Annotated in this window: 68 protein-coding genes, 4 pseudogenes and 2 other annotated features (2 of these 74 running past the window's edge); of the genes and pseudogenes, 2 read left to right on the top strand and 70 right to left on the bottom strand. The window is 42.6% G+C overall.

Annotation, left to right across the window (positions count from 1 at the left end; all coding sequences use genetic code 11):
- The 4 genes from CJ483_RS14420 to CJ483_RS14410 all read right to left on the bottom strand — a co-directional run.
- Positions 1–388: the 5' portion of an Mrp/NBP35 family ATP-binding protein gene (locus CJ483_RS14420; RefSeq protein ID WP_120038044.1), read on the bottom strand. The gene continues 671 nt to the left of window position 1, outside the view; 388 of the gene's 1059 nt are visible here — the first part of the coding sequence; it begins with the start codon at positions 386–388; its stop codon lies off the left edge, out of view.
- An 84-nt stretch (positions 389–472) separates the two neighbouring features.
- Positions 473–1177, bottom strand: coding sequence for an N-acetylmuramoyl-L-alanine amidase CwlD (gene cwlD / locus CJ483_RS14415; RefSeq protein ID WP_120035884.1), 705 nt, complete (start codon positions 1175–1177; stop codon positions 473–475).
- 129 nt (positions 1178–1306) lie between these two features.
- Positions 1307–1474, bottom strand: a complete 168-nt coding sequence (locus CJ483_RS24550) for a hypothetical protein (protein ID WP_182917059.1) — start codon at positions 1472–1474, stop codon at positions 1307–1309.
- Between the two features lie 115 nt (positions 1475–1589).
- Positions 1590–2075: a staygreen family protein gene (locus tag CJ483_RS14410; RefSeq protein ID WP_120035883.1), complete on the bottom strand. Its 486-nt coding sequence runs from the start codon at positions 2073–2075 to the stop codon at positions 1590–1592.
- Positions 2076–2397: 322 nt separating this feature from the next.
- Here CJ483_RS14410 and CJ483_RS14405 point away from each other — a divergent pair, with 322 nt between their 5' ends.
- Entirely contained in the window at positions 2398–3669 is a 1272-nt protein-coding gene (locus CJ483_RS14405) for a cation:dicarboxylate symporter family transporter (protein WP_120035882.1), read from the top strand.
- Positions 3670–3802: 133 nt separating this feature from the next.
- On the opposite strand, the gene rpsI is transcribed toward CJ483_RS14405, so the two are convergent.
- The 6 genes and pseudogenes from rpsI to CJ483_RS14375 all read right to left on the bottom strand — a co-directional run bounded on the left by rpsI (position 3803) and on the right by CJ483_RS14375 (position 8078).
- Positions 3803–4195 (bottom strand): 30S ribosomal protein S9, encoded by a 393-nt coding sequence (gene rpsI, locus CJ483_RS14400; RefSeq protein WP_120035881.1) that lies wholly within the window; start codon positions 4193–4195, stop codon positions 3803–3805.
- A 22-nt stretch (positions 4196–4217) separates the two neighbouring features.
- Entirely contained in the window at positions 4218–4655 is a 438-nt protein-coding gene (rplM, locus tag CJ483_RS14395; RefSeq protein ID WP_120035880.1) for a 50S ribosomal protein L13, read from the bottom strand.
- A gap of 195 nt (positions 4656–4850) precedes the next feature.
- A complete protein-coding gene (gene truA / locus CJ483_RS14390) occupies positions 4851–5585 on the bottom strand; it encodes a tRNA pseudouridine(38-40) synthase TruA (protein WP_259455806.1) in 735 nt (244 codons plus the stop codon).
- 15 nt (positions 5586–5600) lie between these two features.
- Positions 5601–6398 (bottom strand): energy-coupling factor transporter transmembrane component T family protein, encoded by a 798-nt coding sequence (locus tag CJ483_RS14385; RefSeq protein ID WP_120035878.1) that lies wholly within the window; start codon positions 6396–6398, stop codon positions 5601–5603.
- Positions 6395–7264 (bottom strand): energy-coupling factor ABC transporter ATP-binding protein, encoded by an 870-nt coding sequence (locus CJ483_RS14380; protein ID WP_120035877.1) that lies wholly within the window; start codon positions 7262–7264, stop codon positions 6395–6397. The genes CJ483_RS14385 and CJ483_RS14380 overlap by 4 nt, the downstream gene beginning before the upstream one ends.
- Positions 7240–8078, bottom strand: a pseudogene (locus CJ483_RS14375) (energy-coupling factor ABC transporter ATP-binding protein). The gene CJ483_RS14380 and the pseudogene CJ483_RS14375 overlap by 25 nt, the downstream one beginning before the upstream one ends.
- A gap of 119 nt (positions 8079–8197) precedes the next feature.
- On the opposite strand from CJ483_RS14375, the gene CJ483_RS24545 reads away from it, so the two are divergent.
- Positions 8198–8368 (top strand): hypothetical protein, encoded by a 171-nt coding sequence (locus tag CJ483_RS24545; RefSeq protein WP_182917058.1) that lies wholly within the window; start codon positions 8198–8200, stop codon positions 8366–8368.
- Here CJ483_RS24545 and rplQ read toward each other — a convergent pair.
- The 60 genes and pseudogenes from rplQ to CJ483_RS14075 all read right to left on the bottom strand — a co-directional run.
- Positions 8352–8747 carry a 50S ribosomal protein L17 gene (rplQ, locus tag CJ483_RS14370; RefSeq protein ID WP_120035876.1) on the bottom strand — a complete coding sequence of 132 codons (396 nt, stop codon included), beginning with the start codon at positions 8745–8747 and terminating at the stop codon, positions 8352–8354. The two genes, CJ483_RS24545 and rplQ, sit on opposite strands and share 17 nt — an antisense overlap.
- A 46-nt stretch (positions 8748–8793) precedes the next feature.
- Positions 8794–9732: pseudogene (locus CJ483_RS14365) on the bottom strand (DNA-directed RNA polymerase subunit alpha); the annotation flags it as partial.
- Positions 9733–9903: 171 nt separating this feature from the next.
- The gene (gene rpsK / locus CJ483_RS14360; protein WP_041101845.1) at positions 9904–10293 is read right to left on the bottom strand and encodes a 30S ribosomal protein S11; all 390 of its coding nucleotides are present in this window, start codon (positions 10291–10293) and stop codon (positions 9904–9906) included.
- A gap of 25 nt (positions 10294–10318) precedes the next feature.
- Positions 10319–10684, bottom strand: a complete 366-nt coding sequence (gene rpsM, locus CJ483_RS14355) for a 30S ribosomal protein S13 (protein WP_120035875.1) — start codon at positions 10682–10684, stop codon at positions 10319–10321.
- 24 nt (positions 10685–10708) lie between these two features.
- On the bottom strand, positions 10709–10822 hold the full coding sequence (rpmJ, locus tag CJ483_RS14350) for a 50S ribosomal protein L36 (protein ID WP_000868344.1): 114 nt from the start codon (positions 10820–10822) through the stop codon (positions 10709–10711).
- A gap of 35 nt (positions 10823–10857) precedes the next feature.
- Entirely contained in the window at positions 10858–11076 is a 219-nt protein-coding gene (gene infA, locus CJ483_RS14345; protein WP_049659390.1) for a translation initiation factor IF-1, read from the bottom strand.
- A 101-nt stretch (positions 11077–11177) separates the two neighbouring features.
- The gene (gene map / locus CJ483_RS14340) at positions 11178–11924 is read right to left on the bottom strand and encodes a type I methionyl aminopeptidase (protein WP_120035874.1); all 747 of its coding nucleotides are present in this window, start codon (positions 11922–11924) and stop codon (positions 11178–11180) included.
- A complete protein-coding gene (locus CJ483_RS14335; RefSeq protein ID WP_120035873.1) occupies positions 11924–12574 on the bottom strand; it encodes an adenylate kinase in 651 nt (216 codons plus the stop codon). Before CJ483_RS14335 ends, map begins: the two co-directional genes overlap by 1 nt.
- A gap of 48 nt (positions 12575–12622) precedes the next feature.
- A complete protein-coding gene (gene secY / locus CJ483_RS14330; protein WP_120035872.1) occupies positions 12623–13924 on the bottom strand; it encodes a preprotein translocase subunit SecY in 1302 nt (433 codons plus the stop codon).
- Positions 13924–14364 (bottom strand): 50S ribosomal protein L15, encoded by a 441-nt coding sequence (rplO, locus tag CJ483_RS14325; RefSeq protein WP_120035871.1) that lies wholly within the window; start codon positions 14362–14364, stop codon positions 13924–13926. Before rplO ends, secY begins: the two co-directional genes overlap by 1 nt.
- A 32-nt stretch (positions 14365–14396) precedes the next feature.
- Positions 14397–14579 carry a 50S ribosomal protein L30 gene (rpmD, locus tag CJ483_RS14320; RefSeq protein WP_120035870.1) on the bottom strand — a complete coding sequence of 61 codons (183 nt, stop codon included), beginning with the start codon at positions 14577–14579 and terminating at the stop codon, positions 14397–14399.
- Positions 14580–14592: 13 nt separating this feature from the next.
- Entirely contained in the window at positions 14593–15093 is a 501-nt protein-coding gene (gene rpsE / locus CJ483_RS14315; RefSeq protein ID WP_049659380.1) for a 30S ribosomal protein S5, read from the bottom strand.
- Between the two features lie 21 nt (positions 15094–15114).
- Positions 15115–15477 carry a 50S ribosomal protein L18 gene (rplR, locus tag CJ483_RS14310; RefSeq protein ID WP_120035869.1) on the bottom strand — a complete coding sequence of 121 codons (363 nt, stop codon included), beginning with the start codon at positions 15475–15477 and terminating at the stop codon, positions 15115–15117.
- A 32-nt stretch (positions 15478–15509) separates the two neighbouring features.
- A pseudogene (rplF, locus tag CJ483_RS14305) lies at positions 15510–16045 on the bottom strand (50S ribosomal protein L6).
- 30 nt (positions 16046–16075) lie between these two features.
- Positions 16076–16474 (bottom strand): 30S ribosomal protein S8, encoded by a 399-nt coding sequence (gene rpsH, locus CJ483_RS14300; RefSeq protein WP_041101755.1) that lies wholly within the window; start codon positions 16472–16474, stop codon positions 16076–16078.
- 29 nt (positions 16475–16503) lie between these two features.
- Entirely contained in the window at positions 16504–16689 is a 186-nt protein-coding gene (gene rpsN, locus CJ483_RS14295; protein WP_001085700.1) for a 30S ribosomal protein S14, read from the bottom strand.
- A gap of 25 nt (positions 16690–16714) precedes the next feature.
- Complete coding sequence (gene rplE, locus CJ483_RS14290; protein WP_120035867.1) at positions 16715–17254, bottom strand: 50S ribosomal protein L5; 540 nt, start codon at positions 17252–17254, stop codon at positions 16715–16717.
- Positions 17255–17284: 30 nt separating this feature from the next.
- A complete protein-coding gene (gene rplX / locus CJ483_RS14285) occupies positions 17285–17596 on the bottom strand; it encodes a 50S ribosomal protein L24 (protein WP_041101761.1) in 312 nt (103 codons plus the stop codon).
- Between the two features lie 46 nt (positions 17597–17642).
- On the bottom strand, positions 17643–18011 hold the full coding sequence (gene rplN / locus CJ483_RS14280) for a 50S ribosomal protein L14 (RefSeq protein ID WP_041101762.1): 369 nt from the start codon (positions 18009–18011) through the stop codon (positions 17643–17645).
- Between the two features lie 47 nt (positions 18012–18058).
- Positions 18059–18322 carry a 30S ribosomal protein S17 gene (rpsQ, locus tag CJ483_RS14275; protein WP_041101764.1) on the bottom strand — a complete coding sequence of 88 codons (264 nt, stop codon included), beginning with the start codon at positions 18320–18322 and terminating at the stop codon, positions 18059–18061.
- A gap of 19 nt (positions 18323–18341) precedes the next feature.
- Positions 18342–18545 (bottom strand): 50S ribosomal protein L29, encoded by a 204-nt coding sequence (rpmC, locus tag CJ483_RS14270; RefSeq protein ID WP_120035866.1) that lies wholly within the window; start codon positions 18543–18545, stop codon positions 18342–18344.
- Positions 18535–18969, bottom strand: coding sequence for a 50S ribosomal protein L16 (gene rplP / locus CJ483_RS14265; RefSeq protein ID WP_120035865.1), 435 nt, complete (start codon positions 18967–18969; stop codon positions 18535–18537). The genes rpmC and rplP overlap by 11 nt, the downstream gene beginning before the upstream one ends.
- Positions 18970–18971: 2 nt before the next feature.
- Entirely contained in the window at positions 18972–19628 is a 657-nt protein-coding gene (rpsC, locus tag CJ483_RS14260) for a 30S ribosomal protein S3 (RefSeq protein ID WP_049659366.1), read from the bottom strand.
- 3 nt (positions 19629–19631) lie between these two features.
- Positions 19632–19973: a 50S ribosomal protein L22 gene (rplV, locus tag CJ483_RS14255; protein WP_120035864.1), complete on the bottom strand. Its 342-nt coding sequence runs from the start codon at positions 19971–19973 to the stop codon at positions 19632–19634.
- 18 nt (positions 19974–19991) lie between these two features.
- Entirely contained in the window at positions 19992–20270 is a 279-nt protein-coding gene (gene rpsS / locus CJ483_RS14250) for a 30S ribosomal protein S19 (protein ID WP_120035863.1), read from the bottom strand.
- Between the two features lie 60 nt (positions 20271–20330).
- Positions 20331–21161: a 50S ribosomal protein L2 gene (gene rplB / locus CJ483_RS14245; protein WP_120035862.1), complete on the bottom strand. Its 831-nt coding sequence runs from the start codon at positions 21159–21161 to the stop codon at positions 20331–20333.
- 31 nt (positions 21162–21192) lie between these two features.
- Entirely contained in the window at positions 21193–21477 is a 285-nt protein-coding gene (gene rplW, locus CJ483_RS14240; RefSeq protein WP_049659359.1) for a 50S ribosomal protein L23, read from the bottom strand.
- Positions 21477–22100 (bottom strand): 50S ribosomal protein L4, encoded by a 624-nt coding sequence (gene rplD, locus CJ483_RS14235; RefSeq protein ID WP_120035861.1) that lies wholly within the window; start codon positions 22098–22100, stop codon positions 21477–21479. Before rplD ends, rplW begins: the two co-directional genes overlap by 1 nt.
- 30 nt (positions 22101–22130) lie before the next feature.
- Positions 22131–22757 carry a 50S ribosomal protein L3 gene (rplC, locus tag CJ483_RS14230; protein ID WP_120035860.1) on the bottom strand — a complete coding sequence of 209 codons (627 nt, stop codon included), beginning with the start codon at positions 22755–22757 and terminating at the stop codon, positions 22131–22133.
- Positions 22758–22794: 37 nt separating this feature from the next.
- Positions 22795–23103 (bottom strand): 30S ribosomal protein S10, encoded by a 309-nt coding sequence (gene rpsJ, locus CJ483_RS14225; RefSeq protein ID WP_019394071.1) that lies wholly within the window; start codon positions 23101–23103, stop codon positions 22795–22797.
- A 293-nt stretch (positions 23104–23396) separates the two neighbouring features.
- Complete coding sequence (tuf, locus tag CJ483_RS14220; protein WP_120035859.1) at positions 23397–24584, bottom strand: elongation factor Tu; 1188 nt, start codon at positions 24582–24584, stop codon at positions 23397–23399.
- 129 nt (positions 24585–24713) lie between these two features.
- Positions 24714–26792 (bottom strand): elongation factor G, encoded by a 2079-nt coding sequence (fusA, locus tag CJ483_RS14215; RefSeq protein ID WP_120035858.1) that lies wholly within the window; start codon positions 26790–26792, stop codon positions 24714–24716.
- A gap of 46 nt (positions 26793–26838) precedes the next feature.
- Positions 26839–27309, bottom strand: a complete 471-nt coding sequence (gene rpsG, locus CJ483_RS14210; RefSeq protein ID WP_120035857.1) for a 30S ribosomal protein S7 — start codon at positions 27307–27309, stop codon at positions 26839–26841.
- Positions 27310–27355: 46 nt separating this feature from the next.
- Positions 27356–27778 carry a 30S ribosomal protein S12 gene (gene rpsL, locus CJ483_RS14205; RefSeq protein WP_120035856.1) on the bottom strand — a complete coding sequence of 141 codons (423 nt, stop codon included), beginning with the start codon at positions 27776–27778 and terminating at the stop codon, positions 27356–27358.
- Positions 27779–27872: 94 nt separating this feature from the next.
- Positions 27873–28123 (bottom strand): annotated as a pseudogene (locus CJ483_RS14200) (50S ribosomal protein L7ae-like protein).
- 174 nt (positions 28124–28297) lie between these two features.
- Entirely contained in the window at positions 28298–31891 is a 3594-nt protein-coding gene (rpoC, locus tag CJ483_RS14195) for a DNA-directed RNA polymerase subunit beta' (protein ID WP_120035855.1), read from the bottom strand.
- A gap of 107 nt (positions 31892–31998) precedes the next feature.
- The gene (gene rpoB / locus CJ483_RS14190; RefSeq protein WP_120035854.1) at positions 31999–35553 is read right to left on the bottom strand and encodes a DNA-directed RNA polymerase subunit beta; all 3555 of its coding nucleotides are present in this window, start codon (positions 35551–35553) and stop codon (positions 31999–32001) included.
- Positions 35554–35801: 248 nt separating this feature from the next.
- The gene (locus tag CJ483_RS14185; protein ID WP_120035853.1) at positions 35802–36404 is read right to left on the bottom strand and encodes a class I SAM-dependent methyltransferase; all 603 of its coding nucleotides are present in this window, start codon (positions 36402–36404) and stop codon (positions 35802–35804) included.
- 298 nt (positions 36405–36702) lie between these two features.
- On the bottom strand, positions 36703–37068 hold the full coding sequence (gene rplL / locus CJ483_RS14180) for a 50S ribosomal protein L7/L12 (RefSeq protein ID WP_041101803.1): 366 nt from the start codon (positions 37066–37068) through the stop codon (positions 36703–36705).
- Between the two features lie 65 nt (positions 37069–37133).
- Positions 37134–37634, bottom strand: coding sequence for a 50S ribosomal protein L10 (rplJ, locus tag CJ483_RS14175; RefSeq protein ID WP_120035852.1), 501 nt, complete (start codon positions 37632–37634; stop codon positions 37134–37136).
- 71 nt (positions 37635–37705) lie between these two features.
- Positions 37706–37849, bottom strand: a sequence feature (ribosomal protein L10 leader region).
- Positions 37850–37893: 44 nt separating this feature from the next.
- Positions 37894–38595 carry a 50S ribosomal protein L1 gene (gene rplA, locus CJ483_RS14170; protein ID WP_120035851.1) on the bottom strand — a complete coding sequence of 234 codons (702 nt, stop codon included), beginning with the start codon at positions 38593–38595 and terminating at the stop codon, positions 37894–37896.
- Positions 38596–38711: 116 nt separating this feature from the next.
- Positions 38712–39137 (bottom strand): 50S ribosomal protein L11, encoded by a 426-nt coding sequence (gene rplK, locus CJ483_RS14165; RefSeq protein ID WP_018395143.1) that lies wholly within the window; start codon positions 39135–39137, stop codon positions 38712–38714.
- Positions 39138–39303: 166 nt separating this feature from the next.
- Positions 39304–39837, bottom strand: a complete 534-nt coding sequence (gene nusG, locus CJ483_RS14160; RefSeq protein WP_120035849.1) for a transcription termination/antitermination protein NusG — start codon at positions 39835–39837, stop codon at positions 39304–39306.
- A gap of 146 nt (positions 39838–39983) precedes the next feature.
- A complete protein-coding gene (gene secE, locus CJ483_RS14155) occupies positions 39984–40169 on the bottom strand; it encodes a preprotein translocase subunit SecE (RefSeq protein ID WP_120035848.1) in 186 nt (61 codons plus the stop codon).
- A gap of 186 nt (positions 40170–40355) precedes the next feature.
- Positions 40356–40502, bottom strand: a complete 147-nt coding sequence (gene rpmG, locus CJ483_RS14150) for a 50S ribosomal protein L33 (protein ID WP_120035847.1) — start codon at positions 40500–40502, stop codon at positions 40356–40358.
- A gap of 68 nt (positions 40503–40570) precedes the next feature.
- Complete coding sequence (gene sigH / locus CJ483_RS14145; protein ID WP_120035846.1) at positions 40571–41221, bottom strand: RNA polymerase sporulation sigma factor SigH; 651 nt, start codon at positions 41219–41221, stop codon at positions 40571–40573.
- Between the two features lie 65 nt (positions 41222–41286).
- Positions 41287–41796, bottom strand: a complete 510-nt coding sequence (locus CJ483_RS14140; protein WP_120035845.1) for an NYN domain-containing protein — start codon at positions 41794–41796, stop codon at positions 41287–41289.
- A gap of 2 nt (positions 41797–41798) precedes the next feature.
- Positions 41799–42542, bottom strand: a complete 744-nt coding sequence (gene rlmB / locus CJ483_RS14135; RefSeq protein ID WP_120038042.1) for a 23S rRNA (guanosine(2251)-2'-O)-methyltransferase RlmB — start codon at positions 42540–42542, stop codon at positions 41799–41801.
- Positions 42542–42964 carry a Mini-ribonuclease 3 gene (locus tag CJ483_RS14130; RefSeq protein WP_120035844.1) on the bottom strand — a complete coding sequence of 141 codons (423 nt, stop codon included), beginning with the start codon at positions 42962–42964 and terminating at the stop codon, positions 42542–42544. The genes rlmB and CJ483_RS14130 overlap by 1 nt, the downstream gene beginning before the upstream one ends.
- Before the next feature lie 2 nt (positions 42965–42966).
- On the bottom strand, positions 42967–44367 hold the full coding sequence (cysS, locus tag CJ483_RS14125; protein ID WP_120035843.1) for a cysteine--tRNA ligase: 1401 nt from the start codon (positions 44365–44367) through the stop codon (positions 42967–42969).
- The gene (gene epsC / locus CJ483_RS14120) at positions 44348–45013 is read right to left on the bottom strand and encodes a serine O-acetyltransferase EpsC (protein WP_120038040.1); all 666 of its coding nucleotides are present in this window, start codon (positions 45011–45013) and stop codon (positions 44348–44350) included. The genes cysS and epsC overlap by 20 nt, the downstream gene beginning before the upstream one ends.
- A gap of 51 nt (positions 45014–45064) precedes the next feature.
- Positions 45065–45296 (bottom strand) — a binding site (T-box leader).
- Positions 45297–45339: 43 nt separating this feature from the next.
- Complete coding sequence (gltX, locus tag CJ483_RS14115; protein ID WP_120035842.1) at positions 45340–46800, bottom strand: glutamate--tRNA ligase; 1461 nt, start codon at positions 46798–46800, stop codon at positions 45340–45342.
- 58 nt (positions 46801–46858) lie between these two features.
- Positions 46859–47356, bottom strand: coding sequence for a 2-C-methyl-D-erythritol 2,4-cyclodiphosphate synthase (gene ispF / locus CJ483_RS14110; protein ID WP_120035841.1), 498 nt, complete (start codon positions 47354–47356; stop codon positions 46859–46861).
- Positions 47357–47375: 19 nt separating this feature from the next.
- On the bottom strand, positions 47376–48062 hold the full coding sequence (gene ispD, locus CJ483_RS14105) for a 2-C-methyl-D-erythritol 4-phosphate cytidylyltransferase (RefSeq protein WP_120035840.1): 687 nt from the start codon (positions 48060–48062) through the stop codon (positions 47376–47378).
- Between the two features lie 14 nt (positions 48063–48076).
- The gene (locus CJ483_RS14100; protein WP_120035839.1) at positions 48077–49171 is read right to left on the bottom strand and encodes a PIN/TRAM domain-containing protein; all 1095 of its coding nucleotides are present in this window, start codon (positions 49169–49171) and stop codon (positions 48077–48079) included.
- A 111-nt stretch (positions 49172–49282) separates the two neighbouring features.
- The gene (gene radA / locus CJ483_RS14095) at positions 49283–50656 is read right to left on the bottom strand and encodes a DNA repair protein RadA (protein ID WP_120035838.1); all 1374 of its coding nucleotides are present in this window, start codon (positions 50654–50656) and stop codon (positions 49283–49285) included.
- 119 nt (positions 50657–50775) lie between these two features.
- Complete coding sequence (clpC, locus tag CJ483_RS14090; protein WP_120035837.1) at positions 50776–53214, bottom strand: ATP-dependent protease ATP-binding subunit ClpC; 2439 nt, start codon at positions 53212–53214, stop codon at positions 50776–50778.
- A gap of 20 nt (positions 53215–53234) precedes the next feature.
- Positions 53235–54290, bottom strand: coding sequence for a protein-arginine kinase McsB (gene mcsB / locus CJ483_RS14085; protein WP_120035836.1), 1056 nt, complete (start codon positions 54288–54290; stop codon positions 53235–53237).
- Positions 54290–54832, bottom strand: a complete 543-nt coding sequence (mcsA, locus tag CJ483_RS14080; protein ID WP_120035835.1) for a protein-arginine kinase activator protein McsA — start codon at positions 54830–54832, stop codon at positions 54290–54292. The genes mcsB and mcsA overlap by 1 nt, the downstream gene beginning before the upstream one ends.
- A gap of 22 nt (positions 54833–54854) precedes the next feature.
- Positions 54855–55252, bottom strand: the 3' portion of a protein-coding gene (locus tag CJ483_RS14075) for a CtsR family transcriptional regulator (RefSeq protein ID WP_481747717.1). The gene runs 67 nt beyond the window's last position; only the last 398 of its 465 coding nucleotides appear in the window; its start codon lies beyond the right edge, outside the window; it ends in the stop codon at positions 54855–54857.

Here is a 55252-nt window from a genome sequence, read left to right as displayed (position 1 = left end):
CAGCAAGGTTGACGGAAACAGTCGATTTACCGACACCGCCCTTTCCGCTTGCAATAGCGATGAACGTTGTCTGACTATCCGGCGACAACAGATTATGATCCTGATGGCTTTCTGAACTGCGGTACCTGGCAAGCACATCTTCCGGAAGCTCTGAAAAGCGAATACCAACTGTTTGTGCGCCCGCTGCTTTTAATGCTTCAACAATTTGCATTTGGAACGGCAGTTGTTCTGCCGTGCCTGTCTGGGCAATGGCTACTTTGACACTTACATGCTGCTTTTCTTCTTTGACACTAATATCAACAATACCGTTTGTTTCTGCCAACGTTTTATGTAAAATGGGGTCGTTCATTTGACTTAGAATATCTCGTACTTGTTCTGGCGTTACCAAACTATCCACCATCCTTTATCTCTTTCATTTCTCTTACAGTATACCATAACCACCCATCAAAAAAAGGGCAGGACTCTCTTGTCCTTATCCCTCTTTGTCATCCATATGTTTCATAATCCCTTTATAAATAGATGCTGCCACTTTCTCCTGGTATTCTTCCGTTGACAAGTTCCGCTTCTCTTCAGGGTTGGAAAGAAAACCAATCTCAACCAACGCTCCTGGCTTTTTTGCATACTTTAGCAAATAGACATGGTTAATGGCTTTTGCTTCTCTATTCGTATTTTCAAGATTTAAGACAAGTTCATATTGGAGAGCCTTCGCTAATTCTTTATTTTCCTCTATATGCGGGGCATAAAAAGTTTGTGCCCCTCTCCAGCGCGGGGAAGGAATGGCATTTAAATGAATGCTTACAAAAAGGTCCGCTTCAGAATCATTAATTAACTGAAGCCGTTTTTTTAAATCCTCCGTTTTTCGCGAGCGGTATGATTGTATATCTGAAGGAGCTAGGTCTACATCCTTCTCTCTTGTCATTAAAACGATCGCTCCCTGCTCCTGCAAATAATCGCGAACTTTCTTAGTGACTGCCAGAGCAATATCTTTTTCCAGCGCGTCCCTATCTCCCGCTCCGCCATCCGGTCCGCCATGCCCGGCATCTAAATAGATAATTTTTCCTGAAAGTGGCATACTCCATGGCTTCCAAGACATATAATTAGTGTTTAAAAATTGAATGACAAAAACAAGGATGGCACCGCTCAGCAAGAAAGCAATCCATCTTTTCCATCCTCTCATCCAACTCCCCCTTTTCCTCTCCTGTTGACATCATATGGGACAAGTGAGGGAATTATGAGTGAGTATATAAAAAAGCTGGACCGACCCTTTCTTTTCTGCTTCCTTGCTTTATGGGCTTATGATTGATTCTTACTCATTGCCTCGCCCTTTTCTCCCAAGGTTAGAGTTCCGATTTGCTCCTTTCATCGGATCTTCTCCATCCGCAAACTCTACAGAGTAATCAGCTTCCTCAATGTTCTTCTTTGGGGTTTTCGCATATTTCTCTACTGCATTTCTCTCTGCTTTCCGCTTAGCCATCTCCTCACCTCTTTTCCTTAGTGACAGCAAACTACTATTAGCGTCTCCTTTTCCTTACTTTCATATTCATGGCTGAACTTGTCACCTTCACCACGAAAAGCTATAATACCAAAGATCATAGCCTGGCTAATCGGAAGCCCGAAGAAATTTGTTTTACATATTGACGGGGTGTGCCATAGTAAAAAACGTGACTGTACTCCGGATAAGTGGAATCATAGTGGACAAAGATAGGAGCATCTAGCAAAGCCGGATAGTTATAGTAAAACGGCCAGTCGCCATATACGATCCCTGTTATCGCTGTACCGATCTCTTTCTGGAATAGATTAAACCGGAGACCTGAAACCTCTTTCCTAAACTCTCCACCATCTACATACGCCTTCCCGGCCAAATACAACCGGCCTTCCCGATCTTTTTTCCACTCGGCCAGCACTTCATCCCGCATTTTCCAATTGATTGCCTTACAGTTATATACATATCCAACGTCCAAAAATAATTTAGCTGTCACATCCGAATGGGTGAGCGTATATTTTCTTCCTTCTACCGGCTGAACAAATGTGGCAGGCGGGGTAAGCTGTACAAATAACTTTTGCAGATCAAACAACGATTGTGATCTCCTCTCCGTGAATAAAAATCCCTTTTACACTTTATACACCTAGCCTATCGCCCGCTTCTTCATAAAAGAACAGCCCATTTGGCATGATAATGATAGTGTCCAAATGGGTTCCCCACTTCCCCTTTTCGGCCCGCATTGTTCCATGCCCAAACGTACAATTGATCCGTTCCTCCATCACACATGGAAAATTTAGTTATTTTTCTTATTGATAAAATATTTTATTACAAAGGTGTGAAAAATTTTAAAACAGGGAAGAAAGGAAAAGACATAGGTTTAGAGATCAAAGAGGATGAGAAAGTAGGGTAACAATATGAAAAAGAAGTTCAGGTTTTCACTGGCTTATCAAATTTTAGCTGGCTTAATTTTAGGGATTATCGTTGGAGCGGTATTTTACGGGCATCCGGGTGTAGAAAAGTATCTGCAGCCCCTCGGAACGATATTTCTAAATATGATCAAAATGATCGTCGTGCCGATTATCATCTCCACGCTTGTCTTAGGAGTGGCAGGCACCGGAGACCTGAAACAATTAGGTAAAATCGGCGGGAAAACGATTCTCTATTTTGAAGCAGTGACGACTGTGGCTATCTTAGTCGGCCTGCTGTCTGCGAATTTGTTCCATCCTGGCTCCGGGATTGATATGTCAAGCCTAGAAAAAGGCAATATCGACGAATATATGAAAACAACGAAAGAAGTAGAGAGCGAGGATCACGGTCCCCTACAGATTCTTGTGGACATCGTTCCAACAAACATTGTGAGCTCAATGGCGAATGCCGATATGTTGCAAATCATTTTCTTCACAGTCCTCTTTGGACTGGGAATTGCAGCGATTGGTGATAAAGGGAAACCGGTGCTGGTCTTCTTCGAGGGAGTGGCAGATGCCATGTTCTGGGTGACGAACTTAATCATGCGTTTTGCTCCGTTCGGCGTCTTTGGACTGATTGCCGTGACAGTTTCAAAATTCGGTCTAGCCTCGTTAGTGCCGCTCGGAAAGCTCATGATTCTCGTCTACGCCACCATGATTTTCTTTATCTTATTTGTGCTGGGTGGAATCGCAAAACTAATAGGCATTAATATCTTCCATCTCCTTCGTGTCCTGAAAGATGAATTGTTGCTCGCCTATTCAACGTCTAGCTCGGAGACCGTATTGCCAAAAATCATCGAAAAAATGGAAAGGTTTGGCAGTCCGAAAGATATCGTATCATTTGTCGTTCCGACGGGCTATTCATTTAACTTGGACGGTTCCACGCTTTATCAGGCTATCGCCGCCTTGTTTATCGCCCAGATGTACGATATCCATTTGAGCATCACTCATCAGATCACTCTTGTCCTGGTGCTCATGGTCACCTCGAAAGGAATCGCCGGTGTGCCGGGCGTGTCATTTGTCGTTCTGTTGGCTACACTCGGCTCGGTCGGCATCCCGCTCGAAGGACTGGCCTTCATCGCAGGGATCGATCGACTGCTCGATATGGCGCGTACCGTTGTCAATGTGGTTGGGAATTCCCTGGCAACTATCGTTATTTCCAAGTGGGAACACCGCTTTGATGACGCCAAGCGGACCGCCTACTATGAAACCTACAAATAAGTGAAACGACCGGCTCTCTAAGAACAGCCGGTCGTTTTTTATCCGAGAATCTATGGGGACGCCCTTCTTCTCTGCGTGCCAAACAAAAAAGACCCCCAACCAAAATGGTTGAGAGCCTTTGAAACGCCAATAATTAACGTTTTGAGAACTGAGGTGCACGACGAGCTGCTTTAAGACCGTATTTTTTACGTTCTTTCATACGTGCATCACGAGTTAAGTAGCCAGCGCGTTTTAATACTGCACGGTACTCAGGGTCTACATGAAGAAGCGCACGTGCGATACCATGACGGATCGCTCCCGCTTGTCCAGTGTAGCCGCCTCCTTGTACGTTTACAAGTACATCATAGCTGCCAGTTGTTTCAGTTGCTACAAGCGGCTGCTTGATTACTGTACGTAATGCTTCGAATGGGATATAGTCTTCTACGTCACGTCCATTGATGACGATTCTTCCGTCTCCAGGTACTAAGCGCACACGAGCAACAGAGCTCTTGCGGCGACCTGTTCCGATATATTGAACTTGTGCCAAGATAATAACCTCCTCTTAATAATTAGCCGCGAAGTTCGTAAACTTCCGGTTGTTGAGCTTGGTGCTTATGTTCAGAACCAGCGTATACGTGTAATTTTTTAGCCATTTGACGACCTAAAGAACCTTTTGGAAGCATGCCTTTGATTGCAAGCTCAAGCATTCTTTCAGGGTAGTTTGTGCGCATTTCGTTAGCAGTACGAGTTTTCAAACCGCCTGGATACATGCTGTGACGGTAGTAAATTTTGTCCGCTAATTTGTTGCCTGTTAATTCGATTTTTTCTGCATTGATGATAATAACATGATCACCAGTGTCAACATGTGGTGTGAATGTTGGTTTATGTTTACCGCGTAAAATAGACGCAACTTCGCTGGAAAGACGGCCTAGTGTTTGGCCTGCAGCGTCGATCACGTACCATTTACGTTCGATTTCGCCTGCTTTTGCCATATAAGTCGTACGCATTGGTATTTGCCCTCCTAAAAATAAATTAATTGTTTCAATGTTCATCGTATTTTATTTATATCACGAATAAGTTTCCGGGGCTTATCGTGGGGTTAAATAACGTACCATAGGATATAATATAACTTCCTAGAGTCAATGTCAAGAAAAAATGTGACACCCGGGCTAGTTGCCATGGCAACCGATGTATTAGAAAGCTTAATAAAGTACTTTCCATAAATACAATCCTTCTGCCGGTGCGGTTTTCCCTGCCAGTGAACGGTCGCAGCCGGCAAGAATAGACGGCATGTCTTCAGGGCTCAACTTTCCCTTGCCTGCTTCCATTAATGTCCCAGCAATGATACGGACCATATTATATAAAAATCCGTTTCCTGCCACCCGCAGTTCTATTTCTTCTCCGCTTTGGATAACCTCCAGCTTAGTAATGGTTCTTACTTTATCCTCTACTTCTGTTTTCGCTGAGCAGAAGCTTGTAAAGTCATGAGTGCCAATTAACGAGTGAGCGGCCTCTTGCATAAGCGAAGCATCCAATTCTACCGGGGAATGACAAGCATAAAAGCGGTTAAAAGGATCGCGAACTGCATTCTGATAAATTTTATAACGGTATTCTTTGCCGACCGCTGAAAAACGCGCATGAAAGGAATCAGCAACGATTTCAGCTTGTTTTACAGCTATATCATCAGGAAGACGGCTGTTAAGCGCCGACGGCCAGCGGTCATCCGGAACAGAGAGCGGTGTATCAAAATGGATTACTTGCCCTCTCGCATGAACACCCGCATCCGTCCGTCCGGATGCTGTCACTCTTACTTCTCTTCCCTTATGAATAACAGCCAGTGCTTTCTCCAACTCCTCCTGGACAGTGCGACTGTGCGGTTGTACCTGATAGCCGGAAAATCGGGCTCCATCATAAGCAATCGTGCATTTCACTCGCAGCATATTATCACTCCATTAACTTCTTGCCCACCACAACAGGGCAGCCAGTACTATCAGCAGAACTAGGGCTGCTGTGTCTTTCCCCTGCCAGTGCAAGAGACGATACTTCGTCCGGCCCTCTCCCCCGCGGTAGCCGCGTGCTTCCATAGCTATAGCCAACTCTTCCGCTCGCTTAAAAGAGCTGACAAACAAAGGAATCAACAACGGAACAACTGCTTTTACTCTATCTTTAATCGGACCGCTTGAAAAGTCCGCTCCCCTGGCCATTTGTGCTTTCATAATTTTATCTGTTTCATCCATTAGGGTTGGAATAAAACGAAGAGAAATCGACATCATCAGAGCCAACTCATGGACTGGCAGCTTCAGCTTTTTAAAAGGCTTTAGCAAACTTTCCAAACCATCTGTAATAGAGATAGGGGAAGTTGTCAAAGTAAGTAAAGACGTAACGAAGATCAATAGGAGAAAGCGCAGAGAAATGAAAGCCCCCTGTCTAATCCCGCCCTCATATACCTTTAAAAAACCTGCCTGAAACAGTAAATCTCCTTCTTTTGTCAAAAAGATATGGAGCAAAAATGTGAAAGCGATAATCCAAATAACCGGCTTTAGACCAGCCAGCAAAAAACGTATATTAATCTTTGATAAATACACCAGCATAAGGGTAAAAACGGTCAATACGCCATAAGAGAGCACGTTATTTGCCAAAAAGACGACAATTACGAATCCAAATATAAATAACAGCTTAGCACGCGGATCAAGCTGGTGAACGACCGATTGAAGCGGTAAATAACGCCCAAAAATCATTTTCTCCATCATTGGTCGTCACCCCGCTTTTTTGCACGCGCTAGCTCTTCGGCCAGTTCTTCAATCGTCAGGCAAGTTCTGTCCAGCTTGATGCCAGATACTTCCTCAAAGCGGTGCTGAAAGCGAACAACTTCCGGAACACTAAGACCACAAGCAGCGAGTTCATCTGGCTGAGAAAACAACTCCCGAGGCTTTCCATGCTTATGGACTCTTCCTTTATGCATAACAATCATCTCGTCCGCATATAAAGCCGCATCCTCCATGCTGTGGGTGACTAATATGGTAGATAGGCCGCGTTCTTTATGAAGAGCATAAAACATGTCCATAATTTCTTTCCGGCCTCGCGGATCTAACCCAGCCGTCGGCTCATCCAGCACAAGAACTTCCGGTTCCATTGCCAACACACCTGCAATTGCTACCCGTCTCATCTGGCCGCCTGATAAATCAAAAGGGGACTTTTGCAAAACCTCTTCAGGCAGACCTACCTGGCGGATTAATAATTGGGCTCGCTCTTTTGCTTCTTCCTCTGATACACCAAAATTGATCGGCCCATAGCAAATATCCTTTTCGACCGTTTCTTCAAATAACTGATGTTCAGGAAATTGAAAGACCGTCCCTACTTTTTTGCGAACGGACTTCAAGTTCTTTTCTTTCTTTCCTGCAGTGATTACCCGGTCTCCAATGATTACTTGCCCCTTTGTAGGCTGCAATAAGGCATTAAGGTGCTGGATAATCGTTGATTTGCCAGAGCCAGTGTGACCGATTACGGCTAAAAACACTCCCTCTGGAATAGCAAAGCTAACGTCCTTGATAGCCAGACGTTCAAAAGGCGTTCCTGCTGCATAGCGGTATTCTACTTCTTGAAGTTGGATGTCCATAGCTCTCTCACCAGCTCTTCTTCTGTTAAATAATTGCTCGCAATCTCGAAGTCTTGCAAACGAAGGACTCCGCTCAATTTGACTGGAAAGGGTACATCAAGGCCGAGTTCGACTAACTCTTCGTTCATCTGAAAAATCTCTTCTGGTGTGCCTTCCCGGTAGACCGATCCTTTATTTAAAACAATAATACGATCAGCACGAGCGGCTTCTTCCAAGTCGTGCGTAATGGAGATAACGGTTAAATCCTGCTCTTCCTTCAACTGCCGGACGGTTTGAAGCACTTCTTCTCTCCCCGCGGATCAAGCATAGATGTTGCTTCATCCAATAAAATAATGTCTGGCTGAAGAGCAATCACTCCGGCGATCGCTACACGCTGCTTCTGTCCACCGGAAAGATGGTGCGGCTCTTGATTCAGAAAATCCAGCATGCCTACGCGCTGAAGTGATTTTTCTACTCGCTCTACCATCACTTCATGCAATACTCCATTATTTTCTAACCCAAAAGCCACATCATCTTGTACTGTCGTGCCGACAAATTGATTGTCAGGGTTTTGAAATACCATGCCAAGGCGTCTGCGTATGTCCCAGACAAACTCATCTTTCAAGGGGAAATTACAGATTGTTACCTCGCCTTCTTGCGGATAGTGGAGGCCGTTCAGCATTTTCGCAAGCGTCGATTTTCCTGAGCCATTGTGACCGACAATCGCCAGCCACTCACCTTTCGCCACACTTAATGTAATATCTTTTAAAGCGTATTCCTGCTGCTCTGGATAACGAAAGTGGACATGGTTAATCGAAATAATCGTCTCTTTCATGACTTCCCTCTTTTCTCAGTTGAATAGACGGACAAAAGATTCTGAATACAAAAAAAGCCCGCACCCCATTCCAAGGAAAAAATTCCTGCCCGTAAAGCAGCCTCTTAAACTGGTTAAGAGTGGAAGGGGTACATGAGCTAGACGAGTCATCTAAACGAATGCTCATCGTAACGCTCAAGCTTCAAATGATTCAGTCTTTAACGAAAGTTATAAGAAAAGGGCAAAACACAGCCACGCTGGAAGGTTCTGCCCTTGTTGTGGTTTTATCGAAAATTAAACAAGCTCAATAATAACCATTGGTGCACCGTCACCACGACGAGGACCGATTTTCATGATGCGCGTATAACCGCCTTGGCGCTCGTTATAACGAGGAGCTACATCAGAGAAAAGTTTTTGCAATGCATAAACTGGTTTTTCTTTCATTTTGCCGTCTTTTCCTTCAACTTCAACAGTTGATGCTACTTCATTGCGAAGGAATGCAGCTGCTTGGCGGCGTGCATGTAAATCACCGCGTTTACCAAGTGTAATCATTTTTTCGACAACTGAGCGAAGCTCTTTTGCACGTGCTTCAGTTGTTTCAATACGCTCACTGATGATCAAGTCAGTTGTTAAATCACGAAGCATCGCTTTACGTTGAGCGCTTGTACGTCCTAGCTTTCTGTAAGCCATGAAGATACCCTCCTTTGTTGAGTTTTACTTTTATTAGATGATCAATCTTCTTTTTCAGGCCTAATCCGAGCTCATCCAGCTTTGCCTTCACTTCTTCAAGTGACTTACGGCCAAGATTTCGGACCTTCATCATATCTTCTTCACTCTTATTAGCAAGCTCTTGCACCGTATTGATGCCAGCACGCTTTAAGCAGTTATAAGAACGGACGGAGAGATCAAGTTCTTCAATTGTCATTTCAAGAACTTTTTCTTTTTGGTCTTCTTCTTTTTCTACCATAATTTCAGCATTTTGAGCTTCGTCTGTTAAACCAACGAAGATGTTTAAGTGCTCAGTTAAGATTTTGGCACCTAAAGAAATAGCTTCTTTCGGGCCGATACTGCCATCAGTCCACACATCCAATGAGAGTTTATCATAATTCGTTAACTGCCCCACGCGAGTGCTTTCCACTTGATAGTTTACACGGGCAACCGGAGTGTAGATGGAGTCAACTGGAATGACACCAATTGGATGATCTTCCTTTTTATTTTGATCAGCAGGATTATAGCCTCTTCCACGCTGTGCAGTAAGACGCATACGGAAATGAGCGTTTTCTCCTAAAGTAGCAATATGCAAATCAGGATTTAAAATCTCTACATCACTGTCATGCGTAATATCAGCAGCCGTCACCACACCGCTTCCCTGTACATCTATCTCTAGCGTTTTCTCCTCATCCGAGTAGATTTTAAGCGCCAGTTTCTTAATGTTTAAGATAATAGATGTAACATCTTCCACGACACCTTCAACAGTTGAAAATTCATGCAGTACTCCATCAATTTGAATGGATGTAACAGCAGCACCTGGAAGTGAAGATAATAGTATGCGACGTAAGGAGTTACCCAAAGTTGTACCATACCCACGCTCAAGTGGTTCTACAACGAATTTCCCATGAGTGGCATCATCGCTGATCTCGACCGTTTCAATTTTTGGCTTTTCAATTTCGATCATTCAATTATACCTCCTTCAATACGTCGAAACTCCGGCTTAGATGGTTCAACCGAAATTTCCCCATGTTTACGTTCCCGACTGTGCACCACAACTGGTTTAGTAGTCCTGTAACGAGCGCAACATTCAATTATATCCCATTATTGCCAAAGATATAATTATTATACAGGAAAATTAAACACGGCGACGTTTTGGAGGGCGGCATCCGTTGTGAGGAACAGGAGTAACGTCCTTAATAGCAGTTACTTCAAGACCTGCAGCTTGTAAAGCACGAATAGCAGCTTCACGGCCAGAACCAGGACCTTTAACTGTTACTTCAAGAGATTTCATGCCATGTTCCATTGATGCTTTCGCAGCTGTTTCAGCAGCCATTTGAGCCGCGAATGGAGTAGATTTACGAGAGCCTCTAAATCCAAGGGCACCTGCACTAGACCAAGCGAGAGCATTACCATGAACGTCTGTAATTGTTACGATTGTATTGTTAAATGTTGAGCGAATGTGTGCAATACCTAATTCGATATTCTTTTTCACACGACGCTTACGAGATTGTTGTTTACGAGCCATGTCTTACATTGACCTCCTTTACCTATTATTTTTTCTTGTTAGCTACAGTTTTACGAGGACCTTTACGAGTACGAGCATTGTTCTTCGTATTTTGTCCACGAACTGGCAAGCCACGACGATGACGGATACCGCGGTAAGAACCGATCTCCATTAAACGTTTAATGTTAAGAGATACTTCACGGCGAAGATCACCCTCAACTTTTAATTTGTCAATGATATCACGAATTTTATTTAATTCGTCTTCTGTCAGATCACGTACACGAGTGTCTTCAGAAACACCGGCTTCAGCCAGGATTTTTTGGGCAGTCGGTCTGCCAATACCAAAGATGTAAGTTAATGAGATAACTACACGCTTGTCGCGTGGAATATCAACACCTGCTACACGTGCCATATGAATGTGCACCTCCTATTCAGATTAACCTTGTTTTTGTTTATGTTTAGGGTTTTCACAAATAACCATTACTTTGCCGCGTCTGCGAATGACTTTACATTTCTCACAGATTGGCTTTACTGATGGTCTAACTTTCATTTTTTCCAACCTCCTTATAGTCCGGAGTGCATAAGTTATTTATAGCGGTAAGTAATACGTCCGCGCGTTAAATCGTAAGGAGAAAGTTCAACAGTTACCTTATCTCCAGGCAGAATGCGGATAAAATGCATACGGATCTTTCCAGATACGTGGGCAAGAACTGTATGGCCATTTTCTAATTCTACCTTAAACATAGCGTTAGGCAAAGTTTCAACTACAGTACCTTCAATTTCAATTACATCGTCTTTCGCCATTCTTTACTCTCCCTTCTCTTTTCATACAGAACCCGCTGCAAATTAAGCGGCCCTGGTTATTAGACTCTATTTGAACCAACTTCTGGAGAAGCACATATGTGTTAGGCTTTAGTTAAAATCTCAAAACCTGTTTCGGTAATTGCAACTGTATGTTCGAAGTGAGCACACATTTTCCCGTCTTGGGTTACAACTGTCCAGTTATCTCCAAGTGTTTTTACATAGCGGCTTCCAGCATTCACCATCGGTTCGATTGCAAGCACCATTCCAGGTTTGAGCTTTGGACCTTTGCCAGGCGGACCGTAATGAGGAATTTGTGGATCCTCATGCAAGTTTTGACCAATCCCGTGTCCTACATACTCACGCACTATAGAAAAGCCGTAGGATTCTACATATGTTTGAATCGCATGGGAGATGTTTGAAAGACGTTCACCCGGCTTCGCTTCCTCTAAACCAATAAAAAGCGATTCCTCAGTTACTTTCAACAGCTGCTGGACGTCAGAAGAGACGTTGCCAACAGGGTAAGTCCAGGCAGAATCACCATGATACCCTCGATAGTTAGCCCCAATGTCCAGACTAATGACATCGCCCTCTTTTAAAACCCGGTCTCCAGGAATGCCGTGAACAAGCTCTTCGTTAACAGATGTACAAATGCTGCCACGAAAACCATTATACCCTTTAAAAGAAGGAATTGCATTATGCTGTCTAATAAATTTTTCTGCAATCTCGTCTAACTGTTTCGTGCTTATACCGGGAGAGATAAACCTCTGCAGCTCCTTGTGCGTCAAAGCCACAATCCGTCCTGCTTCTCTCATAATCTCTATCTCTCGAGGGGTTTTGCAAATGATCATTAATTTAAGCCTTTCAGAAGCTGGTCAATGTCTTCGAAGACCTTGCCGATTTCCTGCTGGCCATTAATATCTTTTAAATAACCTTTTTGCCGATAGAAATCTAGTAATGGTTCAGTTTGTTTTAAATTGACATCCAGACGATTTTGAACAGTTTCTTCATTATCATCTGCACGTTGATAAAGTTCCCCGCCGCAACGGTCACATTTGCCTTCAACAGCTGGCGGATTAAATACAAGATGGTAAGTAGCTCCGCAGCTTTTACAAATTCGGCGACCTGTTAAACGTGCCATAAGAATTTCTTTATCAACATCTACGTTGATAACGTAATCTATTTTCTTCCCAAGAGCTTCTAAGATGCCTTCAAGCGCTTCTGCTTGAGCAACTGTTCTTGGAAATCCATCGAGAAGAAAACCGTCTTGACAATCTAATTTGCTCAATCTTTCGCGAACAATTCCGATTGTCACTTCGTCAGGGACAAGTGCGCCTTGATCCATAAAGGATTTAGCTTTTAGTCCAAGCTCTGTTCCCTCTTTCATCGCCGCACGGAACATGTCGCCTGTAGAAATGTGCGGAATGCCATATTTTTCAACAATTCGTTCGGCCTGCGTGCCTTTTCCGGCTCCTGGCAGTCCCATTAATACTAGATTCATTTGTGTTTCCCCCCTCAGTCTGATTCGAGACGTGCAACAGCTTGCCTTTTATTTTATAAAGCCTTTGTAATGGCGTTTGACAAGCTGGGCTTCCAATTGCTTCATTGTTTCCAATGCAACTCCAACTACGATCAGCAAGCTTGTGCCGCCAATTTGTGCAGCTGGTGGAAGACCTGCAAATTTAATAAAGAATACAGGAAGAATGGAGATGACAGACAGGAATATTGCTCCAACAAATGTTAAGCGGTATAAAACGCTTGTTAGATAATCCTGCGTGTTTTTCCCAGGACGAATGCCTGGAATGTATCCACCTTGTTTCTTCAAATTATCGGCTAATTGCTCCGGATTGACTTGAATAAACGCATAGAAATACGTAAATGCGACGATCAATGTTACGTAAATAATCATACCGATCGGTTTATGGTAGTCAAAGATGTTTTGAATAGTCGTTGTTACATCATTCGAACCAAAGAAAGACGAGAGTGTTTGCGGCGTAACCAAAAAGGCTACCGCAAAAATGACAGGAATAACTCCAGCAGCATTTACTTTCAAAGGTAAATGTGTTGATTGAGCGCCTCTTGCTCCCATTCCGCCTTCTCCTGTTACACGCTTGGCATATTGAATTGGAATCTTACGCAATGCCTGCTGAAAGAAGATAACACCGACGATAATTGCTAACACCGCCAAAGCAATCAATAATAGCACGACAATTCGCAGGAAGAGCTGCTCGCCCGCTCCTTCAATTTGCTGCGCATAAATCTGATTTGCTATGTTTGGGAGCGCTGCAACAATCCCAGCAAAGATAATAACTGAAATTCCGTTACCGACACCTTTAGAAGTGATCAATTCCCCAAGCCACATAAGAAAGGCTGTACCCGCAGTTAATACGAGTGCAATAAGGAGATAAGCGCCTACGCTGTTGCTCTCAACTAGCATACCGCCATATAAACGGTTGAAGCCATAAGACATTCCAAACGCCTGGATAAAACCAAGTACGATTGTGAAATATCTCGTAAATTGTGCGAGCTTGCGTCGGCCAACCTCCCCTTGCTTTGACCATTCCGTGAACTTAGGAACTACATCCATTTGCAAAAGCTGAACGATGATAGAAGCAGTGATATAAGGCATAATTCCCATAGCAAGAATGGAGAAGTTTTGCAGCGCTCCTCCTCCAAAAGTATTAAGGAAACCAATTAATCCTGCCTGCTCCTGCATCTTCAGTACATCTGCATTAACGTACGGAACAGGAATAAATGTGCCGATACGGAACACAATTAACATAAGAAGGGTGAATATAATTTTTCTTCTTATATCACCCACACGCATAAAATTGGAGATTGTGCGAAACATTAAATCACCTCAGTCTTACCGCCGGCAGCTTCAATTGCTTCTTGAGCAGCAGAAGAGAATTTATGAGCTTTTACAGTCAATTTCTTCTCAACGTTACCTTTAGCAAGAATTTTGATTCCTGCTTTTTCGCTGCTGACAACACCAGTTTCAATAAGAAGTTCTGGTGTGACTTCTGTGCCTTCATCAAAGCGATTTAATGCATCAAGGTTAACAATCGCATACTCTTTTCTGTTGATGTTAGTAAAACCACGTTTTGGCAAGCGACGGAATAAAGGAGTTTGTCCCCCTTCAAATCCTAGACGTACACCACCGCCAGAACGAGCTTTTTGTCCTTTATGTCCTTTACCAGCAGTTTTACCATTGCCAGAACCGGGACCACGTCCAACACGATTGCGAGTTTTACGAGAACCTTCAGCAGGTCGTAATTCATGAAGTTTCATGTTCGTGCACCTCCTTATTCTCTAGATTAAAATTATTTTTCGTTGACAGTCACTAAGTGAGATACTTTGTTAATCATACCTCTGATTGCTGCGTTATCTTGGTGTTCCACGGTTTGATGCATTTTGCGAAGACCAAGAGCTTTAACTGTTTCACGTTGATCTTTCGGACGACCGATCAAGCTGCGAGTGAGGGTGATTGATAATTTTTCAGCCATTGTAAATCCCTCCTTATCCTAACAGTTCTTCTACTGATTTTCCGCGTAATTTAGCAACGTCTTCTGCACGCTTCAATTGTTTGATTCCTTCAAGAGTAGCGCGTACCATGTTGATTGGTGTATTTGAACCGTGTGATTTAGAAAGAATGTTTTCTACTCCGCCAAGCTCAAGTACCGCACGAACTGGTCCACCAGCGATAACCCCAGTACCTTCAGAAGCAGGTTTCAAAAGGATTTCGCCACCGCCAAAACGGCCAATTACTTCGTGTGGAATTGTTGTTCCAACGATCGGAATAGCAATTAGATTTTTCTTTGCATCTTCAATCGCTTTGCGGATAGCATCAGGTACTTCTTGTGCTTTACCCGTTCCAAAGCCTACGTGTCCGTTTTTGTCACCGACAACCACAAGCGCAGTAAAACGGAAGCGACGGCCACCCTTTACTACCTTTGCTACACGATTGACCGTAACTACACGTTCTTCAAGTTCAAGTTTATTTGGATCAATGCGACGCATTAATTTGTCCCTCCTTCTTTATTAGAATTCCAGTCCATTTTCGCGTGCTGCTTCTGCTAAAGCTTTTACGCGACCATGATATAAGTAACCTCCGCGGTCAAATACTACGGATTTGATTCCTTTTTCGCTCGCTCTTTTAGCAACTAATTCGCCAACTTTGGCAGCTGCTTCAGCATTGCCTGTTTTTTCTAAACCGAAGTCTTTTTCAATTGTAGAAGCACTGGCAATTGTTACACCGTTCACATCATCAATCACTTGTGCATACAAATGCTGATTAGAACGGAAGATATTTAAGCGTGGACGAGACGCCGTACCGCTGATTTTTGAACGAACACGAACATGTCTCTTTTTACGCGTTTTATTCTTATCTTGCTTCGTAATCATTGTGGTCACTCCTTTCGTTTACTTAAGCGACATTACTTACCTGTCTTACCTTCTTTGCGGCGTACGTGTTCGCCTTCATAACGGATACCTTTGCCTTTGTAAGGCTCTGGCGGGCGTGTTGCACGAACATTCGCAGCAAAAGCGCCAACGCGTTCTTTGCTGATCCCTTTAACGATTACTTTTGTGTTAGAAGGAACTTCAACTTCTACACCTTTTTCAGGCTCCATTTCAACCGGATGAGAGTATCCAACGTTCAGAACAAGTTTGTTTCCTTGTTTTTGAGCACGGTATCCAACCCCGATTAATTCAAGAGACTTTTCGAAACCTTTAGATACACCTTCTACCATGTTCGATAAAAGCGCACGAGTCGTACCATGGTTAGTGCGGTGTTCTTTAGAATCGGAAGGACGAGAAATTGTAACGACATTGCCTTCGATCTCAATAATCATATCTTTGTTAAACGTTCTAACAAGCTCACCTTTTGGTCCTTTAACAGTAACTGTGTTGTTGTCGTTTGTTACTGTTACGCCTTCTGGAAGCTCAATAGGTTTTTTCCTACACGAGACATTATGTTGCACCTCCATTCATTACAAGAATATTACCAAACGTATGCTAATACTTCTCCGCCCACTTGCTTAGCACGGGCTTCTTTATCTGTTAACACACCGTTAGATGTTGATACAAGAGCAATACCTAAACCGTTAAGTACTCTTGGCATTTCATCAGCTTTTGCGTATACGCGCAAACCAGGTTTGCTGATACGTTTTAAACCAGTGATAACACGTTCGTTGTTCGCTCCATATTTTAAGAAAATACGAATTACGCCTTGCTTGTTGTCTTCGATAAATTCTACGTCGCGTACGAAACCTTCACGCTTTAAAATTTCAGCGATTTCCTTCTTGATATTAGAAGCAGGTACTTCTAATTTCTCGTGACGCACCATGTTCGCATTGCGAATGCGAGTCAACAAATCTGCAATAGGATCTGTCATAACCATTCTATTTACCTCCTTCCCAATTCGGGGTATTACCAGCTAGCTTTTTTAACACCAGGAATTTGTCCTTTATATGCAAGTTCACGGAAACAAATACGGCAAAGCTTAAATTTGCGGTATACAGAGTGTGGACGCCCACAGCGTTCGCAGCGTGTATACTCTTGCACCTTAAATTTAGGTGTGCGTTTTTGCTTCGCAATCATTGATTTTTTAGCCACATTTTCGCCTCCCTTTTTATAGAGATTACTTTTGGAACGGCATTCCAAGTTGAGTTAACAATTCGCGAGCTTCTTCATCAGTGTTCGCAGTTGTAACAATTACGATATCCATCCCGCGGATTTTGCTTACTTTATCATAATCAATTTCAGGGAAGATCAATTGTTCTTTCACACCAAGTGTGTAGTTGCCGCGTCCGTCAAATGCTTTTTTAGAAACACCACGGAAGTCACGTACACGTGGAAGTGAAACAGCGATTAATTTATCAAGGAATTCGTACATACGCTCACCGCGTAATGTAACTTTCGCTCCGATCGGCATACCTTCACGAAGACGGAAGCCTGCAATTGAGTTTTTAGCACGTGTAATCAATGGCTTTTGACCAGTGATAAGTGCTAATTCTTCGACAGCTGTATCAAGTGCTTTCGCGTTTTGAACAGCATCGCCTACCCCCATGTTAACTACGATTTTGTCAACTTTCGGTACTTGCATTACTGATTTGTAATTAAATTTATTCATTAAAGCAGGTGTAATTTCTTCATTAAACTTTGCTTTAAGGCGGTTCATATAGTGTACCTCCCTTCATTAACAGACTTATTATTTATCTAAAGTTTCACCAGATTTTTTTGCTACACGTACTTTTTTACCGTCAACCACTTTAAATCCTACGCGAGTAGGTTCGTTCGTTTTTGGATCTAAAAGCATGACGTTAGAAACGTGAATAGGTGCCTCCTGGCTAATAATTCCGCCTTGCGGATTTACTTGAGAAGGTTTAGCATGTTTTTTCACAATGTTGATTCCTTCTACAAGCACACGGTCCTTTTTAGGAAATGCTGCAAGCACGATGCCTGTTTTTCCTTTGTCTTTGCCCGTGATGACCATTACTTTATCGCCTTTTTTAACATTCATTTTATCGCACCTCCTTGAATGGCCAAGTTGATAAAATTGCTTTCATTTAGATTACTTCCGGAGCAAGAGAAACAATTTTCATAAAGTTGCTGTCACGTAATTCACGCGCAACCGGGCCAAAGATACGAGTTCCACGAGGGCTCTTGTCATCTTTAATGATTACGCACGCATTTTCATCGAAACGGATATAAGATCCATCGTTACGGCGCATTCCACGTTTTGTACGCACGATAACAGCTTTTACTACGTCACCCTTCTTGACAACGCCGCCTGGTGTTGCTTGTTTCACCGTGCAGACGATGATGTCTCCGACATTTGCAGTTTTACGGCCAGAGCCACCAAGAACTTTGATCGTTAACACTTCACGAGCTCCTGAGTTGTCAGCTACTTTCAAACGAGATTCTTGTTGGATCATTTATGTTACCTCCCTTCGGATTCACTTTCTATCCGAACAATAATGAATTAGATAATAACTGCTTTTTCTACAACTTCAACTAAACGGAAGCGTTTCGTAGCAGATAACGGGCGAGTTTCCATGATGCGGACAACGTCACCGATTTTTGCTTCATTCAGCTCATCATGAGCTTTGAATTTTTTAGAGTACTTAACGCGTTTGCCGTAAAGAGAGTGCTTTTTGTAAGTTTCTACAAGAACAGTAACTGTTTTGTCCATTTTGTCAGACACAACACGTCCAGTATAAACTTTACGTTGATTACGTTCACTCATTGTGCAAACCTCCTCTCAATTATCGATTGTTAACATCGATCTCTCTTTGACGAATAACAGTTTTCATACGAGCGATCGCTTTGCGTACTTCACGGATGCGAGCAGTGTTTTCAAGTTGACCAGTCGCTAATTGGAAACGAAGATTAAAGAGCTCTTCTTTTAAAGACTTAAGTTTTTGCTCAATTTCGGCAGTGGTTAATTCAACAATCTCATTAGCCTTCATTTGATTCACCACCAATTTCTTCTCGTTTTACAAATTTACATTTAACCGGTAATTTGTGTGCTGCAAGACGAAGAGCTTCACGAGCTACCTCTTCAGAGACACCAGCAATTTCAAACATGATTTTCCCTGGTTTTACTACAGCTACCCATCCTTCAGGAGCACCTTTACCGGAACCCATCCGAACTTCAAGAGGCTTTGCAGTGTAAGGCTTATGCGGGAAAATTTTGATCCATACTTTACCGCCACGTTTCATGTAACGAGTCATCGCAATACGGGCAGCTTCGATTTGGCGGTTTGTGATCCAAGAGGCTTCAAGAGCTTGTAGACCGTATTCGCCAAATGCTACTTCTGTGCCGCCTTTTGCTTGACCGCGCATTTTTCCACGGTGCACACGACGGTATTTTACGCGTTTAGGCAATAACATGATTATTTTCCTCCTTCCTCAGACTTCTTCTTCGTAGGAAGAACCTCTCCACGATAAATCCATACTTTCACGCCAAGCTTACCATAAGTAGTGTCAGCTTCAACATGCGCATAGTCGATGTCCGCGCGAAGTGTATGAAGTGGAACTGTTCCTTCACTATAGTGTTCAGCACGAGCGATATCTGCGCCGCCAAGACGTCCAGAAACCTGTGTTTTGATTCCTTTTGCACCAGCGCGAATTGTGCGTTGGATCGCTTGCTTTTGCGCACGACGGAAAGATACACGGTTTTCTAATTGACGAGCGATGTTTTCTGCTACAAGTTTAGCATCCAAATCTGCTCTTTTAATTTCAACGATGTTAATATGAACACGTTTGCCAGTTAGTTGATTTAAAGACTTACGAAGTGCTTCAACCTCAGATCCACCTTTACCAATAACCATACCAGGCTTCGCTGTATGAATAGTAATGTTGATGCGGTTAGCAGCACGTTCAATTTCAATTCGAGATACGGAAGCATCTTTCAAGCGGCTCTCGATATATTCACGAACTTTAAGATCTTCATGTAAAAGGCTTGCGTAATCTTTCTCCGCGTACCATTTTGAATCCCAGTCACGGATGATACCGACACGTAAACCATTAGGATGTACTTTTTGACCCACGAATTATCCCTCCTTCTTTTCTGATACCACGATTGTGATGTGGCTTGTACGTTTGTTAATTGCGCTTGCACGTCCCATTGCACGTGGACGGAAACGTTTTAAAGTTGGACCCTCGTCAACGAACACTTTTTTAACAAAAAGGTTGTTAACATCCATGTCATAGTTGTGTTCTGCGTTAGCAATTGCAGAGTTAAGTAATTTTTCAACGACAGGAGATGCAGCTTTTGGTGTGTGACGCAAAATAGCTACCGCTTCTCCCACTTGCTTTCCTCGAATCAGATCAACCACTAAACGTGCTTTACGAGGAGCAATACGAACTGTTCTTACAACAGCTTTTGCTTCCATCAGGATACCCTCCTCTCATTAACGTCTTGTTTTTTTATCGTCACTACCGTGACCTTTGTACGTGCGTGTTGGTGCAAACTCGCCCAGTTTGTGTCCTACCATATCTTCTGTTACATAAACAGGAACATGCTTACGGCCATCATATACAGCGATTGTATGACCGATAAAAGCAGGGAAGATTGTTGAACGGCGAGACCAAGTTTTCACAACTTGTTTCTTATCAGCTTCATTTAATTTTTCAATTTTATTGAATAAATGATCATCAACAAAAGGTCCTTTTTTCAAGCTACGGCCCATTTTGGTACCTCCCTTCGCAATTGGTCTACGGTTCGCGAAAGGAACCGTAGTGCAATTACGTTATTTTTTACGACGACGAACGATAAACTTGTCGCTTTTGTTTGTTTTCTTACGAGTTTTATAACCAAGAGTTGGTTTGCCCCATGGTGTAACAGGTGTTTTACGTCCGATTGGTGAACGTCCTTCACCACCACCGTGTGGATGGTCATTCGGGTTCATTACAGATCCACGAACTGTTGGCTTCTTGCCTAACCAGCGAGAACGACCTGCTTTACCGATGTTAACAAGTTCATGTTGCTCATTGCCCACCTGGCCAATTGTTGCACGGCAAGTAGCAAGAATCATACGAACTTCACCAGAATTCAAACGAACAAGAACGTATTTTCCTTCTTTACCTAACACTTGTGCAGATGTACCAGCTGAACGTACCAATTGTCCGCCTTTACCAGGCTTCAATTCGATATTGTGAACAACTGTACCTACAGGAATGTTAACTAAAGGAAGAGCGTTACCTGTTTTAATATCTGCTTCCGGTCCGGACATAACTTCCATTCCGACTTTTAGGTTTTTTGGTGCTAAGATGTAACGTTTTTCACCGTCTACATAATTGATCAAAGCAATGTTTGCTGAACGGTTTGGATCATACTCGATTGTGGCAACGCGTCCAGGTATACCATCTTTATCGCGTTTAAAGTCGATAATACGGTATTGACGCTTATGGCCGCCACCTTGATGACGAACTGTAGTTCTACCTTGGTTGTTGCGACCGCCTTTCTTTTTAAGAGGCGCCAACAATGATTTTTCCGGCTTGTCAGTTGTAAGCTCAGCAAAATCTAGTGACGTCATATTACGACGGCCGTTTGACGTTGGTTTATACTTTTTAATCGCCATGTCATTTCCCTCCTCTTCTTATAATGTTGAATTAAACTTCAAATAGTTCGATTTCTTTGCTGTCTTGAGTTAATGTAACAACCGCTTTACGGCGTTTGTTTGTATAACCTGCATAACGACCCATACGCTTGAATTTACCTTTGTAGTTCAAGATGTTGACTTTCGCTACTTTCACGCCAAAGATCTCTTCAATTGCGTCTTTGACTTGAGTTTTGTTAGCTTTCACATCAACTTCAAACGTATATTTTTTATCAGCCATGATTTCAGTTGAATGTTCTGTAATAACGGGGCGCTTAATGATATCGCGAGCATCCATTATGCAAGCACCTCCTCTACTTTTTCAACAGCTGCTTTAGTGATGATTAGCTTCTCGTGTCCAAGAAGATCTAAAACACTAACGCCGCTTGCATCTACTACTGTCACACCTGGGATATTGCGTGCAGACAGTGCAACATTTTCGTTTAACGCTTCTGTTACAACTAGCGCTTTGCTGTTTACAGAAAGGTTCTTCAATACGCTTGCGAATTCTTTTGTTTTTGGAGCATCAAGAGCTAATGCTTCCAATACAATAATGTTTTGCTCTACAACTTTAGAAGAAAGAGCAGATTTGATCGCTAAGCGACGAACTTTTTTCGGTAATTTGTAGCTGTAGCTGCGTGGAACTGGTCCGAACACTGTGCCGCCTCCGCGCCATTGTGGAGAACGAATAGATCCTTGACGAGCACGTCCAGTACCTTTTTGGCGCCATGGTTTGCGACCGCCGCCACTCACTTCGGAACGGTTTTTCACTTTGCTTGTTCCTTGACGTAAAGATGCGCGTTGCATCATTACTGCTTCAAATAAAACATGTTGATTAGGTTCAATACCGAAAACGGAATCGTTCAGTTCAATTTCACCAACTTCAGCTCCGCTTTGGTTTAATACTGTAACTTTTGGCATTCTTTTTTCCTCCTTTCTAGAAAAAATCGATTATTTCACTTTCAACGCACGTTGGATTTTCACTAAAGATTTCTTAGGTCCAGGAACATTTCCTTTGATTAAGATTACGTTGCGCTCTGCATCAACTTTCACTACTTGCAGGTTTTGGATAGTGATCTGTTCGCCACCCATACGGCCTGGAAGTAATTTATTTTTGAATACACGGTTAGGAGCAACTGGCCCCATAGAACCTGGGCGACGGTGGTAACGTGAACCGTGGGACATAGGTCCGCGGCTTTGTCCGTGGCGTTTGATCGCACCTTGGAACCCTTTACCTTTTGATACTCCTGTTACGTCGATGATATCTCCTTCAGCGAAAATATCGACTTTAACCTCTTGACCAACTTCTACTTCTTCACCGAAGTTACGGAACTCACGAATGAAGCGCTTAGGTGCAGTGTTAGCTTTTGCAACGTGGCCTTTAGCTGGCTTGTTTGCAAGCTTTTCACGCTTTTCATCAAAGCCTAACTGAATAGCTTCATAGCCGTCGCTTTCGATCGTTTTCTTTTGCAGTACAACGTTTGGTGTTGCTTCAACCACAGTAACTGGAATGAGTTCACCGTTTTCAGCAAATACTTGAGTCATACCGATTTTTCTTCCTAAGATTCCTTTGGTCATGAGTCACACCTCCTGAATTAATAATTTTTTATAGTAATTAAAGTTTAATTTCAATGTCAACGCCTGATGGCAAGTCTAAACGCATTAATGAATCAACAGTTTGTGGTGTTGGATTCACAATATCGATTAAACGTTTATGTGTACGCATCTCGAATTGCTCACGAGAATCTTTGTACTTATGAACCGCACGTAAGATTGTGTAAACAGATTTTTCTGTTGGCAACGGGATTGGACCCGATACGTTAGCACCAGAACGTTTTGCTGTTTCAACGATCTTTTCTGCTGATTGGTCTAAAATTCTGTGATCATATGCTTTTAAACGAATACGAATTTTTTCTTTTGCCATTATTTTCCCTCCTTTTCCGCCTATTTGCTAATAGACATTCTCCGCAGAAATATCCTGACGACACTCGCCATGGCAAAGCGGCCGGGTGTGTCAGCAACCTTCTGCATCATCGCTGTCGAAAACCAACGTTGTTAATTATACACGAAGTTTTCGATGTATGCAACAGTATTTGCTATATTTCTTTCCTAGCACACTTTTACTATTATACACATACTATCGCTTCATATCAATAGAAGAAATAGAGAGTTGAAAAATAAAAAAGCAGGCGGAAACCGCCTGCTTGTCAATCGTTATTATTTTTGGATAGATGCTACAACGCCAGCGCCTACTGTGCGGCCGCCTTCACGGATAGAGAACTTAGTACCTTCTTCGATCGCGATCGGAGAAATAAGTTCAACTGTCATTTCAACGTTGTCCCCAGGCATAACCATTTCTACGCCTTCAGGAAGTTGAACGATACCAGTTACATCCGTTGTACGGAAGTAGAACTGTGGACGGTAGTTTGAGAAGAATGGAGTATGACGTCCACCTTCTTCTTTAGATAATACATAAACTTCAGCTTTGAAGTTAGTGTGTGGAGTGATTGAACCTGGCTTAGCAAGTACTTGTCCACGTTGGATTTCTTCACGTGCTACACCACGAAGAAGGGCACCGATGTTGTCACCAGCTTCAGCATAGTCAAGAAGCTTACGGAACATTTCTACACCAGTTACAGTAGTAGATTTTGGCTCTTCAGTTAAACCGATGATTTCAACTACGTCACCAACTTTAACTTGTCCACGCTCAACACGACCAGTTGCAACTGTACCACGGCCAGTGATTGAGAATACGTCCTCAACAGGCATCATGAATGGTTTTTCAGTGTCACGCTCTGGAGTTGGGATGTACTCATCAACAGCATCCATAAGCTCGATGATTTTGTCTTCCCACTCAGCTTCGCCTTCAAGAGCTTTAAGAGCAGAACCTTTGATTACTGGTACATCATCGCCAGGGAATTCGTACTCAGAAAGAAGGTCACGCACTTCCATTTCTACAAGCTCAAGAAGTTCTTCGTCGTCTACCATGTCGCATTTGTTTAAGAATACTACAAGGTAAGGAACACCTACTTGACGAGAAAGAAGGATGTGCTCACGAGTTTGTGGCATTGGACCGTCAGCAGCAGATACTACTAGGATACCGCCGTCCATTTGCGCAGCACCAGTGATCATGTTTTTAACGTAGTCAGCATGTCCTGGGCAGTCAACGTGTGCATAGTGGCGTTTGTCAGTTTCATATTCAACGTGAGAAGTGTTGATTGTGATACCGCGCTCGCGCTCTTCTGGAGCGTTGTCGATTTGGTCGTAACCACGTGCTTCACTTCCGCCTTTTTTAGCAAGAACAGTTGTGATTGCTGCTGTTAAAGTTGTTTTACCATGGTCAACGTGACCAATTGTACCGATATTCGCATGTGTTTTGGAACGGTCGAATTTTTCCTTAGCCATTAGGAAATCCTCCTTTGAATTATCAAAATTAATTAATTTATATAGGGACTTTGAAGGCGGAAGTGATTCCGTCTTCAAAGATACCAAAGCTTACACTGTATTTATACTTCATTAAGAAGTATAAATCAATTATTGACCTTTATTTTTCTTGATGATTTCTTCGGAAACTGATTTTGGCACCTCTTCATAATGGTCAAAGTGCATAGAATAAGTTCCGCGACCTTGTGTATTGGAACGTAGCGAAGTAGCATAACCAAACATTTCAGAAAGTGGAACGAATGCTTTTACTACTTGCGCGTTACCGCGAGCTTCCATACCCTCCACACGTCCACGACGGGAAGTGATGTCACCCATAATATCTCCAAGGTATTCATCAGGAATAACAACTTCTACTTTCATCATTGGCTCGAGAAGAACCGGATTACATTTAGAAGCTGCATTTTTCAATGCCATAGATGCTGCAATTTTAAACGCCATCTCACTGGAGTCAACATCATGGTAAGAACCGTCAAACAGTCTTGCTTTAATGTCGATTAATGGATAGCCGGCAATAACACCGTTTTGCAATGCATCTTCAAGACCAGCTTGAACAGCTGGGATGTATTCACGAGGAACAACCCCACCGACGATGCCGTTTTCGAATTCGAAGCCAGCACCTTCTTCGTTAGGTGTAAACTCGATCCATACGTGACCGTATTGTCCGCGTCCACCAGATTGGCGGGCAAACTTTCCTTCTACTTGCGCAGAAGCACGGAAAGTTTCACGGTAAGCTACTTGTGGAGCACCCACGTTTGCTTCTACTTTAAATTCACGACGCATACGGTCTACAATGATATCCAAGTGAAGCTCACCCATACCGGAGATAACAACTTGTCCTGTTTCAGGATTTGTTTCTGCACGGAAAGTTGGATCTTCTTCTTGAAGTTTTTGCAGAGCAGTTGTCATTTTATCTTGGTCGCCTTTTGATTTCGGCTCAACTGATAAAGAGATAACCGGCTCTGGGAATTCCATAGACTCTAAAATAACGAGGTTTTTCTCGTCACAAAGAGTGTCCCCTGTAGTCGTATCTTTCAGACCAACTGCAGCAGCGATATCGCCTGCATGCACTTCAGAGATTTCTTCACGGGAGTTCGCATGCATTTGTAGAATACGACCTACACGCTCACGTTTGCCTTTAGTAGAGTTCTGTACGTATGAACCGGATTGTAAAATACCAGAATACACACGGAAGAACGTTAACTTACCTACATAAGGGTCAGTCATAACTTTAAATGCAAGTGCAGAGAATGGTGCATCGTCTGATGATGGACGAGTTACTTCTTCATCGCTATCTGGCAGAGTCCCTTTAATGCTTGGTACGTCTGTAGGAGCAGGAAGATAGTCAACAACTGCATCCAACATTAATTGAACACCTTTGTTTTTGAAAGCAGTTCCGCAAAGTACAGGGAAGAACTCAACGTTGATTGTACCTTTACGGATAGCGGCTTTAATTTCAGGAATTGTTACTTCCTCACCGCCAAGATATTTTTCCATGATTTCTTCATCGAATTCAGCAATTGCTTCGATAAGTTTTTCACGGTATTCTTCTGCTTGGGCCTGCATATCTTCAGGGATTTCCCCTTCTTCGATTTCAGTTCCAAGGTCGTTGCCGTAGAAAGTAGCTTTCATTTCGACTAAGTCAATGATGCCACGGAATTCATCTTCAGCACCGATTGGAAGTTGAATCGGATGTGCATTTGCCATTAAACGGTCATGGATTGTGCGAACAGAATAAAGGAAGTCTGCTCCAATCTTATCCATTTTGTTAACAAACACGATACGCGGAACGCCATACGTAGTTGCTTGGCGCCAAACAGTTTCTGTTTGCGGCTCAACTCCGGATTGGGCATCAAGTACAGTTACTGCACCATCAAGAACACGAAGGGAACGCTCAACTTCAACAGTGAAGTCTACGTGTCCTGGTGTGTCGATGATGTTTACACGATTGCCCTTCCACTGAGCAGTTGTCGCAGCAGAAGTGATTGTGATACCGCGCTCTTGTTCTTGTTCCATCCAGTCCATTTGAGACGCACCTTCGTGAGTCTCACCAATTTTATGGATACGGCCTGTATAGTAGAGAATACGCTCGGTAGTTGTCGTTTTACCGGCATCAATATGCGCCATGATACCGATATTTCGAGTGTTTTCTAAGGAGAACTCTCTTGCCATGTATGTCTTTCTCCTTCCTTAAATTAAGATAGTTTTAAAAAGAATCTTACCAGCGGTAATGAGCAAATGCTTTGTTTGCTTCCGCCATTTTATGAGTATCTTCACGCTTCTTAACTGAAGCACCAGTGTTGTTAGCTGCATCAAGGATTTCAGCCGCAAGGCGTTCTTCCATTGTTTTCTCACCACGAAGACGAGAATAGTTAACTAACCAGCGAAGACCAAGAGTCGTACGGCGTTCAGGGCGAACCTCAACTGGCACTTGGTAGTTAGCACCACCTACACGGCGTGCTCTAACCTCTAATACTGGCATGATGTTTTTAATGGCTTGATCAAATACTTCCATTGGATCTTTCCCCGTACGTTCGCGGATAAGATCAAATGCTGCATAAAGAATGGCTTGTGATTTACCTCTTTTACCGTCAACCATCATTTTATTGATGAGACGAGTAACTAATTTGGAGTTGTACATCGGATCTGGAAGTACATCTCTCTTCGCTACAGGACCTTTACGTGGCATGTAAGTTCCTCCTTTCATGTAATTCCTACATTATAAATTAATGTTTTTATTTTTTAGCTTCTTTTGGACGCTTCATTCCGTACTTAGAACGGCCTTGACGACGAGTTTCTACGCCGGCAGTATCAAGCGCACCACGAACGATGTGATAACGAACCCCTGGTAAGTCTTTTACTCTTCCTCCACGAATCAACACAACGCTGTGCTCTTGAAGGTTATGTCCAATACCAGGAATATAAGCATTCACTTCAATACCATTGCTCAAACGAACACGGGCATATTTACGTAAAGCCGAGTTAGGCTTTTTCGGTGTCATTGTACCAACACGAGTACACACTCCACGCTTTTGTGGTGAATTAATATCCGTTTGCGCTTTTTTAAAGCTATTATAGCCTTTGTTAAGTGCTGGTGACTTGGATTTAGTTGATTTTGATTTACGAGGTTTACGCACTAACTGGTTAATAGTAGGCATATAAAAATCCTCCCTTCCTTTTTTCTTAAGCCCACACATCCAGGTGGACCATTTAAAATTAAAAACAAAGTCTTTGCACTTTCATGCAAAAACATTATTCATTAATAATAGCAACAGCAGCTGCCTTGACATCAATCCCACATGTTTTTCCTAGTTTTAGCATAGAATCCACATAAGTAATCGGCACTGCTTTTTGTTTGGCCAGTTCTTCTACCTTTTTAATAAAAAGGGATTGGCATCAGCAGCGATCGTTACTTGCTGTGCTTGATTTCTTTCAAGAGCTCTCACTGTTTGTTTTGTTCCTATCGCCAAGGTTTGCGCCTTCGCTACTTTATCATAAGACATGTAAACATCCTCCAAAGTAACAAGGTTCATAGGAGCACCTTGATTATATTATCATTCATGTTTTTAAATGTCAACTATGAAAATAAATTATTATGCCGGAGCCGGAAAAGCCGGCCCCGGACATATAATTTGCTGAAAAGGTAAGTATTCACAGACCTTTTTAGCGCATATTTATTATTCTACTGTTACAGATTCTTCAGATGTTGCTAATACTGGCTCAGAGTTACGATATCGCTGCATACCCGTTCCAGCTGGAACAAGTTTTCCGATAATAACGTTCTCTTTCAAACCTAAAAGTTCATCGCGTTTTCCTTTAATCGCTGCATCTGTCAACACGCGAGTTGTTTCTTGGAAGGATGCCGCAGATAGGAACGAATCTGTCTCAAGGGATGCTTTCGTAATACCAAGAAGAACTGGTCTTCCCGTTGCTGGCATTTTGCCCTCAAGCAACGCTTGCTCATTGGCATCTCTAAATTGATGAATTTCAAGCAGGCTGCCTGGCAGAACATCTGTTTCTCCAGCATCAAGAACACGCACTTTACGAAGCATCTGTCGTACCATTACTTCAATATGCTTGTCACCGATTTCTACCCCTTGCATCCGGTATACTTTTTGCACTTCGCGCAACAAGTACTCCTGAACGGAAGAAACATCGGTAATTTTCAAGTATTCTTTCGGATCGATAGAACCCTCTGTCAGTTCTTGGCCTCGTTTTACTTGATCGTTAACAGCTACTTTCAAGCGAGCTGTGTATGGAGCCGTATATGTGCGGCTTTCTACATCGCTTTGAAGAACGATTTCCTGCTGGCGATCACGGCCTTCATTAATTGCGGTCACAACACCGTCAATTTCAGAAATAACTGCCTGACCTTTTGGATTACGCGCTTCGAACAACTCCTGAATACGAGGCAAACCTTGAGTAATATCGTCTCCGGCTACCCCGCCTGTATGGAATGTACGCATCGTCAACTGTGTACCTGGTTCACCAATTGATTGGGCAGCGATGATACCAACTGCTTCGCCGACCTCCACTTGTTGTCCAGTTGCAAGGTTGCGTCCGTAACATTTTTTACATACGCCATGACGGGTGTTACAAGTAAAGGCGGAGCGAATCCATACCTCTTCAATGCCTGCGTTAATAATGACACTTGCCATGTCCTCATCTATCAGGTCATTTTCTCTTGCAATGATTTCCCCGGTTTCAGGATGAGCAATTGTCTTTCTAGCATAACGGCCAACAAGACGCTCTTCCAGCGGTTCAATGATTTCTGTTCCTTCTTTAATCGAACGAATCAGAAGACCGCGGTCGGTTCCACAATCATCTTCACGGACAATTACATCTTGAGCCACATCTACAAGACGACGAGTCAAGTAACCAGAGTCAGCCGTTTTAAGAGCCGTATCCGCTAGACCTTTACGCGCTCCGTGTGTAGAAATAAAGTATTCCAATACGGTTAAGCCTTCACGGAAACTTGACTTGATCGGAAGTTCGATAATCCGACCAGCCGGGTTCGCCATCAGACCGCGCATCCCTGCAAGCTGAGTAAAGTTAGACGCGTTACCACGGGCCCCTGAGTCACTCATCATGAAGATTGGGTTGCGCTTATCTAGGGAAGCCATCAATTTACCTTGAATCGTGTCTTTAGCTGCACTCCAGATAGAAATAACGCGATCATAGCGTTCTTCTTCCGTGATTAAACCACGTCTGAATTGCTTCATAACATTATCAACTTTTGACTGTGCTTCTTTCAAGATTTGTTCTTTTTCGCCTAATACTACGATATCTGCGACACCTACCGTGATACCAGCCTTCGTAGAGTGCTTAAATCCTAAGTCCTTCATGCGGTCAAGCATTTTGGACGTTTCTGTAATTTTAAAACGTTTAAATACTTCCGCAATGATATTTCCAAGGATTTTTTTCTTGAATGGAGCAATAAGCTCTTGCTTTTCAATATACTCTTTTACATTTTCTGTCGGCTCAACAAAGTACTTCTCTGGTGTTTTCTCTACCAGGTTTGTATTTGTTGGCTCGTTAATGTAAGGGAATGTATCCGGAAGAATTTCATTGAAAATCATCTTTCCGACTGTTGTAATTAACAGCTTTTTATTTTGCTCTTCAGTAAATGTTTGATTGTTTAAAGCAGAGGCAGCGACAGCTACTCTCGTATGAAGATGAACATAACCATTTTGATAGGCAATTAATGCTTCATCTACATCTTTAAAAATCATTCCTTCGCCGATAGCATCTTCACGCTCAAGAGTGAGGTAGTAGTTTCCTAATACCATGTCCTGAGACGGAGTAACAACTGGCTTTCCGTCTTTTGGATTCAAGATATTTTGAGCAGCCAGCATTAACATCCGGGCTTCTGCCTGAGCTTCTGCTGACAACGGCACGTGCACGGCCATTTGGTCTCCATCAAAGTCCGCGTTGTATGCTGTACAAACGAGCGGGTGAAGACGGATTGCGCGTCCCTCTACTAATGTAGGTTCAAATGCTTGAATACCAAGACGGTGAAGCGTCGGTGCCCGGTTTAAAAGAACAGGGTGCTCCTTGATTACTTCTTCTAGCACATCCCATACTTCCGGCTGCACGCGTTCAATTTTACGTTTCGCACTTTTAATGTTATGAGCTAGGCCTTTTTCAACCAGTTCCTTCATAACAAATGGCTTAAACAATTCAAGTGCCATTTCTTTTGGAAGGCCACATTGATACATTTTCAGATTCGGTCCAACGACAATAACCGAACGGCCTGAATAGTCAACACGTTTTCCTAACAGGTTTTGACGGAAACGCCCTTGCTTTCCTTTCAGCATATGAGAAAGGGACTTTAACGGGCGGTTACCTGGCCCTGTAACAGGACGGCCGCGGCGACCATTATCAATTAATGCATCTACCGCTTCTTGCAGCATCCGCTTTTCATTTTGAACAATAATGCTTGGAGCTCCGAGATCAAGCAAACGCTTCAAGCGGTTGTTCCGGTTAATCACTCGGCGATATAAATCATTTAAATCAGAAGTGGCAAAACGACCACCATCAAGCTGTACCATCGGGCGAAGCTCCGGCGGAATGACAGGAAGAACATCCAAAATCATCCAGCTCGGGTTGTTGCCAGAGTGGCGGAACGCTTCGATAACTTCAAGACGTTTGATCGCTCTTGTCCGGCGTTGGCCTTGTGCACTCTTTAATTCTTCTTTTAGGAAATCCACTTCTTTTTCAAGATCAATGTCTTGGAGCAGCTTTTTAATCGCTTCTGCACCCATAGATGCCTGAAATTTATTTCCGTACTTTTCACGATAAGCACGGTATTCTTTTTCGGAAAGTAATTGCTTTTTCTCAAGCGCAGTATCACCAGCTTCGGTTACAACATAAGAAGCAAAGTAAATAACTTCCTCAAGTGCACGCGGGGACATATCAAGCACTAGCCCCATACGGCTTGGAATACCTTTGAAATACCAAATATGTGAAACAGGAGCCGCCAATTCAATATGACCCATGCGCTCGCGACGAACTTTTGCTTTTGTTACTTCTACGCCACAGCGGTCACAGACAACGCCTTTATAGCGTACTCTCTTATATTTCCCACAATGACATTCCCAGTCTTTTGTAGGTCCGAAAATACGCTCACAAAACAATCCATCTTTTTCTGGCTTTAATGTACGATAGTTAATCGTTTCCGGTTTCTTCACTTCACCGTATGACCATGATCTAATCTTGTCTGGTGATGCCAGACCGATTTTCATGTATTCAAAATTGTTTACATCTAGCAAGGGGCCTACCTCCCTTTCAGTCTACAGGTTCTAACGAGTATGCTTAAACCGCTATTTATTAAAGATAGCCGGAGAAAGCTACTGGAATTCCCCGGCCTGTTAATTAATTAATCCGTTGAACTTACTTTTTCAGATAAGTTTTCTTCAGGAGCGATATTTAATGTATCTGCCTGCTGAACGTCATCCTCATCTTCTAAATCACGCATTTCAATTTCCTGGTCGTCTCCGGACATAATCTTGACGTCCATTCCCAAACTTTGAAGTTCTTTAATCAAAACTTTAAATGATTCTGGAACTCCTGGTTCCGGAACATTTTCACCTTTGACAATTGCCTCATATGTTTTCACACGACCAACAATATCATCGGATTTGACAGTAAGAATTTCTTGAAGTGTATAAGCCGCACCATAAGCTTCAAGTGCCCATACTTCCATCTCTCCAAAACGCTGACCACCGAACTGAGCTTTACCTCCGAGCGGCTGCTGGGTAACAAGAGAGTAAGGCCCTGTTGAGCGGGCATGAAGTTTATCGTCAACCATGTGAGCAAGCTTGATCATGTACATGATACCAACAGATACACGGTTATCGAATGGCTCTCCGCTACGGCCGTCATAAAGGACCGTTTTTGCATCCCTGGACATGCCAGCTTCTTCAATTGTTTCCCATACATCGTCTTCCGTTGCTCCATCGAATACCGGAGTAGCTACATGCAACCCTAAGTAACGAGCTGCCATACCTAAGTGAAGCTCCATTACCTGTCCGATGTTCATCCGTGAAGGTACCCCTAGTGGGTTTAACATAATATCGATCGGTGTGCCGTCAGGAAGGAAAGGCATGTCTTCTTCCGGTAAGATCCGGGAGATAACCCCTTTGTTTCCGTGGCGTCCGGCCATTTTATCCCCTTCAGAGATTTTACGTTTCTGAACGATATATACGCGGACGAGCTGATTCACACCTGGTGGCAATTCATCGCCGTCCTCGCGGTTAAACACTTTCACATCAAGGACGATTCCGCCGCCGCCATGTGGCACCCGTAAAGATGTATCCCGCACTTCACGCGCTTTTTCTCCAAAGATCGCATGTAGAAGTCGTTCTTCCGCAGTCAATTCAGTGACGCCTTTTGGCGTTACTTTTCCGACGAGAAGATCCCCATCTTTCACTTCAGCCCCGATGCGAATGATTCCACGTTCGTCAAGGTTGCGAAGCGCATCTTCCCCAACGTTTGGAATATCACGAGTGATTTCTTCTGGTCCGAGTTTTGTATCGCGTGACTCTGACTCGTATTCTTCAATGTGGATGGAAGTGTACACATCATCTTTTACGAGACGTTCGCTCATGATGATGGCATCCTCATAGTTATAACCATCCCATGTCATGAAGCCAACCATTACATTTCGTCCTAAAGCAAGCTCCCCTTTTTCCATGGAAGGGCCGTCAGCAAGGATTTCACCCTTTGTCACACGGTCGCCGACACTAACGATCGGACGCTGGTTATAGCATGTACCTTGGTTAGAGCGAATAAATTTAAGCAGGCGATATTTATCAAGGTCACCTTTTACTTCTTTTCCATCTATCTCTTCAATGCGACGCACCCAGATTTCTCTCGCTTCTACATGCTCCACAATTCCTTCTCGCTTACAGATAACTGCGGCTCCAGAGTCTTTTCCTGAAACATATTCCATTCCAGTACCAACAATTGGCGCTTCCGGCTGCATTAAAGGCACGGCTTGACGTTGCATGTTCGCTCCCATTAACGCACGGTTGGAGTCATCGTTTTCTAAGAAAGGAATACAAGCTGTTGCAGCAGACACTACCTGTTTTGGAGATACGTCCATGTAGTCCACGCGCTCACGCTTTACAACTGTGTTTTCGCTTCGGAAGCGAGCAACTACTTCTTCATCGGCGAACGAACCGTCTTCGTTGAGACGAACATTCGCTTGAGCCACTACATAGTTATCTTCTTCGTCAGCTGTTAAATAGTCAATACGATCTGTTACTCTTCCTGTATCCGGATCTACTTTCCGGTAAGGAGTTTCAATAAAGCCGAAACGATTAACCTTTGCGTAAGTAGAGAGCGAGTTGATCAATCCGATATTCGGTCCCTCAGGTGTTTCAATCGGACACATACGGCCGTAGTGGGAATAGTGAACGTCACGCACTTCAAATCCTGCACGTTCCCTTGTTAATCCACCAGGTCCAAGCGCTGATAAACGACGCTTATGCGTTAATTCAGCCAGCGGGTTGGTTTGATCCATGAACTGTGAAAGCTGGGAGCTTCCAAAGAACTCTTTGATTGAAGCAATAACCGGCCGGATATTAATTAATTGTTGTGGTGTAATTGTATTTGTATCTTGAATGGACATTCGTTCGCGAACAACACGTTCCATACGAGATAATCCAATTCGGAATTGATTTTGAAGCAATTCGCCGACAGAGCGAAGGCGACGGTTACCTAGATGATCAATATCATCTGTGTCTCCAACTCCGTACAATAAGTTAAAGAAATAACCAATGGATGCAATAATATCAGCTGGTGTAATGTGTTTCACATTTACCTCTGGGAAGCCATTCCCAATGATATTAATGATCCTTTCATCTTCACTATTTGGGGCATAAATTTTAATGGATTGAACAACGATATCCTCTTCTACTACCCCGCCGGATTGACGATAAGTTTTAAAGCCTACACCATTTTCCAGGTTCGGTATAATTTTATCAAGTGCACGGCGGTCAAGAAGTGTGCCTTTTTCCGCAATAATTTCACCTGTTTCCGGATCTGCCAACGTTTCGGCAAGACGCTGCCCAAACAAACGGTTCTTTGTATGGAGCTTTTTGTTCATCTTATAGCGTCCAACACTAGCAAGATCATAACGTTTTGGATCAAAGAAACGGGAAATCAGCAAGCTCTTAGCATTTTCAACTGTCGGAGGCTCACCCGGGCGCAAACGCTCATAAATTTCAATGAGTGCTTTTTCCGTGCTCTCCGTATTGTCCTTTTCGAGCGTATTACGGATATATTCGTTGTCACCGATAAGATCAATGATTTCTTGATCAGAGCCAAACCCGAGAGCACGCAATAATACGGTAACTGGTAATTTACGTGTACGGTCGATACGAACATATACAATGTCTTTTGCATCTGTTTCATACTCCAACCAGGCTCCACGGTTCGGAATAACAGTAGCAGTGAAACCACGCTTTCCGTTTTTGTCCATTTTTCCGCTGTAGTACACACTCGGAGAACGAACAAGCTGGGATACGATAACGCGCTCTGCTCCATTGATAATAAATGTTCCTGTTTCAGTCATAAGCGGGAAGTCGCCCATGAATACTTCCTGATCCTTCACTTCACCAGTCTCTTTATTTAAAAGACGGACTTTAACTCGAAGCGGAGCAGAGTAAGTTACATCGCGCTCCTTAGACTCATCCACCGGATATTTCGGTTCTCCGAGACTGTAATCAATAAATTCCAATGCAAGATTACCAGTAAAATCTTCAATAGGAGAAATATCCTGAAACATTTCTCTCAAGCCCTCATCAAGAAACCACTGATAGGAGGATGTTTGAATTTCAATGAGATTTGGTAATTCTAAAACTTCACTAATGCGCGCATAGCTTCTGCGCTGGCGGTGTCGTCCGTACTGAACTAGTTGACCTACCAACTGATTCACCCCTCAAATCAAGCGTTTTAGTTGCCTATATACTTCTTATAGCCAGGCATTCAGCCTTGCCGTAAGACAAAAAGAAAAAGGTTTTTTCAAAGAAAACCTCATTTTACGCGTGATGAACTATTATTTTAGCATCGTAGCCATTTCAACCATTAATTATACAGCCTAAATGGATTTATAGCAAAAATGGTCACAATTATTATTCTGGCATTTTATAATAATAACATAGAGCTATATGCGAGTCAACATTTTTCCGCCTTGATAATATAATACCCTTTTGAACGATCAATCACTTCCGCACGCCCAAAAAGTGACTCTATTTCTTTCAAAGCAGAAGGAGCTCCTTGTTTCTTTTGAATAACAACCCACAACACTCCGCCCTTAACTAACTTTTCGTAACTTTGTCGAAAAAAATCAAATACCACTTTCTTTCCTGCTCGAATAGGCGGATTGGTCAATACAGCAGCAAATCCTTGCTCAACCACCCCTGTCAGACGGTCACTTTCATAAATGTTAACATTTTCAATCTGATTAAGGACTGCATTGTCTTTTGCTAGCGAAAGAGCGCGCAAATTCACATCAACCATATGAATCATTCTCTCCGGGAAAGCAGAAGCAACAGAAAGACCGATTGGTCCATATCCACAGCCAGCATCAAGAAATGGCCCTTCCACTTCCGGGGGCTCAAAGGTTTCAATTAAAAGGCGAGAGCCAAAATCCACCTCTTTCTTAGAAAAAACACCCGCATCGGTTTTAAAGCGAAATTTCCGCCCTTTCAAAAGATACTCCCAAAACTTCGGGTCACTCTCACTACCGGGCGTCTGCGAAAAATAATGGTTAGTCATATTTCCCCCTCCACTCTGACAATTTATAAAAAAGCGGAAGCGCCTTATTCAGCCCCGACAAACAGAAAACAAACTAACGCAATAGCATTTCCTCAGTCCTGCAGTTCGTTTGGCTTGTTCGAGGAGCTTAGCCGCTGCAACTAGGTAATGAAAAAGCACCTGGTTAGCTGCGACAAGTATAAAATAAACAAAAAATACATTCAAGATTTATAGCCCGTTTAGCTTACCGTTCCAGAAAATTAAATTCATAAATAAAAGCCCGCTGGATCCAGCGGGCTTTGTTATCGTCCGTACGTAATTACTTAACTTCTACGCCAGCGCCAACTTCTTCAAGTTTAGCTTTGATTTCTTCAGCTTCTTCTTTAGAAGCTCCTTCTTTAACTGGTTTCGGAGTGTTGTCAACAAGTTCTTTCGCTTCTTTAAGTCCAAGACCTGTAACTTCACGAACAACTTTGATAACTTTGATTTTTTGAGCGCCTGCATCAGTAAGCACAACGTCAAACTCAGTTTTCTCAGCTGCAGCGTCTCCACCAGCAGCTCCGCCTGCTACTGCTACTGGAGCAGCTGCAGTTACACCAAATTCTTCTTCAATTGCTTTTACTAAATCGTTCAATTCAAGAACGGACATTTCTTTAATCGCATCAATGATTTGTTCTTTAGTCATTTTAAAGTTTCCTCCTTGTTTTTACTTTCTTTTTATTCGTTTAGGCTGCTTCTGAAAAAATCAGCTTACGCGCCTTGTTCTTCTTTTTGATCGGCAACAGCTTTTGCTGCAAGAGCGAAGTTGCGCATAGGTGCTTGCAACACGCTGAGTAGCATAGAAAGAAGTCCTTCGCGGGATGGAAGTTCAGCAAGAGCTCTCACTTCTTCTACTGTTACAACATTTCCTTCTAAAACACCTGCTTTAATTTCTAGCGCCTCATTCTCTTTAGCAAAGCTATTAAGAATTTTTGCTGGTGCAATTACATCTTCTGTACTGAACGCAATCGCATTCGGCCCAGTTAAGAATTCATCCAAACCAGAAATTTCAGCAGTTTCAGCTGCACGACGAGTTAAAGTATTTTTGTATACTTTAAATTCAACGCCAGCTTCACGAAGCTGTTTACGAAGCTCAGTTACTTGGCTCACTGTCAAACCACGGTAGTCTACAATTACTGTAGATGCACTGCTTTTAAATTTGTCAGCAATATCGTTTACCAACTGTTTCTTTTGCTCGATTACACTGCTCATCTTTTACACCTCCTGTAGATTTCTATAGCAAAATAAACAATTTGCTATTTTGCTTGTCCATTCATACCTTAGATGAAAGTAAAAAACCTCCACATCAGCAGACATGGAGGTTACGAAAAGTACAGCGCAAGGCCACACTCTATATATTCGTATTACCTCGGCGGGAAATTAAGCTTTTCAGCACCTGCTGTCTACGGTATAAATGTTCAATTATTTTGCAACAAAATGAATTATATCAAATTCAAAATCTGTTGTCAACTTATTTTGCAACAGCTACAGAAGAAGGATCTACCTTAACGCCAGGACCCATTGTTGAAGTGATTGTAACATTCTTCATGTATGTGCCTTTTGCTGCTGATGGTTTTGCTTTTAACATTGTTTCAAAGATTGTGTTGAAGTTTTCAATTAACTTTTGATTGTCAAAAGAAACTTTACCAATCGGAACATGAATGTTTCCAGCTTTATCAACACGGTATTCTACTTTACCTGCCTTGATTTCTTGAACAGCTTTCGTTACATCGAAAGTAACTGTTCCAGTTTTAGGGTTTGGCATAAGACCTTTAGGACCAAGCACACGGCCAAGCTTACCAACCTCACCCATCATGTCAGGAGTAGCTACGATTACATCAAATTCAAACCAACCTTGTTGGATCTTGTTGATGTAGTCTGCATCTCCTACATAATCTGCTCCAGCTGCTTCAGCTTCTTTTGCTTTTTCACCTTTAGCAAACACTAAAACTTTTTGTGTTTTACCAGTTCCGTTTGGAAGCACAACTGCTCCACGGATTTGTTGGTCAGCTTTCTTCGGATCTACTCCAAGACGGAAAGCTGCCTCTACTGTTGCATCAAACTTTGTAAAGTTTGTTTTCTTTACTAATTCAACTGCTTCGTCAAGAGCATAAGCTGTTGTACGATCAACAAGCTTTGCTGCTTCTTGAAACTTTTTACCTTTTTTAGCCATTTAAAACTTCCTCCTTATGTGGTTTTAGCGGAATAACCTCCCACGAATAAAGGTTGCGTGTGAAGTAATTACGGAATACATTCACAGCGCAACCCTTGAACAACTTCTACAAACAATTAGTCTTCAATCACAATACCCATGCTGCGGGCAGTACCTTCGACCATGCGCATAGCTGATTCAACATTAGCTGCGTTAAGGTCAGGCATTTTTGTTTCAGCGATTTCGCGAACTTTATCACGCTTTACTGTCGCTACTTTATTGCGGTTTGGTTCACCGGAACCAGACTCAATACCTGCTGCTTTCTTAAGAAGTACAGCAGCCGGCGGAGTTTTTGTGATGAATGTAAATGAACGGTCTTCAAAAACCGAAATTTCAACTGGAATGATCAAACCAGCTTGATCCGCTGTACGCGCGTTAAACTCCTTACAGAATCCCATGATGTTTACACCAGCTTGACCAAGTGCAGGACCAACCGGCGGCGCAGGATTTGCTTTGCCTGCAGGGATTTGCAACTTAACAACTTTAATAACTTTTTTAGCCACGAGACACACCTCCTTAAGTCCGTGATGTGGTATTTGGGGATTTCCCCTCCCACTCAATAACACCTTTAAATATATTAAAGATGGTTAATTAAAATTAGTCTGTCTTTAAGACATACTGACTTAAAAATATTATCATTGTTTCCTTAATATTTCAAGATGTTTTCCATTATAATTTATCTACCTGGTTAAAATCAAGTTCAACCGGAGTTTCGCGGCCAAACATATTTACGAGCACTTTTAATTTTGCCTTGTCGAAGTCGATTTCTTCTACTGTTCCCTCAAAGTTAGCAAATGGGCCCTCGTTTACGACTACTGTTTCGTTCACTTCAAAATCAACGTCCTTGCGTTTTTCATCCATTCCCATTTGCTTCAAAATATTTTTTACTTCGTCTGGTAAAAGCGGTGTTGGCTTTGAACCATGACCCGAAGAACCTACGAACCCAGTAACACCTGGTGTGTTGCGAACCACGTACCAAGAGTCATCTGTCATGACAATCTCTACTAGTACATAGCCTGGAAAGACTTTGCGTTTTGTTACTTTCTTTTTACCATTTTTAATATCAGTTTCTTCTTCTTCCGGAACGATTACACGGAAGATTTTATCTTGCATACCCATGGACTCTACGCGTTTTTCCAGGTTAGCTTTTACTTTATTCTCATATCCTGAATATGTGTGTACAACGTACCAATTCTTCTCCATAGAAAGGGACTAAGCGTCCTTCCCTCCTTTACTTTTGAAAAGCAAATGAAAAAACCCGTTGAAGCGGGCTTTTTTTCTTCTCTATGATGTTTCATTATACCATATCAAAAAACAGTATATTCAAAACGAGGCGGCAAAGTTGAAAATTATAGAGACAAAACCCATCGTACAAGCGATGAGATACCTAAATCAACCACCGCAAAAAAGATGGCCAAGAAAAACACAGTTGTAATAACCGTGATTGTATATCCCGTCAGCTCTTTTTTCTTCGGCCAGCTGACTTTTCTAATTTCCGAACCGACGTTGCGGAAAAATTGTGTTATGCTCGACATTTCGAACCCTCCAAAGGTGAAATCAACTTTTCTCAAAGATGATCAATTATTGGCTGGCTGCAGACACCAGCCTGTCCACTTTTACTCTACCCAGCTGCGAGCGGCCGAATTTCCAACATCAGCCTCTATAGCATAGATAACCGGCACAACGGCCATTTATATGTCTTTAAGTAGCCGCTTCTCATTTTACTTAGTCTGCTTATGGATCGTGTGACTGTTACATGTGCGGCAAAACTTTTTTATTTCTAGGCGTTCTTCACTATTGGCTTTGCTCTGAGTGGAATAGTTTCTTGAACCGCATTCGGAACAAGCTAATATTCTCTTTTTTGTCATTGTGAATCCACCTTATCTATCTCAATTGTAAAAAATAACATTATCAGCGGAACTAGTCAAGTTATTGCCTACAACGTGATTTCTCTAAATTCCAGATAGCGCTCAAGCTTTCTCTTAACCCGCTGCAGAGCATTATCAATCGATTTCACGTGACGGTTAAGTTCTTCTGAAATCTCCTGGTACGACTGCCCGTCCAAATATAAGGCTAGCACTTTTCGTTCCAAGTCGCTTAACAATTCATTCATTTTATCTTCAATACTACTAAATTGCTCGCGGTTAATAATTAATTCTTCTGGATTCATAATTTTTGCGCCTGTGATGACATCCATCAACGTACGATCAGATTCCTCATCGTAAATTGGTTTATCAAGTGAAATATAGGAATTTAACGGAATATGCTTTTGTCTTGTGGCTGTTTTGATGGCAGTGATAATTTGTCTTGTGATACAAAGTTCAGCAAAAGCTTTAAACGTGGTTAGCTTATCTTCTCTGTAATCGCGGATAGCTTTGTAAAGCCCAATCATCCCCTCTTGGACAATGTCTTCCCTATCGGCCCCAATTAAAAAGTAGGAACGTGCTTTCGCCCGGACAAAATTTTTGTATTTGTGAATCAAATAATCCAGAGCATCACTATTTCCACTGTGAACAAGTTCTATGAGTTGCTCATCTTGAAGCGTTTCCAATGCTGTATTGCTTGAACGGTTCAAACTCACACACATCCCCTCCGCCTGCAAAGCCATAGATAGCAACATTATACAGTACGTTTTTTTCGAACGTCAATGCTTCATTTCTCGCCACGGCGCCACTTTTCAAAAATTTCTGCCACTTCGTCTGTAAGAGGAATTTTTGAATGGACCTTTTTTTCGTGGAATTTTTGGACACTTCTCCCAATTTTTTTATTGGTTACTTTCAGCTCTGTAAGCAGCTCTCTAGCAGATACTCGCAAAGCTCCTTGCCCAAAAACTACCCACTGTTCCGTAAAATCGGAGGTTGCTACAAAAATTTGATTTTTAATATTATTTAGTTCTATTGCAAGCTTTTCAATGCGCTCGTCTGCTGATTCATTTTCCCGTGTGAAAATTACCTCTACTTTTGAATCCCGGTATTTTTTTTCTGTTCCTTTAACATAATGGGCATCAAAAACAACGATGACCCGGCTGCCCGTGAATCCTTGATATTCAGCCATCAACTGAATAAGACGGTCACGGGCAGAAGCAAGATCATGTTTTTTTAGCTTTTGAAGTTCCGGCCAAGCACCAATAATATTGTAGCCGTCAACTATGAGGATGTTCATCGCTACTCCCCTAAAGGATGCCGCCTTCTATACACTTCGTACATCAATACGCCGGCTGCTACAGAAGCGTTTAGAGAAGTGACACGTCCGGCCATAGGCAGTTGGATAAGAAAATCACACTTTTCTCTAATTAAGCGCCCAATTCCTTTTCCTTCACTGCCAATGACAAGCCCAAGTGGCATGTTTCCGTCAAACTGCCTGTAGTCATCGGCCCCCTTTGCATCTGTGCCGGCAATCCACACACCACGTTCTTTCAGTTCATCAATCGTCCGTGACAAGTTAGTCACTCTTACAACAGGAATATATTCAATTGCTCCAGTAGAGGCTTTTGCGACTGCAGCTGTTAATCCTACCGCCCGGCGCTTTGGAATAATAATGCCATGCACTCCCACAGCATCTGCTGTTCGCATAATGGATCCTAAGTTATGAGGATCTTCAATTTCATCCAGAATGAGGAAAAAAGGTTCTTCCCCGCTCTTTTCCGCGTTGGCAAACAAATCGTCTAGCTCTGCATAGTCATAGGCAGCAACAGAAGCAACGATGCCCTGGTGATTCTCCTCGCTCATCTGATCAATTTTTTGTTTAGGGACAAATTGAACGAGTACATTTTTTTCTTTTGCTTTTTTGATAATCTGCTGCACAGGCCCCTTTTGTGCTCCCTCCGCTATCCAGATTTTATTGATTTCCCGATCTGATCTTAGCGCTTCAAGCACAGGATTCCTGCCTGCGATAAACTCTTTGGACATCATGAGTCTCCTCCTTTCTCACTTATTTTTGGCTGCAGACAAAAATCGATCATTTCTGCAAGCCGCTGTTCATTTCCTGTTAAGAACAGCATCCCAATCAGTGCTTCAAAAGCTGTGCTATGCCGGTAAGTTTGAACATCGGTATTTTTTGGGGTTGTTCCCGACTTTGCATTTCTCCCTCTTTTAACCACAGCAAGCTCTTTTTCTGACAAAAAACCGCTGTCGATCATCTGATATAGAAAATCCGCCTGAGCTTTTGCCGAAACATAGCGGGTAGCCTCCCGATGAAGCTGATTCGGCTTCACTTTTCCAAGTTCCAATAAATGACGGCGCACATACACTTCATAAATGGCATCGCCCATGTAAGCAAGGGCAAGACTATTCATCTGTGTGGCCTCTTTTAATGGTTCAAAATCCAGCATTTTTACCCTCTTTTCCAGCGTGTGCCCTGCGGTGTGTCCTCTAAAATGATGTTCATTTCCTTCAGCTTATCACGAATTTCATCGGCAAGCTGGAAATTGCGGTCTTTCCTTGCTTGAATCCGCTGTTCGATTAATTCCTCAATCTCTTCCTCTAACAGTGCTTCCTCTACTTCAAGCTTTAGCCCGAGCACGAAAAATAAATCTTCGAACTCTTTTAAAAAGGCGTCAATTACTTTTTCGGATGTGTTTTTTTCCATTAAATAATAATTAGCCTGCTTGGAAAGTTCAAATAAGACGGAGATGGCATTGGCTGTATTGAAGTCATCATCCATTTCCTTTGTAAACGCCTGATGCAGCTCTTTTATTTTATCCAGCCACTGTGTATCATCTTCTGTCAAATTCGTACTCGATTGCTTGCGGTGCTTTAAGTTTTCATAAGCAGTTCTTAGGCGATCCAACGCTGTTTTTGCATTCTCCAGCAATTCTTCATTATAATTGATCGGATGTCTGTAATGAACAGACAACATAAAGAAGCGAAGAACTTGTGGGTCAATATGTTGAATAATGTCGTGTACAAGGACGAAGTTGCCGAGCGATTTCGACATTTTTTCATTGTCAATGTTAATATAACCATTATGCAGCCAGTAGCGGGCAAACGTTTTTTCTGTCAATGCTTCGGACTGGGCAATTTCATTTTCATGATGCGGAAAAGTTAAATCCTGTCCGCCGGCATGTATATCAATTGTATCGCCCAGATACTTTCTTGCCATCGCTGAGCACTCAATGTGCCATCCCGGACGTCCTTTCCCCCACGGGCTCTCCCAGTAAATCTCGCCTTCCTTTGCTGCTTTCCATAAGGCAAAATCAAGCTCATCTTCTTTCTTTTCCCCTACGCCAATTCTTGCACCAACCTTTAATTCGTCTATGGATTGATGGGAGAGCTTTCCATATTCTGCAAACTTTCGTGTACGATAATAAACATCTCCCTCAGAAGCATAAGCATAGCCTTTCTCAATGAGGGTTTCAATAAATTCAACGATGATGTCAATGTTTTCAGTTACACGGGGATGCACATCCGCTTTTTGGCAGCCGAGCGCCCCTGTATCCTCAAAATAAGCATTGATAAAGCGCTCAGCGATCGCCGGAACTTCTTCTCCTAATTCGTTAGCTGCTTTAATCAGCTTGTCATCCACATCTGTAAAGTTAGAAACATAGGTCACATCGTAGCCGCTATACTGAAAGTAACGGCGGACTGTATCGAATACAATAGCTGGCCGGGCGTTGCCTATGTGAATATAGTTATATACGGTCGGTCCGCATACATACATTTTTATTTTTCCCTTTTCTAGGGGGACAAACTCCTCTTTTTGCCTCGTTAATGTATTATAAACGCGAATGGTCATTTAGTGGTTCTCCCTTCTTTACTTCTTGAAGCTCTTCACGCAGCCTGACAATTTCCTTCTCCATGGAGAAAAGGCGATCAGCAATTGGGTCTGGTAAGTCCTGATGATTAAGGTCTTTTTGTACTTTTTTCCCGTCACGTATCACTATTTTCCCCGGAATACCAACAACGGTTGAGTTGGGAGGCACATCTTTTAGAACAACCGACCCGGCCCCAATTTTGGAGTTTTCCCCAATTGTAATGGAGCCAAGCACTTTAGCCCCTGATGCGATCAATGCATTGTCTTTAACCGTCGGGTGCCGCTTTCCTTTTTCTTTACCGGTACCTCCAAGTGTCACTCCTTGATATAGTGTTACATTATCACCTATCTCACAAGTTTCCCCAATAACAACACCCATCCCGTGATCAATGAAAAGGCGGCGTCCAATCTGGGCACCCGGGTGGATTTCTATACCGGTGAAAAAACGGCTAATTTGAGAAATTAGACGAGCAAGGAAAAAGAATTTTCTCTTATAAAAACCGTGCGCCAACCGATGACCCCAAATAGCATGCAATCCGGAATAGGTTAAAATAACCTCCAAATAACTGCGGGCAGCAGGATCCTGCTCAAAAATTGTATCGATATCCTCTTTAAGTAATTTAAACATGCTCATTGCTATCCTCCTTTTTTAAAAACAAAATAAAAACGCCTCTGTATAGACAGAGACGTTGTGTTGACGCGGTTCCACTCTGTTTGAAAAACAGACAGTCCTGTCTGTTAATCCAACTCTAAACTGATAACGGGTGTTCCCGCTGCTGCTTACTCGGATTCCTTTCAACAACAGACTCAGAGGGGCATTTCAATAATTGAGCGGCTTAAACCGTTCGCAGCCGGTGACGGTTCTCTCTGTAAAGCTTCAATTATTTACTTCTCCTCATCAACGCTAATTATGAATAAATAGTACATTTAATATATTACATTTTTGCCGAAATGTTAACTATGGATCTTGCCAAGACGCTCGACAACTTTTTCCTTGCCGAGCAATTCAATCGCTTTAGGCAAATCAGGTCCATGTGTTTGGCCGGTCACAGCGGCACGGATCGGCATAAATAACTTTTTCCCTTTATGCCCAGTTTCCTTTTGGACGTCCTTCATGGCTTTTTTAATTTCATCGGCCTTAAACTCTTCCATTGCTTCAACCTTGTTTAGGAAAGAAGCAAGAACTTCAGGAACTTGTTCTTCTTCAAGAACTGTTTTTGCTTCCTCCTCATAGCTAATATCCTCTTTAAAGAACAGCTCTGACATGTCCACAATTTCTGCTCCAAAGCTCATCTTTTCTTGATAAAGGCCAATCAGCTCACGCACCCACTGCTCTTGCTCAGGAGAGCGCTCAGCAGCAATGCGGCCTGCTTTGACAAGATGGGGCACTGCAAGCTCCACTACCCGATCTAAATCCACTTTCTTCATGTACTGATTATTCATCCATGCCAGCTTTTGCTGATCAAATAAAGCGGGAGACTTGGACAAACGGTTAGCATCAAATAGTTCGATGAATTCCTCTTTAGAGAAAATCTCCTCTTCACCGGCCGGAGACCAACCCAGTAAAGCGATAAAGTTAAACAGTGCTTCTGGCAAGTAGCCAAGCTCTTTGTACTGTTCAATAAATTGAATAATGGATTCGTCACGCTTGCTCAGCTTTTTGCGGCTTTCATTCACAATCAGTGTCATATGGCCAAAAGTTGGCGGCTCCCAGCCAAGCGCATTGTAAACGAGCAACTGTTTCGGTGTATTGGAGATATGGTCATCTCCGCGCAGCACATGTGTCATTTCCATCAGATGGTCATCTATTGCTACCGCAAAGTTGTATGTCGGTGTTCCATCTTTTTTCACGATAACATAATCGCTAATGCCATCCGATTCAAAAGACACTTCCCCTTTCACCATATCATTGAATGTGAGCATTTCTCCTGCAGGAACTTTAATACGGATACTTGGCTTTCGTCCTTCCGCTTCTTTTTCAGCTCTTTCTTCAGGAGTCAGGTGACGGCATTTGCCGGAGTAGCCCGCCATATCTTTTCCCTCGGCTTGTTGCGCCTCCCGTTCAGCTTCAAGCTCTTCTTCCGTACAATAACACTTATAGGCATGTCCTTCTTCTAATAATTGGTCATAGTATTTCTTATAGATATCATTTCGTTCAGACTGGCGATAAGGACCAAATTCTCCTTCCTTGTCGACACTTTCATCCCAATCAATACCGAGCCATTTCAAATACGTCAGCTGGCTTTCTTCGCCGCCCTCAATATTTCTCTTTTGATCGGTATCCTCGATTCTAATAATAAATTTCCCACCCTTATTCCGGGCAAATAAATAATTAAAAAGCGCTGTGCGCGCATTACCAATATGTAGATGGCCTGTCGGGCTTGGCGCATAGCGCACACGAATATCGTTTGCCATTTTATGTTCCTCCTCAAATCGTTCCTAGTAACTTTTTTTATTTTACCACCAGCTTTTATTAGAAGGAAGAGGATTCCTTTTCTTTTGCTATTAACAAAACAACCGCCTGCGCCGCTATTCCTTCTTCTCTACCTACAAATCCTAATTTTTCTGTTGTTGTCGCTTTTACATTCACTTGTGATGCGTCCGTTTCCAGCAGCTCTGCGATTCTTTCTCGCATTTGTCCAATATATGGCGCCATCTTAGGTCTCTGAGCCATAATAGTACAGTCTGCGTTGCCTAGAACAAATCCCTTCTCTTTCACATGCTGCCACACATGCTGAAGCAAAACAGCTGAGTCTGCATCTTTGAACGCCGGATCTGTATCTGGAAAATGCCGGCCAATATCTCCCTCACCTATTGCTCCAAGAAGAGCGTCCGTTACAGTATGCAGCAATACATCAGCATCTGAATGGCCAATTAATCCCTTCTCATGCGGAATGGTTACACCCCCAACAATTAATGGACGATTTTCTGCAAATTCATGCACATCAAAGCCTTGCCCAATTCGAAACATAACTTTTCTCCTTCAACCTCTATAGTGATTTTCTTTTTTGAATAATAGCTTTCGCGAATACAAGATCTTCGGGTGTAGTTAATTTTATATTATCATAGTCCCCTTCAACAATTTGAACCCTTATGTTCGCCCGTTCAGCAAGAGAGGCTTCATCTGTGCCCATATATCGATCCTCTTGAGCCTGTCTATGAGCCTGCATAATCAACGGCACACGAAAAGCTTGTGGTGTCTGTACAGACCACAAGCTAGAACGTTCAATTGTCTCGGCAACTACTCCTCCTTCTACACGCTTAATGGTATCTTTTACAGGAACAGCGACAATTGCCGCTCCTTCTTCTGTTGCTTTCTCAACAAGCTGGCTGATGATCGGCCTTGTAATGAAAGGTCTTGCTCCATCATGAACAAGAATAATTCCGGTCTGATCCGCTTCTTTCAAGCCATTAAATACACTTTGCTGCCGCTCATTACCACCAGGAACCAGCTTCTTCACTTTGGAGACATCATATTCATGAATCAAATTGGAGAACATGGTTGTTTCCTCAGGCTGGACAACGAGAATAATACCACTGCAATTCGGATCTTGCTCAAAAACCTCCAGCGTATGAATGATAACCGGACGCCCATTCAGCAAGAGCAGCAGCTTATTTTTGTCTGCTTTCATTCTCGTTCCCCGGCCGGCAGCTGGAATAATTACTTGATAATTCATTTTCCCCTGCTCCTTTAAAGCGCTTTTTCTATTAGCTTCGGCTTGGCAAAGATCATCCGGCCCGCTGATGTTTGCAGTACACTCGTTACAATTACGTCGATTTGCTTGCCGATGTAATCACGGCCTTCTTCTACTACAATCATCGTTCCATCATCCAGATAAGCAATGCCTTGACGCTGTTCTTTTCCGTCCTTAATAACAAGAACTTTCATTTCTTCTCCCGGAATGACCAACGGCTTCACTGCATTTGCCAAATCGTTAATATTTAAAACTTGTACCTTTTGCAGTTCACATACTTTATTTAAGTTAAAGTCATTCGTCACCACGATCCCATTCATTTCCTTTGCCAACTTGACGAGCTTGCTATCTACTTCCTGGACATCTTCAAAATCCCGCTCAATTATTTCTACCTCTACTGGAATCTCTTTTTGAATGCGATTTAATATATCAAGACCTCTACGGCCCTTTGTTCGTTTAAGCGTATCAGAAGAATCGGCAATATGCTGTAGCTCTTCCAGCACAAACTGCGGAATGATCAGGCATCCTTCTAAAAAACCAGTCTGGCAAATATCAGCGATCCTGCCATCGATAATAACGCTTGTGTCTAAAATTTTGCACGCCCTCTGTTCCAACGATGGATTTTCAGCTGCTTCTGCTTCCTTCTTCCTGCTACTTCTATTGATCGTGAACAAACTTGTGATTTCATCACGCTTCTTAAAGCCAACCTGGAAGCCAAGATACCCTAATAAGATCGTCAGAAAAATCGGTGCTACTGTATTAACGATTGGTATCTCTATGGAATTTAATGTGTTTCCTGCTAAAAAAGCAACAATCAGTCCCAAAATCAACCCCAAGCTGCCTGAAAGAATGTCAGTCAATGGTGCTGTAACAATTCGGTCCTCCATCCATTTAACAAAATCAATAATGTAGTCTACAGCCCAAAACGTTAACATATAAAAAATAACGGCTCCTATAATTACTGCGACGTACGGATTATTAACTAAAGTTAAATGATCTAAATGAATAAGTCTTAATAAGTCCGGAATAAGAATAATGCCAAGTGTTCCCCCTAAAATAATAAACCCCGCCTGCACGAGACGCTTCAACATCCTGACTTCACCTCCCTGTTATCATTATAAACACTTTTTTCCATACGCAATCGTTTTTTTGAAAAAAATGCCCAAAAGCCTGCAAACAGCCTATGCAGGCTAATCTGCAAATTATTTACCAAATACAAGCTGTAATGCTTCATTAACCGTAGAAACACCAACAGTTTCTATCCCTTCAGGAACTTTCCAGCCTCCAAGATTATTTGCAGGAAGAATGATCCTTGTAAAGCCAAGCTTAGCAGCTTCGAAAACTCTTTGTTCTATTCGCGAAACCCGCCGCACTTCTCCTGTTAACCCCACTTCACCAATGATGCAATCCGTTGAATTAGTTGGCTGATCTCGAAAACTAGAAGCAATGCTGACAGCAATCGCAAGGTCAATAGCCGGTTCGTCTAGCTTCACACCTCCGGCTACCTTCAAATAAGCATCCTGATTTTGCAATAGAAGACCCACTCGCTTTTCAAGCACAGCCATTAAGAGCGTTACGCGATTGTGATCCATACCCGTAGCCATTCGCCGCGGATTTCCAAAAACAGTCGGTGAAACAAGTGCCTGAATTTCAACAAGAACTGGTCTTGTGCCTTCCATTGAGGCAACCACCGTTGATCCCGAAGAACCTTGGGAGCGTTCCTCAAGGAAAATTTCCGAAGGATTTTCTACTTCTTCTAATCCTTCCTCCTTCATCTCAAAGATTCCCATTTCATTCGTGGAACCGAAGCGGTTTTTAACCGCTCTTAAAATTCGGTACGTGTGGTGACGCTCTCCTTCAAAATATAACACAGTATCCACCATATGCTCCAATAATCTGGGCCCGGCTATAGATCCTTCCTTCGTAACATGCCCCACAATAAAAATGGCAATACCGTTAACCTTCGCTATTCTCATTAGCTCAGCTGTACACTCTCTCACCTGTGAAACGCTTCCCGGTGCTGAAGTTACCTCCGGATGATAGACAGTTTGAATTGAATCAATAATAACAAATGAAGGAGAAAGTTGCTCAATCGCCGTATGGATCAACTGTAAATTTGTCTCCGAATAAATAAAGAGCTCCTCTTCCTTCACAGCTAATCTTTCTGCTCTTAATTTAGTCTGCTTAACAGATTCTTCGCCGGAAATGTATAATACCCTGCTTTTGTTTGCTGCTAATTGAGCGGAAACCTGCAACAGCAAAGTTGACTTCCCTATTCCCGGATCTCCTCCAATTAACACGAGTGAACCAGGTACAACACCTCCGCCTAACACCCGATTGAACTCTTTTAACCTTGTTTTTACTCGTGGTTCCTGAATCGTTTCCACATTTGAAAGCTTTGTTGGCTTAGAGGTAACCGTTTGCTCCGAATGCATAAAGGTCCTTTTAGGTGTCCCTGTAATAGCGACTTCCTCCACCATTTGATTCCATTCTCCACACCCCGGACAACGCCCCATCCACTTTGCCGATTCATAACCGCAGGACTGACAAATAAACTTTGTTTTCTTCTTGGCCATGCTTATTCCACCTCTTTAAATGATCCTTTTTCTAAAACAACAAAAAGCCAGGCGCCTCCAGCGTTGCATATAAATTGCAACTTGTGAAGGAGGAGCCGGGCATTTATAGGACAGCCTCTTTATTTTGCAGCCGATGGTTCTTTCGTTGTTACAATGAAGTTACCATCTTCTACATCTACAATAACTTGCTGACCTGCTAAAACCTTGCCTTTAAGCAATTCTTCCGATAAACGATCTTCCACTTGCTTTTGTAATGCTCGACGTAAAGGACGGGCTCCATACTCTGGATCATAGCCTTCATCGGCAATTTTTTCCTTCGCACGGTCAGATAAATCGACAATAATCCCTTGTTCTTTCAAACGTTGCGTCAACTGGTCAGCCATTAATGTAACAATTTCTTTTAAATGCTTTTTCTCTAAAGCATGGAAAACGATAATTTCATCAATACGGTTAATAAATTCTGGACGGAACGCCCGCTTTAACTCTTCCATTACTTTGCCCTTCATGTCTTTGAAATCTTGTTCACCATCTTGAATGTTAAAGCCGACATATTTGTTTCGGCGCAAAGAGTCCGCTCCCACATTTGATGTCATAATCAGCACTGTGTTACGGAAGTCAACGGTACGACCTTTAGAGTCTGTTAACCGGCCGTCTTCTAACACTTGCAATAAAATATTGAATACATCCGGGTGAGCTTTTTCAATTTCATCAAGCAAGATAACAGAGTATGGCTTGCGTCGTACTTTTTCTGTGAGCTGACCGCCTTCATCGTAGCCGACATAGCCTGGAGGTGATCCAACAAGTCGAGAGGTTGAATGTTTCTCCATGTATTCAGACATATCGATGCGGATCATGGCATCTTCATCACCAAACATAGATTCTGCCAGCGCTTTAGCAAGCTCTGTTTTACCTACACCTGTAGGACCAAGGAAGATAAAGGAACCAATTGGCCGTTTCGGATCTTTTAGACCAGCTCTGGCCCGGCGGACAGCCTTAGAAACAGCTTTCACTGCTTCTTCTTGACCAATTAAACGGGAGTGCAAGATTTCCTCTAGGTTAAGCAATCGTTCCGTTTCTGTTTGAGCTAGCTTGGAAACTGGGATTCCCGTCCAGCTAGATACTACTTTTGCAATATCTTCAACTGTTACTTCACTGTTTTCTTTACCTTGCTTTTCTTTCCAATTATTCTTTGTTTTTTCTAGCTCTTCCCGCAGCTTTTGTTCAGCGTCACGCAGAGAAGCGGCCTTCTCAAATTCCTGACTTTGAACAGCTGCGTCTTTTTCCTTGCGTATTCCTTCCAACTTTACTTCTAATTCTTTCAAATTAGGAGGAGTCGTGAATGAACGCAAACGAACTTTCGAACCAGCCTCATCAATTAAATCAATCGCTTTATCCGGAAGGAAACGGTCTGAAATATAGCGATCAGACATTTTGACTGCTGCATCAATGGCATCATCTGTAATAGATACACGGTGATGCGCTTCATAGCGGTCTCTTAATCCTTTTAAGATCTGAATAGATTCTTCCAATGTCGGTTCATCAACTTGGATTGGCTGGAAGCGCCGCTCAAGGGCTGCATCCTTTTCAATATATTTTCTGTATTCATCTAGCGTTGTTGCGCCAATGCACTGTAACTCACCGCGAGCAAGGGAAGGTTTTAAAATATTCGAAGCATCAATGGCTCCCTCTGCTCCACCCGCTCCAATTAAGGTATGAAGCTCATCAATGAATAAGATAATATTGCCGGCTTGACGAATTTCATCCATCACTTTCTTTAAGCGGTCTTCAAATTCGCCCCGATACTTTGTTCCTGCTACGACTGTACCCATATCAAGAGTCATTACACGTTTATTCCGGAGTGTTTCCGGCACTTCATTATTAACAATTTGTTGGGCAAGCCCTTCAGCAATAGCTGTTTTACCTACACCTGGCTCACCGATAAGAACCGGATTATTTTTTGTTCTTCTGCTTAGAACTTCGATCACCCGCTGAATTTCCTTGCTGCGACCAATAACAGGGTCTAAGCTTCCTTCTCTTGCAATCACTGTTAGATCCCGAGCCAAGCCATCCAGTGTAGGTGTATTGGCATTCGATGTTGAACCGCCCTGGTGACCATTGGTCTCGTTGTTACCGAGCAGCTGAAGCACTTGCTGCCGCGCTTTATTTAAGCTAACTCCTAAGTTGCTAAGAACGCGGGCTGCTACTCCTTCTCCTTCTCGGATTAATCCAAGTAAGATATGTTCTGTTCCAACGTAAGAATGTCCGAGCTTTCTCGCTTCGTCCATTGATAATTCCGTTACCTTTTTTGCGCGAGGAGTGTAATGGACTGTTTGAGCGCTGCCTTCTCCTCTTCCGATTAAATTTTCGACTTCCTCTTGAATTTTCTCTGCGCTGAGTCCAAGGCCATAAAGTGCTTTTGCTGCGATGCCTTCTCCTTCACGCACTAGACCTAGTAAAATATGTTCTGTTCCAATATTGCTGTGCCCTAGACGAATTGCTTCTTCTTGCGCAAGCGCTAATACTTTTTGTGCTCTTTCTGTAAAACGACCAAACATCATATCCATCCATCTCCTTTACCTCAACAATTTTCTTCTAACTGTAGCCGCTCTCTAATTAATGCTGCACGCCGGATATCCCTTTCTTCGGGGTGGAGCGGTCCACCGGCATATTGCTGCAGAAAGCCCGGTTGTGTTAAAATCATCAATTCATTTAAAATGCTTCTGGAAACATTGCTAATATAACCGATATCAATTCCTAGTCTTACATCTGATAAACACTGGGCTGCTTCTTTTGTTTCAATAATCCGGCTGTTTGTTAATACACCATAAGAGCGGAATACTTTATCCTCTAAACGGATAGAAGATGCGTTGGCTAAAGCTTCTCTTGCTGACTTCTCATGTTCGATAATCTGATGGACGATACTTATCAAATCTTCTACTATATCCGCCTCGGATTTTCCCAGAGTCAACTGGTTCGATATTTGAAAGATGTTTCCTAAAGCTTCACTGCCTTCTCCATATATACCTCTAACTACAAATCCCAGCTGGCTGATTGCCGGAACAATCCGGTTAAGCTGTTGGGTCAGGGTTAATCCCGGCAAATGAATCATCACTGACGCTCGTAACCCTGTACCCACGTTTGTTGGACAGCTCGTTAAATATCCTCTTTTTTCATCAAAAGCATATTCTACGTTTGCCTCAATGGCATCATCAAGATCGTTTGCTTTTTTCAGAGTTTCTTTTAACTGCAAGCCTGGAGAAAGACACTGGATCCGAATGTGATCTTCTTCGTTGATCATAATACTAATGTCCTCTGCATCCGAAAGAAGGACGGCCCCATAGGTAGAGGTATCAGCTAAGTATGGGCTAATCAAGTGTTTCTCTACAAGCACTCGCTTTTGTAACGGAGACAATTCCTCCATTTTTAACAATTCAAGCGGATATTTCTCTTGTATGCCTTCACTGATCTTGGCGGTCATCTCCTCTGCTTCGTCTGCTTTTAAGAATGGAGGAAAATGATAATTGTCTAAATTTCTAGCAAGACGAACCCTTGAACTTAAAACAATATCTGCCTGAGGACCTTCATTGCTCATCCAGGAGCTGACAGCCTGATTAATAAACTTTTCTAGAGACATCACGACTCTCCTCCTTCAGAAAGGATTTTTTTTTCGAGAGAACGGATTTGGTCGCGAATATCAGCTGCCGCTTCAAACTCCTCTTGCGCAATCGCCTGCTGTAACCTTTCTCTTAATCCGGCTATTTCCTTTTTCAAATGAAGGGTGCCACCAATTCTAGTTGGTATTTTACCTGTGTGTAAGTTATTTCCATTTTGCAACCTTTTTAGTATAGGGTTTAGTTGGTCTTGAAAGGCTTCGTAACAGTGCGAGCAACCAAACTTTCCTCTATTAACAAACTGTTGAAAGGTAGTTTGACAATTATCGCATTTTAAAACCTTCTGTTGTGGATATTGGGCAGGCTGCGACGAAAAAGATGAATTAAGATTAAACAGACCGCCAAGCAAGTCACCGATAGAAAAGTCCGAATGCTGGCTAAACATGTATTGCTCTCCCTTTTCTTGCGCACACTTTTCACATAAATGTAGTTGCGTCTTTTCACCATTTACTGTTTTAGTGAAATGAAGTGAAGCAGGTCTCTCTTTACAACTTTGACAAATCAAAGAGAACCACCCCCCTTATAAGTTATTTATATTTCAAGGCCATTAGCATAGAAGTAATCATTCTCGCTCGGAGCTCATCTCTTTCTGGAAGATCAATATATAAAACAGAACGATCCATTACACTGATCATAATTTTTGCTTCACGTTCTGAAATTACTTTTTCTTCTACTAGACGATAGATTAAATTCTCTGCTGCTGACTGTGAAATTTGGTTCCCCACCAATGAAACTAATTGTTCAATTAAATCATGCTGATCATGCACTTGTACTTTTATAATGCGGATATAACCTCCGCCCCCTCTCTTGCTCTCTACCATGTATCCTTTCTCAATGGTAAAGCGTGTATTGATCACGTAATTAATCTGCGAGGGAACACATTGAAATTTTTCAGCTACTTCATTTCTCTTGATTTCTACAATTT

The organism is Bacillus sp. PK3_68 (assembly GCF_003600835.1).
Lineage (GTDB): Bacteria > Bacillota > Bacilli > Bacillales > Domibacillaceae > Pseudobacillus.
Note: the sequence above shows the minus strand (reverse complement) of the source record. Positions and strands in the feature narration are given on the sequence as shown.

What these genes read in the sequence shown, in the direction of transcription:
- CJ483_RS14385 (WP_120035878.1), bottom strand. Translation starts at nt 6,398, where the DNA reads ATGATGGAGAAAATGATTTTTGGGCGTTATTTACCGCTTCAATCGGTC.
- rplO (WP_120035871.1), bottom strand. Translation starts at nt 14,364, where the DNA reads ATGAAACTTCATGAATTACGACCTGCTGAAGGTTCTCGTAAAACTCGC.
- clpC (WP_120035837.1), bottom strand. Translation starts at nt 53,214, where the DNA reads ATGATGTTTGGTCGTTTTACAGAAAGAGCACAAAAAGTATTAGCGCTT.
- CJ483_RS14380 (WP_120035877.1), bottom strand. Translation starts at nt 7,264, where the DNA reads ATGGACATCCAACTTCAAGAAGTAGAATACCGCTATGCAGCAGGAACG.
- rpmJ (WP_000868344.1), bottom strand. Translation starts at nt 10,822, where the DNA reads ATGAAAGTTAGACCATCAGTAAAGCCAATCTGTGAGAAATGTAAAGTC.
- CJ483_RS14185 (WP_120035853.1), bottom strand. Translation starts at nt 36,404, where the DNA reads ATGACTAACCATTATTTTTCGCAGACGCCCGGTAGTGAGAGTGACCCG.
- rpsG (WP_120035857.1), bottom strand. Translation starts at nt 27,309, where the DNA reads ATGCCACGTAAAGGTCCTGTAGCGAAGAGAGATGTACTTCCAGATCCG.
- rplC (WP_120035860.1), bottom strand. Translation starts at nt 22,757, where the DNA reads ATGACCAAAGGAATCTTAGGAAGAAAAATCGGTATGACTCAAGTATTT.
- rplM (WP_120035880.1), bottom strand. Translation starts at nt 4,655, where the DNA reads ATGCGTACGACTTATATGGCAAAAGCAGGCGAAATCGAACGTAAATGG.
- map (WP_120035874.1), bottom strand. Translation starts at nt 11,924, where the DNA reads ATGATCATTTGCAAAACCCCTCGAGAGATAGAGATTATGAGAGAAGCA.
- rpsE (WP_049659380.1), bottom strand. Translation starts at nt 15,093, where the DNA reads ATGCGTCGCATTGATCCAAATAAACTTGAACTTGAAGAACGTGTAGTT.
- rpsK (WP_041101845.1), bottom strand. Translation starts at nt 10,293, where the DNA reads ATGGCTCGTAAACAACAATCTCGTAAGCGTCGTGTGAAAAAGAATATC.
- rpmC (WP_120035866.1), bottom strand. Translation starts at nt 18,545, where the DNA reads ATGAAGGCTAATGAGATTGTTGAATTAACCACTGCCGAAATTGAGCAA.
- rpsS (WP_120035863.1), bottom strand. Translation starts at nt 20,270, where the DNA reads ATGGGCCGTAGCTTGAAAAAAGGACCTTTTGTTGATGATCATTTATTC.
- CJ483_RS14100 (WP_120035839.1), bottom strand. Translation starts at nt 49,171, where the DNA reads ATGTTGAAGCGTCTCGTGCAGGCGGGGTTTATTATTTTAGGGGGAACA.
- radA (WP_120035838.1), bottom strand. Translation starts at nt 50,656, where the DNA reads ATGGCCAAGAAGAAAACAAAGTTTATTTGTCAGTCCTGCGGTTATGAA.
- rplD (WP_120035861.1), bottom strand. Translation starts at nt 22,100, where the DNA reads ATGCCAAAAGTTACAGTATTAAACCAAAGCGGAGCTGAAGTTGGTGAA.
- gltX (WP_120035842.1), bottom strand. Translation starts at nt 46,800, where the DNA reads ATGGCAAACGATATTCGTGTGCGCTATGCGCCAAGCCCGACAGGCCAT.
- rpsH (WP_041101755.1), bottom strand. Translation starts at nt 16,474, where the DNA reads ATGGTTATGACAGATCCTATTGCAGATTTGTTGACTCGCATTCGCAAT.
- rplL (WP_041101803.1), bottom strand. Translation starts at nt 37,068, where the DNA reads ATGACTAAAGAACAAATCATTGATGCGATTAAAGAAATGTCCGTTCTT.
- sigH (WP_120035846.1), bottom strand. Translation starts at nt 41,221, where the DNA reads ATGTGTGTGAGTTTGAACCGTTCAAGCAATACAGCATTGGAAACGCTT.
- CJ483_RS14130 (WP_120035844.1), bottom strand. Translation starts at nt 42,964, where the DNA reads ATGCTGGATTTTGAACCATTAAAAGAGGCCACACAGATGAATAGTCTT.
- tuf (WP_120035859.1), bottom strand. Translation starts at nt 24,584, where the DNA reads ATGGCTAAGGAAAAATTCGACCGTTCCAAAACACATGCGAATATCGGT.
- infA (WP_049659390.1), bottom strand. Translation starts at nt 11,076, where the DNA reads ATGGCGAAAGACGATGTAATTGAAATTGAAGGTACTGTAGTTGAAACT.
- rpsM (WP_120035875.1), bottom strand. Translation starts at nt 10,684, where the DNA reads ATGGCACGTGTAGCAGGTGTTGATATTCCACGCGACAAGCGTGTAGTT.
- rplN (WP_041101762.1), bottom strand. Translation starts at nt 18,011, where the DNA reads ATGATCCAACAAGAATCTCGTTTGAAAGTAGCTGACAACTCAGGAGCT.
- ispD (WP_120035840.1), bottom strand. Translation starts at nt 48,062, where the DNA reads ATGAATTATCAAGTAATTATTCCAGCTGCCGGCCGGGGAACGAGAATG.
- CJ483_RS14405 (WP_120035882.1), top strand. Translation starts at nt 2,398, where the DNA reads ATGAAAAAGAAGTTCAGGTTTTCACTGGCTTATCAAATTTTAGCTGGC.
- secE (WP_120035848.1), bottom strand. Translation starts at nt 40,169, where the DNA reads ATGTCGAGCATAACACAATTTTTCCGCAACGTCGGTTCGGAAATTAGA.
- nusG (WP_120035849.1), bottom strand. Translation starts at nt 39,837, where the DNA reads ATGGAGAAGAATTGGTACGTTGTACACACATATTCAGGATATGAGAAT.
- rplP (WP_120035865.1), bottom strand. Translation starts at nt 18,969, where the DNA reads ATGTTATTGCCTAAACGCGTAAAATACCGTCGTGTGCACCGTGGAAAA.
- CJ483_RS14140 (WP_120035845.1), bottom strand. Translation starts at nt 41,796, where the DNA reads ATGAACATCCTCATAGTTGACGGCTACAATATTATTGGTGCTTGGCCG.
- rpsJ (WP_019394071.1), bottom strand. Translation starts at nt 23,103, where the DNA reads ATGGCAAAAGAAAAAATTCGTATTCGTTTAAAAGCATATGATCACAGA.
- rpsQ (WP_041101764.1), bottom strand. Translation starts at nt 18,322, where the DNA reads ATGAGTGAACGTAATCAACGTAAAGTTTATACTGGACGTGTTGTGTCT.
- rplW (WP_049659359.1), bottom strand. Translation starts at nt 21,477, where the DNA reads ATGGATGCTCGCGATATCATTAAGCGCCCCGTTATTACAGAACATTCA.
- fusA (WP_120035858.1), bottom strand. Translation starts at nt 26,792, where the DNA reads ATGGCAAGAGAGTTCTCCTTAGAAAACACTCGAAATATCGGTATCATG.
- cwlD (WP_120035884.1), bottom strand. Translation starts at nt 1,177, where the DNA reads ATGAGAGGATGGAAAAGATGGATTGCTTTCTTGCTGAGCGGTGCCATC.
- CJ483_RS14335 (WP_120035873.1), bottom strand. Translation starts at nt 12,574, where the DNA reads ATGAATCTAGTATTAATGGGACTGCCAGGAGCCGGAAAAGGCACGCAG.
- rplJ (WP_120035852.1), bottom strand. Translation starts at nt 37,634, where the DNA reads ATGAGCAGTGTAATCGAGCAAAAGAAACAGTTGGTAAACGATATTGCT.
- ispF (WP_120035841.1), bottom strand. Translation starts at nt 47,356, where the DNA reads ATGTTTCGAATTGGGCAAGGCTTTGATGTGCATGAATTTGCAGAAAAT.
- rplV (WP_120035864.1), bottom strand. Translation starts at nt 19,973, where the DNA reads ATGGAAGCAAAAGCTGTTGTAAGAACAGTTCGTATTGCTCCTCGTAAA.
- rplE (WP_120035867.1), bottom strand. Translation starts at nt 17,254, where the DNA reads ATGAACCGCCTTAAAGCAAAGTTTAATGAAGAAATTACACCTGCTTTA.
- rplA (WP_120035851.1), bottom strand. Translation starts at nt 38,595, where the DNA reads ATGGCTAAAAAAGGTAAAAAGTTTCAAGAAGCAGCAAAGCTTGTTGAT.
- mcsB (WP_120035836.1), bottom strand. Translation starts at nt 54,290, where the DNA reads ATGTCTCTAGAAAAGTTTATTAATCAGGCTGTCAGCTCCTGGATGAGC.
- secY (WP_120035872.1), bottom strand. Translation starts at nt 13,924, where the DNA reads ATGTTTCGCACAATCTCCAATTTTATGCGTGTGGGTGATATAAGAAGA.
- rpmD (WP_120035870.1), bottom strand. Translation starts at nt 14,579, where the DNA reads ATGGCTGAAAAATTATCAATCACCCTCACTCGCAGCTTGATCGGTCGT.
- rplX (WP_041101761.1), bottom strand. Translation starts at nt 17,596, where the DNA reads ATGAATGTTAAAAAAGGCGATAAAGTAATGGTCATCACGGGCAAAGAC.
- epsC (WP_120038040.1), bottom strand. Translation starts at nt 45,013, where the DNA reads ATGTTTAAATTACTTAAAGAGGATATCGATACAATTTTTGAGCAGGAT.
- cysS (WP_120035843.1), bottom strand. Translation starts at nt 44,367, where the DNA reads ATGACCATTCGCGTTTATAATACATTAACGAGGCAAAAAGAGGAGTTT.
- rplR (WP_120035869.1), bottom strand. Translation starts at nt 15,477, where the DNA reads ATGATTACGAAGCAAGATAAGAATAAAACGCGTAAAAAGAGACATGTT.
- rpmG (WP_120035847.1), bottom strand. Translation starts at nt 40,502, where the DNA reads ATGACAAAAAAGAGAATATTAGCTTGTTCCGAATGCGGTTCAAGAAAC.
- rplQ (WP_120035876.1), bottom strand. Translation starts at nt 8,747, where the DNA reads ATGGCTTACAGAAAGCTAGGACGTACAAGCGCTCAACGTAAAGCGATG.
- rpsL (WP_120035856.1), bottom strand. Translation starts at nt 27,778, where the DNA reads ATGCCTACTATTAACCAGTTAGTGCGTAAACCTCGTAAATCAAAATCA.
- CJ483_RS24550 (WP_182917059.1), bottom strand. Translation starts at nt 1,474, where the DNA reads ATGGCTAAGCGGAAAGCAGAGAGAAATGCAGTAGAGAAATATGCGAAA.
- rplB (WP_120035862.1), bottom strand. Translation starts at nt 21,161, where the DNA reads ATGGCGATTAAAAAGTATAAACCAACGTCAAACGGCCGTCGTAATATG.
- rlmB (WP_120038042.1), bottom strand. Translation starts at nt 42,542, where the DNA reads ATGTCCAAAGAGTTTATCGCAGGCAGGAATCCTGTGCTTGAAGCGCTA.